Genomic DNA, 53,613 nt, shown 5'->3' on the forward strand with positions numbered 1-53,613 from the left:
TCGAGGGCTCCGCAAATCACGAAGCCCCTCATGAATCACATTCGCATCCCATACGCACCTCCCGTTAACCCGAAGCGATTGCCCTAGCCACGAGGCTGGCCGTGCTTGACTTCGCCTCTGGCCATCTGTCGAGTGATCCAAAGGCTGTGCGGGGGCCGGACATGACGTCAAGCAGCGGGGAATCGGGATCGCCGGCCGGGCGGCCGGACAGCGGCCTGTCCTTCGTGCCGCCGGGTTGGCTCGCCTTGATCATGGCATGGTCAGCCTACGGCCTGATATCCGCCTGGCGGCTAGTGTGGGTTTACAGCCTGCCGGACGAAATCTTCTCCCTGATCTATGGCGGGCTCGCGGTCGACATCATCACCATTCTGTGGGGGCTTTATCTGCTCGGCCTCGCCTTCGGCCGCTCGGTGCGCTTCCCCCGCCAGTTCACCATCTGGCAGATCGCCACCATAGTCTGGCTGCTGGCGAGACAGGCCTATATGCTGTTGATGCCCGGTTTCGACCTCTCCGGCAGGGCGCTCGCCATCACCGCCGCCGAGATCGCCATCGGAATTCTCTGCATTTATCTTCTGCGCCGCGGTTCCGAAGCCGAGACCGTCTATACCAAGCCGGCAACCGAAGCACCGCCAGTCTTCGTTTCGATCGTCGCCGCCTTGCTCGGCATCATTCTCGGTGCGGTCATCGGCGCGGTGGGCGGCTTCGTCGCCGGCTCGATCATTGCCGATGCCACCGACATGGGCTGCTTCGAAGGCGCCTGCGGATACTTCACCGTGTTCATCGGCCTCGCCGGGCTGGTGGTCGGCGCCATCGCCGGCGGAATTTTAGCCGTCTGGCGTGTCCACCGGCGCAAACGCAAGCCGGTGGCTTAGGGCCGACCGGAGAAGGCGTGGCTTCAAATTCGCGTATGGCGATTGCGAACCAGGCATGCGCATTCTATCTCTCGTTTCGAAACGTGCCGGAAGGCCCTCGGGAGGAGCTTGAGGACTGATCCGGAGGAAGGTCTCTGATGTTTCGCTTCGTCTTCCGTCTTGCCGCAATGGTCGCGCTATCGATTTCCGTCATCATGGCGGTGCTCGACGTGACGCGCACCGTGGCGGCCTCGGCGCAGGTGCTGACCCCGCTCAACGCCAGTTGGCTGGCGGTATCGCCGGACACGCGGGCAGCCTTCGAAACCTTCATCCGAACCAACGCCAGTCCGTTGCTGTGGGACGGCGCCGTCGCCTGGGTGCTCAACCAGCCGGGCTTCGCCGTGTTCGCGGTGCTGGCCTTCCTGCTTTATGCGATCGGCTACAGGCGGCAACGGCGCACGGGACGGTTCGCCGCGAACTGATCCCTTTCCGCGTTCTACCCAGAGAGGAAAGCCGCGCATGTTCTTTCTCAGCGACATGCTGAACAAGAAGCTCAATCTGCCGAAGCCGTCCGAGGCGTTGCCGGGCCGCGCCAGGGCGATCCCGACCGCGCCAAGGCACAAGGTCTTGAAAAGGCCGCTCAAGGGTCCCTATCCCGAGGGGCTGGAGATGGCGATGTTCGGGCTGGGCTGTTTCTGGGGCGCGGAGCGGTTGTTCTGGCAGATCGAAGGCGTCTGGGTCACGGCGGTCGGCTATGCCGGCGGCTTCACGCCCAATCCGACCTACCAGGAAACCTGCACCGGGCTTACCGGCCATGCCGAAGTGGTGCTGGTCGTCCACGATCCCAGGATCGTCTCCTATGCCGCGCTTTTGAAGCTGTTCTGGGAAAGCCACGACCCGACGCAAGGCATGCGTCAGGGCAGTGATGTCGGCACCCCCTACCGCTCCGCGGTCTACACGAACGGTGATGCGCAATTGCGGGCGGCGAGCGCCTCGCGCGATACCTATGAGGCTACGCTGCGCGGCGCCGGCCACGGCAGGATCACCACCGAGGTCGCGCCGGTGCCAGAGTTCTACTTCGCCGAAGGCGATCACCAGCAATATCTGGCGAAGAACCCTTACGGCACTTGCAGCCTCAAAGGCACCGGCGTCGCTTGCGACATTCCGGCTGTTGCCTCCGTCTGAAGCCTTTGGCGCAGGGATCGAGCTGCGGCACCGCTTGCTCGCGCCATGCTTTTCCAAAAGGTCAAAATTCCGCGTGAATTTTGTTTCGGGCCGTGCCAGATTACCGCCGAGCGGGAGGGGAATACACTCCTGGCTGATGTCGCATGCCTGCCGGAGAACCGGGCCGGTATGCGGTGCATAACGGAAAAAATAACCGACAGGGTGTGGATCACATGAAACGTATCGTTCTCGGCCTCCTGGCCGCAACCGCAATGGTTCTTCCGGCTTTCGCCGCGGATGTCCAGCCGGCCATCCTCTATGATCTCGGCGGCAAGTTCGACAAATCCTTCAACGAGGCCGCCTATCATGGCGCCGAGAAGTTCAAGACAGAGACCGGCACGGCCTACGTCGAATTCGAGGTGTCCAACGCCTCGCAGCGCGAGCAGGCTCTGCGCCGCTTTGCCGAGGACGGCCGCAACCCGATCGTCATGGCCGGCTTCGCCTGGGAGGATGCGCTGAAGAAGGTCGCGGCCGAGTATCCTGACCTCAACTTCGCCATCATCGACGACGCCGTCGATTTGCCCAATGTCCGCTCGCTGGTATTCAAGGAGAATGAAGGCTCCTATCTGGTCGGCATCCTGGCGGCGATGGCATCGAAGTCGAAGAAGGTCTCCTTCATCGGCGGCATGGACATTCCGCTGATCCGCAAGTTCGAATGCGGCTATGTCGGCGGCGCCAAGTCGGCCGGCGCGACGGACGTCATCCAGAACATGACCGGCGACACGCCGGCTGCCTGGAACGACCCGGCCAAGGGCGGCGAGATCGCCAAGACGCAGATCGACCAGGGCTCCGACGTGGTCTATGCCGCGGCTGGCGGCACCGGCGTCGGCGTGCTGCAGGCCGCGGCTGATGCCGGCAAGCTTGGCATCGGCGTCGATTCCAATCAGAACGGCCTGCAGCCCGGCAAGGTGCTGACCTCGATGATGAAGCGCGTCGACGTTGCCGTCTACAACGCCTTCATGGACGGCAAGAATGGCACCTTCAAGGGCGGCCTGCAAAATCTCGGCCTCAAGGAGGGCGGCGTCGACTACGCCATGGACGACAACAACAAGGCGCTGGTCACCGATGAGATGAAGGCCGCCGTCGAAAAGGCCAAGGCCGATATCATCTCCGGCAAGATCGAGGTGCACGACTACACCGCCGACAACGCCTGCCCCTATTGAGCGGCACAAATATACAGCCATGATCTGCAAACCGCCGGGGGCAAGCCTGGCGGTTTTTGCCTTTTGCCAGACCGGAAAAACGTTCGTCGCTCCGTAGGAAACATCATTCCGGGACGCAGATGCAGCCGACAATCGAACCCATGAACGAGCGCGATGTGGCAGCCCTCGCGCAACTGCGCCTGGCCACCTTTTTCGAGGGAACCGGAAGGACCCTCGAGGAAGACGCTGCGGGGCTTCGCGGCTTGCTCGCCGGTGACGGCTTCGAGGCCGCATTCGTGGCCCGGATCGACGGCGTGCCGGTTGGGACATGCCTGCTGGTCCGCCACGAACTGGAGCCAGCGCATGATCTGACGCCATGGCTGGCCGGCTTGGTGGTCGATGCCGGGCATCGACGCCGAGGCATCGCTACCGCGCTGGTCAAGGCAACGGAAGCGCATGCGGCGTCACAGGGCGTCGAGACGCTTTATCTCTACACGTGGAATGCGCGTGGTTTCTACGCCGCTCTCGGTTGGGACACGGTTGAGATCTTTGGCCAGGACGGCGAGAGAATGGCGCTGATGGCGCGCCAGCCTCGCCTATAGCAGCTTCGCGAAGAGATAGCCGAACGCGAAGGCCACGATCAGCCCGGAGGCGACGACAAATCCGCGCCGCCCGCCAAGCGTGTGTAGGCCGATGCCGTACGGCCGCTGCGACAGGCTTCGGATCACTGTTGGCGGCCTGGCATCGCTCAGGCCAGAGGTGCGCATCTGCGGCAGGTCTCCAATGCGCTGCGTGATCTGCTTCCAGCGCTCTTCGCCCGCAGGTTCGGCACGGTCGAAGACATGCATGCGCTCGGCAAACTGCACGACCGCGTCGCGGAAGGCGGGATCGATCTCCAGGTCGCGCTCGGCCCGTTCGCGGTCGGCGTCGTTCATCAGGCCGAGCACATAGTCGCCTGCCCGCGCGATGCGATCGCTTTCACTGGCCATGGCGTGCACCCTCCCCTTTCCTCACCAGTGCGGCGGCTTGGTTACAGGCACGTCGTCTCCTGCCTGCTCCTCCAGCGCCAGGAAGCGGTCGGTCAGCGCATCGAGCTTGCGCTGCATGCGCTCGATCACCTTCCACTGCTCGGCGATCTGGCCGGACAGTTCCTCGATGGTCTTCTCTTGTTCGGCGGCGCGGATCTCCAGCGTCGTCAGCCGGTCGGCGGGCATGATCATTCAAATCCCCAGTCTTTCACCGCGATGTCTCGCACTACGTTGCGCAGCGATGCGAATGTCGGCTTTCCCATATTAGCGAATGTGAAGGCCCCGGCCACGTTGGAAATTGACAAGCGCACCGGGATTTGTCGAGAGTGACCCTGCTCCGGCCAATTGGCATGGACGGAGCGTCATGCTAGGCGTTTTGACCAAGCGATAAAAAAATTAAGAGTGGGACAGGCTGCATGGCGCAAGCCGCAATCGAGCTGATTGGCATCGACAAGAGTTTTGGCGCCGTGCGCGCCAACCGCGACATCAATCTGGAGATCGCGCGCGGCACCATCCACGGCATCGTCGGCGAGAATGGCGCGGGCAAGTCGACGCTGATGTCGATCCTCTATGGCTTCTACCAGGCCGACAGCGGCGAAATCCGCGTCGGCGGCCAGCCGGCCTCGATCAAGACCCCCAATGACGCGATCGCGCTCGGCATCGGTATGGTGCATCAGCATTTCATGCTGGTCGACAATTTCTCGGTGCTTGAAAACATCATTCTTGGCGCCGAAAGCGATGCGTTGCTGAAGCGCAGCATCGCCAAGGCGCGCTCCGAACTGGAGCGGCTGGAGCGCGAATACGGGCTGGAAGTCGATCCCGATGCGATCGTCGAGGAACTGCCGGTCGGCCTGCAGCAGCGTGTCGAGATCCTCAAGGCGCTCTATCGCGGCGCCGAGATTCTGATCCTCGACGAACCGACGGGCGTGTTGACGCCGGCAGAGGCCGACCATCTGTTCCGCATCCTCAGGCAGTTGAAGGACCAGGGCAAGACGGTGGTGCTGATCACCCACAAACTGCGCGAGATCATGGCCATCACCGACACGGTGTCGGTCATGCGCCAGGGCACGATGGTGGCGACGCGCGAGACCGCCAAGACCACCGTCGAGGAGCTGGCCGAGCTGATGGTCGGACGGCGCGTGCTCTTGAGGGTCGAAAAGGGCGAGGCGGAAGCCGGCGCTGTCAAGCTCGCGGTCAAGAACCTGACGGTCAAGGACACACGCGGTGTCACCATGGTCGACGACATCTCGTTCGATATCAGGGCCGGCGAGATCGTCGGCATCGCCGGCGTCGCCGGCAACGGACAATCCGAACTGCTCGAGGCGATTTCCGGCATCAGGCGTGCCGTCTCCGGCTCGGTCATGCTCGACGGCAAGCCGATCGACCTGACCGGTGCCGCCGACCCCGGCGAGCTTCGCGACCGCGGCCTGGCACACGTGCCGGAGGACCGCCATCATGTCGGGCTGGTGCTGGCCTTCGAGGAGAACGAGAATTCGATCCTCGGCTATCACGACGATCCCCGCTATTTGAAGGGGCCGTTCCTCAACATCGATGCCATCCGTAACGATGCCAAGGACAAGATCGCCAAATACGATATCCGGCCGGCCGATTGCCGGTTGAAAACCGCCAATTTCTCCGGCGGCAACCAGCAGAAGATCGTGCTGGCGCGCGAAATGGAACAGGACCCCGGCGTGCTGATCGTCGGCCAGCCGACGCGCGGCGTCGATGTCGGCGCCATCGAATTCATCCACAAGCGCCTGATCGCCATGCGCGACCAGGGCAAGGCGGTGCTGGTGGTGTCGGTCGAACTGGACGAGATCCGCTCACTCTCCGACCGCATCCTGGTGATGTTTGCCGGCCGCATCGTCGGCGAGCGCGGCCCGGAGGCAACCGAGGGCGAACTCGGCCTGCTGATGGCCGGCGTCGAGCATCAGGAGGCAGCGGAATGAGCACGCCCTACGCCAAGCTGCCGGCCTGGGCCGACTACGGCCTGATCCCGGTGATCAATCTGTTCGTTGCCTTCGTCGTCGCCGGCTTCGTCGTGGTTCTGGTCGGCGAAAACCCGTTCCGCGCCGCCGTCATCCTGGTCGAGGGCGCCTTCGGCAAGGGGACTGGCATTGCCTTCACCCTATTCTACGCCACGACTTTCATCTTCACCGGCCTGTCCGTGGCGGTTGCCGCGCATTGCGGCCTGTTCAACATCGGCACCGAGGGCCAGGCCTACATCGCTGGACTCGGCATCGCCATTGTCTGTCTGTCCTTTGACAGCGTGCTGCCATGGTGGCTGACATTTCCGCTGGCCATCGTCGCTTCGGCGGTCGTGGGCGCGTTGTGGGGACTCATCCCCGCCTATCTGCAGGCCAAGCGCGGCTCGCACATCGTCATCACCACCATCATGTTCAACTTCATCGCCGCCTCGATCATGGTTTACTTGCTGGTCGGCCCCTTGAAGCCGGCAGCGTCGCAAGCGCCGCAGACGCGCAACTTCCTCGCCGGCGCGGAATTGCCTAAGCTCAACTGGATCATCGAACTGTTCGGCGCCAAGATCCGTTCGGCACCGCTGAACATTTCCTTCCTGCTGGCGCTGGTCATGGCCTTCCTCGTCTGGCTGCTGATCTGGCGCACCAAGCTCGGCTACGAGATGCGCACCTACGGTCACAGCCCGAAGGCGGCACGCTATGCCGGCATTTCGGAAACCCGCATCATCATCACCGCCATGATGATCTCGGGCGCGCTCGCCGGCATGATGGCACTCAACCCGGTAATGGGCGACCAGCACAACGTCGCGATCGATTTCGTTTCCGGCGCCGGTTTCGTCGGCATCGCCGTGGCGCTGATGGGCCGCCTGCACCCTATCGGCATCGTGCTGGCGGCGATCCTGTTCGGCATGCTTTACCAGGGCGGCGCCGAGCTTGCCTTCGAGATGCCGGCGATCAGCCGCGACATGATCGTCATCATTCAAGGGTTGGTCATCCTGTTTGCCGGCGCACTCGAGCACATGTTCAGGCCTTACATCCAGGCGCTGTTCGCCTCGTTCAATCCGAGGTCGGTCGGCATGGAAGCGGTCAAGAGTAAGGGTGCCTGAGATGGATGTGTTCAACGCAATCGTCCAGACACTGGACTCGACCATCCGCCTCTCGGTGCCGCTGCTGCTGGCATGCCTCGCCGGCCTCTATTCGGAACGCGCCGGCATCTTCGACATCGGTCTCGAAGGCAAGATGCTGGTCGGTGCCTTCGCCGGCGCGGCGGCGGCTTCCGTGTTCCATTCGGCCTTTCTCGGCCTCGGCATGGCCATCCTGATCTCGGTCGCCTTTGCCATGATCCACGGCTTTGCCTCGATCACCCATCGCGGCAACCAGATCGTCTCCGGCGTGGCGATCAATTTCATCGCTGCCGGCTCGACCATCATCCTCGGCCAGGCCTGGTTCCAGCAAGGCGGGCGCACGCCGGCGCTGCAACCGGGCGAACGCTTCGAGGCCATCATTTGGGCCGGCGCCGATGCCATCCACAATGTGCCGATCATTGGACCGATCTATGCCGAGCTGCTGTCGGGCCACTCGATCCTGGTCTATCTCGCTTTCCTGATGGTGCCGTTCACCTGGTGGGTGCTGTTTCGCACCCGCTTCGGCCTGCGCCTGCGCGCCGTCGGCGAGAACCCGGCCGCCGTCGATACCGCCGGCATCTCCGTCGCCTGGCTTCGCTACCGAGCGTTGATCTGCACCGGCATCCTCACCGGCATCGCCGGCGCCTATCTGTCGATGGTGCAAAATGGCGGCTTCGTGAAGGACATGACCGCCGGCAAGGGCTACATCGCGCTGGCAGCCCTGATCTTCGCCAAGTGGAAGCCGGTCAACGCCATGTTTGCCTGCCTGCTGTTCGGCTTCCTCGACGCGCTGTCGATCCGCCTGCAAGGCTCGCCGCTGCCCATCATCGGCAAGGTGCCGGTGCAGTTCATGCAGGCGCTGCCCTACATCCTCACCGTCATCCTGCTCGCCGGCTTCATCGGCAAGGCCATTCCACCGCGCGCCGGCGGCGTGCCCTACGTCAAGGAACGCTGAGCCGGGCGGCTTTGTGCCGGGTTTTGGACACGATCATCGGAGAGAACACCTGAATGTCGCATGACCTGTTCGAGGCCGCCAAGGCTGCCATGGCCAAGGCCTATGCGCCCTATTCGAAGTTTCCGGTGGGCGCCGCCTTGCGCACCGAGGATGGGCGCGTCTTTACCGGTGCCAACATCGAGGTCGCCTCCTACCCGGAAGGCTGGTGCGCCGAGACCACAGCGCTCGGCCACTACATCATGGGCGGTGGCGGTAAGATCGTGGAAATCGCCGTTCTTGCCGAGCGCATGGCGAAATGCTCGCCTTGCGGCGGCTGCCGGCAGCGGCTGGCGGAATTCTGCCGGCCGGAAACCAAGCTTTATCTCTGTGACAATGCCGGCGTGGCCGAGACCGTTACCATGGGCGACATGCTGCCCTATGGCTTCCGCGGCGACATCTTGAAATGAAGACGTGGCTCAAATGAAGAATTGGCTGAAATGAAGAGCTGGCTCAAATGACGGAAAAGGCGCTGGATCATCTCATCGAAAGGCTGGACGGCCTGGCGCCGTTGACGGCGCTGGTGCTGGGTTCGGGCCTGGGCGGGCTGGTCGACCAGATCGAGGATTCGATCCGCATCTCCTATGCCGAGCTGCCGGGCTTTCCCAGAAGCGGCGTCACCGGCCATGCCGGCGAAGTGGTGGCGGGGCTGTTTGCCGGCGTGCCGGTGCTGATGCTGTCCGGCCGCGCCCACTACTATGAGCACGGCGTTGCTGCGGCGATGCGCCCGGTGCTGGAAGTGCTTGCCGGCATCGGCATCACGAAACTGATCCTCACCAATGCCGCCGGCTCGGTCGATCCGGACATGCCGCCGGGTTCGGTGATGCTGATATCGGACCACATCAATTTCTCGGGCAGCAATCCGCTGATCGGCGAACCCAGCGACCGCCGCTTCGTCGGTCTCACCGAAGCCTATGATGCCGGCATCCGCAAGGCCATCGAACGGGCGGCGAAAGCGACCGGCACCACACTGCACAAGGGCGTCTACATGTGGTTCTCGGGGCCATGCTTCGAGACGCCGGCCGAAATCCGCATGGCGCGCATCATGGGCGCCAACGCGGTCGGCATGTCGACCGTACCCGAGGTCATTCTCGCCCGTTTCCTTGGATTGCGCGTCGCCGCCTGTTCGGTCATCACCAATTTGGCTGCCGGCATGACTGGGGCCGAGCTCTCGCACCAGGAGACCAAGGACATGGCACCGGTTGGCGGCGCGCGGCTGGCAACGATCCTGCAACGCGTGTTCCGCGACGGACTGCTGGAGAGCTGATGCTTCCGCAGGAAATCATCCGCCGCAAGCGCGATGGCCTGAGGCTGTCGGAGCAGGAGATCGCCGGCTTCGTCGAGGGCGTGACGTCAGGGGCCGTTTCGGACGGTCAGGTCGGTGCCCTCGCCATGGCGGTGTTCTTCAACGGCATGAGCCGCGACGAGGCGGTGGCGCTGACGCTCGCCATGCGCGATTCCGGCGACGTGCTCGACTGGTCGGACCTGCCCGGCCCGGTCACCGACAAGCATTCGACCGGCGGCGTCGGCGACAATGTCTCGCTCATGCTGGCGCCGATCGTCGCCGCCTGCGGCGCTTATGTGCCGATGATATCAGGCCGTGGCCTTGGCCACACCGGCGGCACGCTGGACAAGATGGATGCCATCCCCGGCTATGTCAGCCAGCCCGATATCGCGCTGTTTCGCAAGGCGGTGCTTGAAACCGGCTGCGCCATCATCGGCCAGACCGCCGACCTCGCGCCCGCCGATCGACGGCTCTATGCGATCCGCGATGTCACCGGCACGGTCGAATCGGTGCCGCTGATCACCGCTTCGATCCTGTCGAAGAAGCTGGCGGCCGGGCTGCAATCGCTGGTGCTCGACGTCAAGGTCGGCAACGGCGCCTTCATGGAGAAGTCGCGCGACGCGACCGCACTGGCCAACAGCCTGGTCGAAATCGCCAATGGTGCCGGGCTGAACGCCTCGGCGTTGATCACCGGCATGAACGAGCCGCTGGCGTCGGCCGCCGGCAACGCCGTCGAGGTGCGCAATGCTGTCGATTTCCTCACTGGTCGGTTTCGCGACCATCGGCTGGAGGACGTGACGCTGGCGCTGGCCGCCGAAATGCTGCAGTCGGCGGGGCTGGTGTCGTCCAACCAGGATGGCATGCGGCGCGCCACCGAGACGCTCGCCAGCGGCCGCGCCGCCGCCACCTTCGCACGCATGGTGGCCGCGCTTGGCGGTCCCGCCGATTTCATCGAGAAGCCGGAAAAATATCTGCCAGCGGCTGCGACCGAATTTGCCGTCAAGGCGACCGCAAACGGCTTCGTCACCGGCATAGCCACCCGCGACATCGGGCTCGCCGTGGTCAGCCTGGGAGGTGGACGCACGCGGCCGGACGACAAGATCGACCCTGCGGTCGGCATCACCAGGCTGTTGCCTATCGGTGCGGAGGTCAGGCTCGGCGAGCCGCTGGCATTGGTCCATGCCCGCTCGTTGGCCGATGCCGAGGCCGCCGCCGCCGCCGTGCTTTCGGCCTATACGGTCGGCGCTTCGAAGCCGGCGGCCGACAAGTCGGTCATCCGGCGGATTCTGCCGCGCGGCTGAGCAATTCCAGGAAAAGTGTGTAACGGTTTTCCCGGGAAAAGCGCATAGCGCTTTCCCTTGGGAATTGCGGAAAACAAATAGGACTTTACTGGACGAGCAGCAGCGCGCCATTCTCGGCCTGGTATTTGCTGAGCCGGTTGAGGAAGCTCATGCCGATCAGATTGGTGCGCAGCGCCCTGTCGTCGAGCACGATGGTCTGGACATCGTTGACCGTGATGTTTCCGATCTGCAGGCGGTCGATCATTGCCACGGCCGCCTTGATGGTGCCGTTGGCGGTGCTGACTTCGTGGTTGAAATCGGAAGCGTTCAACGACAGGCCGATCCTGCGTGCTGTCGAGGTGTTGATGGCGACCAACGTGGCGCCGGTGTCGATCAGGCCGTCGATCTGACGTCCGTTCAGCTTGAAGGCCGACGAGAAGTGTCCACGCTCGTCTGCCGCAACGACCACCTTGCGGCCCATCGGCAACGGCGCCACCGGCTTGTCGGGGACCGATGCCAGGTTGACGTTCGGTTGGGCTCCGGCCGCCTGTTTGCCCGGCACCGTCGATTTCAGCAGGTTTTCGACGAATTGCGGATTTGCCTGATACACGATCGGTATCGATGCCGACGTGCCGGCGAAAACGCCGAGGATAAGAAGTTTGCGCAGCATGGACCGGCCTCGCCGCATGACCCCGAAAATCGGGATCGATTTTCGGAAAGGGTCATGCGCAAAATCAAAGTGCTACAGCGTCATTTGCGCGTCCGAATGGTCGCGCGGCGCTGTAGTGAGCCGATCCTTAAGCCCGGATGGTGTTTGCCGCTTTAACACGCGCCAAAACCCCGCCTTTGCGTAAATATTTGGTAAATCGTACCAGGCAACTTTGGCTGGTATTATTTGGTCCCGTACATGCGATCACCGGCATCGCCGAGGCCGGGCATGATGTAGCCCTTCTCGTTGAGCTGGCGGTCGATTGAAGCGGTGAAGACGGGAACGTCCGGATGCGCCTTTGTGAAGCGCTCGATGCCTTCGGGCGCCGCCAGTAGGCAAAGGAAGCGGATGTTGGTGGCACCGCGCTCTTTCAGCTTGTCGATCGCCGCGATCGCCGAATTGGCGGTCGCCAGCATCGGGTCGACGACGATGACCAGCCGGTCGCCGAGATCGCTCGGTGCCTTGAAGAAATACTCGACCGCTTCCAGCGTTTCGTGGTCGCGATAGAGACCGACATGGGCGACGCGGGCCGCCGGCACCAGGTCGAGCAGGCCTTCCAGCAAGCCGTTGCCGGCGCGCAGCACCGAGGCGAAGACCAGCTTCTTTCCCTCCAGCGTCGGCGCTTCCATGGTTTCCATCGGCGTCTCGATCGTCGTGGTCGTCAGTTCGAGGTTGCGAGTGACCTCATAGCCAAGCAGCAGCGATATTTCGCGCAGCAGCCGGCGGAAGCCCGCCGTCGAGGTTTCCTTCTTGCGCATGATGGTCAGCTTGTGCTGGACAAGCGGATGGTCGATGACGGTGACGCCCTGCATAATGTGCTCCGAGCCGCGATGGAAAGTGGTGAATGGTGAATAGTGAATAGTGAATGGGTTTGCGAGTCTTTTGCGAGATGCGGAAAGGTGACGCTTGACAGGCAGACAGGGCCTCCCACCATTCACCATTCACCATTCACCATTCACCTCTTCGCATCGAGCCGGGCAAGAAGTGCTGTCTTGGTCTTTTTGTCGACGAAAGCGGCTTCGATGGCTGTACGGGTAACGGCGGCCAGCGCCTTTTCGTTCATCGAGAAATGCTCGGCGGCAATGTCGTATTCGCGCTTCAGCGAGGTCCAGAAATACGGCGGATCATCGGAATTGAGCGTCACCTTGCAGCCGGCCGCCTGCAGGGACGGAAACGGATGGTCGGCAAAACTGTCGAACACCTTGAGCGCGATGTTGGAGCCGGGGCAGCATTCCAGCACGACGCCCTCGTCGGCGATGCGCCGGACAAGGTCCGGATTTTCGATGGCACGCACGCCATGGCCGATGCGCGACGGGCGGATATGGTCGAGCGCCGCCTGGACGGTCTCCCAGCCTGTCAGTTCGCCGGCATGGATAGTGATGCCGAGCCCGGCCTCGCGGGCGATCTCGAAAGCCCTGACATAATCCTCCATCTCGCCGATGCGCTCATCGCCGGCGACGCCGAAACCGGTGACCAGCGGGTGCCCGCAACGCGCCGCGAAACGCGCCGCCTGCTCGATCGACTCGACGCCGACATTGCGCACGCCGGTAACGATCATGCGGCCCTCGATGCCGGTCTTGGCCTTGGCGCGGGCCATGCCTTCGCCAAGCGCGTCGGTATAGGCCTTAGGCGACAGCCCGGCCTTCCTGGCATGGTCCGGCGAGGTGAACACCTCGGAATAAATCGCCCCGTCGCGGGCAAGGCTGGTCAGATAATGATCGGCCAGCCGCGCATAGTCCTCCTCGGTCCGAAACAGATCGGAGGAAAAGTCGTAAGCGGCGAGGAAGGACGTGAAATCGTGCCAGACGAATGAACCGTTCTGGATATAGGGCGAGGTGTCCTTGCCGTATTTCTGCGCCTGGCGGATGACGAGTTCTGGCGACGCTGCCCCTTCGATGTGGCAGTGCAGTTCCGCTTTCAAAGGCATTCAAACATCCCGTCGGTCAGTCCAGGTCTCGAAAACCCGCCACCTGGAAGCGCGGCTGAACACCGCGCCTTAAACAATAGCGCCCGCACCATCGATCGGCTATGGTCCCGCCGGTTTTATGACGGATCAAAAAAATGTCAGTTGAGAGAACCACGGCCGCGGGCGGCATGGAAACCTCCTATGGTTTCAAGCGTGTAGGGGCTGGCGACAAGCAGTCCCTGGTCAACGATGTTTTCCACAAGGTCGCCAACCGCTACGACCTGATGAACGATCTGATGTCGGCCGGCCTGCACCGGCTGTGGAAGGACGCCATGGTCACCTGGCTCAATCCTCCAAAAAGGATCGGCTGGCGCGTCCTCGACGTTGCCGGAGGCACCGGCGACATCGCCTTCCGCATCGTCGATGCCAGTCATGGCAATGCCCATGCCACCGTGCTCGACATCAATGGCTCGATGCTCTCCGTCGGCCGCGACCGGGCCGAAAAGAAAGGCCTGTCCGGCAACACCGATTTCGTCGAGGCCAATGCCGAGGAACTGCCCTTCCCTGACGCCGCATTCGACGCCTACACCATCGCTTTCGGCATCCGCAACGTGCCGCGCATCGACGTCGCGCTCAGCGAAGCGTTCCGCGTGCTGAAGCCGGGCGGGCGCTTCCTGTGCCTGGAATTTTCCGAAGTCGAGATGCCGCTGCTCGACAAGGCCTACGAAGCCTGGTCGTTCAATGCCATTCCGAAGATCGGCAAGATGGTCACCGGCGACGGCGAGCCCTATTCCTATCTGGTCGAATCGATCGCCAGGTTCCCCAACCAGCAGAATTTCGCGACGATGATTTCCCGCGCCGGCTTTGATCGCGTTTCCTTCCGCAACTATTCCGGCGGTATTGCCGCGCTTCATTCGGGCTGGAAGCTTTGAGGCCGGGGGGCATTTCTCACATTCGACATGCGCTATGCCGGTTCGAAGAGCCGGCAGGACGGGCGCGGCCATGAGCACCGTCAGCGCTGGATTTCGGCTCATGCGGGCCGGCTGGGTGCTGGTGCGCGAGGGCGTCGTTGCCGCCTTACCCGGCGAGGAACTGTCCGGCCTGCCGAAGTTCGGCTGGCGGCTGGCGCGGCTGTTCACCCGCCGCCGCGCGCTTGCTTATGAGCGCAGCGACCGGCTGGCCAAGGCGGTCGTCCGGCTCGGTCCCTCCTACGTCAAGCTCGGCCAGTTCCTGGCGACACGGCCCGACGTCGTCGGCAACGACATGGCGCTTGATCTCGCCATGTTGCAGGACAAGATGCACACCTTTCCGAAGGCCGAGGCGATAGCGGCTATCGAGACTTCGCTCGGGCGCAAGGTCGGCGATCTCTACGCGCAATTCGGCGACCCGGTCGCAGCCGCCTCCATCGCCCAGGTCCATGCCGCCGACACCCTCCACGACGGCGTTGCCACTAAGGTGGCGGTCAAGGTGATCCGGCCGGGCGTGCGCCGCCGCTTCTTCCATGATCTCGAAAGCTATTTCCTCGCCGCCCGCCTGCAGGAGAAATACATCCCCTCGTCACGCCGGCTGCGGCCGGTCGAGGTGACCGAAACGCTGGCGCAGACCACCAAGATCGAGATGGATCTCCGCCTCGAAGCGGCCGCTCTCTCGGAATTGGGTGAAAACACCAAGGATGATCCCGGCTTTCGCGTGCCATCCGTCGACTGGGAGCGCACCGGCCGCGACGTGCTGACCATGGAATGGGTCGACGGCGTCAAGATGAACGACATTGCCGGCCTTGCCGCTGCCGATCATGATCTGAAAACCATCGCCGCCAACCTGATCCAGTCGTTTCTGCGCCATACGCTACGCGACGGATTCTTCCACGCCGACATGCATCCGGGAAACCTGTTCGTCGAGGCAAACGGCACCATCGTCGCCGTCGATCTCGGCATTGCCGGACGTCTCGGCAAGAAAGAGCGTCGCTTCCTCGCCGAAATCCTCTACGGCTTCATCACGCGCGACTATCTGCGCGTCGCCGAGGTGCATTTCGAGGCCGGCTATGTGCCGCGCCAGCACAATGTCGCGGCCTTCGCCCAAGCGATCCGGGCGATCGGCGAGCCGATTCACGGCCAGCCGGCCGAGACCATCTCGATGGCCAAGCTTTTGACGTTGCTGTTCGAGGTAACCGAACTCTTCGACATGGCGACCCGGCCGGAACTGATCCTGCTGCAGAAGACCATGGTTGTGGTCGAGGGCGTCGCCCGCACGCTCGACCCGGCTTTCAACATGTGGAAGACGGCCGAACCGGTGGTAAGCGGCTGGATCGCCGGCAACCTCGGACCGCGTAGCATGATGCTCGATGCGCGCGATGGCGCCAAGGCGCTACTGACGCTGGCCCGCCAGGCGCCCGAGCTTGCGGCGCGCACCGATCGGCTGTCGCGCGAGATCGACCTGATGGCCGAGCATGGCCTACGCTTCGATGAGACAACCGCTCACGCCATCGGCAAAGCCGAGGCGCGTTACAGCCGCTCCGGCCGCCTGGCGCTGTGGGTGATCGCGCTGACGCTGGTCTATATCGCCTGGAAGATCATCTAACGGCCAGTCGCTGATGGTTCGATTCCGCAAACTTGCGGCGGTTTGATTGCATTGCTATCATTGCCATCAATAGCCCCAACGAAGTGCAATCACATGGCCAGCATCACGATCCGCAACCTGGACGACGAGGTCAAGGAGTTGCTGCGCCGATTGGCGGCGGAAAACGACCGCTCCATGGAAGAGCAGGCGCGGGTCATGATCCGGGCCGCTGTCGAAGGGCAGATCGGCCCCATGGGTCGCATCGACCAGATCGAAAGAACGCTGCGCGAGTTGACCAGCGTGCACGGCGCGGCGACCCCGGCTAACGCGCCGGCAGACAAGAGGCTGCCGCGCGGCCTCTCCGGCAAGCGCATCCTGCTCATCATCGGTGGTGGAATCGCCGCCTATAAGGCGCTCGATCTGATCCGCCGGCTACGCGAGCGCGGTGCTGCGGTTCGGGTGGTGATGACATCGGCCGCACAGGAATTCGTCACCACGCTGTCGGTCGGCGCGCTTTCCGCCGACCATGTCTTCACCGAATTGTTCGACCGCAATGACGAGCACGATGTCGGCCACATCAGGCTGTCGCGCGAGGCCGACCTGCTGGTGGTGGCGCCAGCCACCGCCGACCTGATGGCCAAGCTTGCCAATGGCCACGCCAACGATCTGGCCTCCACCGTGCTCATCGCCACCGACAAGCCGGTGTTGATGGCACCGGCCATGAACCCCAGGATGTGGGCGCATCCGGCCACCCGCCGCAACCGCGTAACGCTGCAGAAGGACGGCGTTGCCTTCGTCGGCCCGGCCAAGGGCGAGATGGCCGAAAGCAATGAAGCGGGCGAAGGCCGCATGGCCGAGCCGCTGGAGATCGTCGCCGCCATCGAGGCCCTGCTCGATGTCAGCCCCAAGCCGCTGTCGGGGCGCAAGATCATCGTCACCTCCGGCCCGACGCACGAGCCGATCGACCCGGTGCGCTACATTGCCAACCGTTCGTCCGGCAAGCAGGGCCACGCCATCGCGGCAGCTCTGGCCAGGCTCGGCGCCGATGTGCGTCTCGTCTCCGGCCCGGTCGGTATTGCCGATCCCACCGGCGTGAAAACCATCCATGTCGAACGGGCGCAAGAGATGCGCGACGCGGTGGAACAGCTTCTGCCCGCCGACGCGGCGGTGTTCGTCGCCGCTGTTGCCGACTGGCGCACGGAGAATTCAGCCGGTGAGAAAATCAAGAAGGTCGCGGGCGAAGGGCCGCCGGTGCTGCGCATGGTCGAGAACCCCGACATTCTCGCCGGGATTGGCCATCACAGCCAGCGACCCGGGCTCGTGATCGGCTTCGCCGCAGAGACACAGGATCTCTTGCGCAACGCCGAGGCCAAGCTCCGGAAAAAGGGCGCCGATTTCATCGTTGCCAACGACGTGTCGCAGACCAGCGGCGTCGGTCCGTCGGGCGTGATGGGCGGCGATCGCAATCGGGTGCGGATCGTGTCGAAGGCCGGCGTCGAGGAATGGCCCGAGATGAGCAAGGACGAGGTGGCGGCGCGGCTCGCCGCCCTGATCGCCGAACGGCTGAAAACAATCGTCGTTTGAGCCGACGCAAAGACGTCATGCTGCTACATCAGCTGCGGTGACGCACCGCCCCTGCCGCGAAACGGCTTCAGGCGACGCGCTTCAGATCCTGCAGCTCTACATGACCTCTGCGGTCAATTGGTCAAAAGCTCAGCGGTTCGGGCAAGCGCGCCGGCGAAGCCGTTGAGCGGAATGGAAAAGCTCACCGCCTGTCCGGTGTCGGCCGCGAAGGCGTCGATCTTCAGAGTGGTGCCTGACTTCAGCAGCGGCGTGACGGTCGCATCGAGCGCCACCGGCACCAGACATCCGACGACCTGGCAGGTGTTGAATGCCAGGTTGCCGTCCAGCTTCTGGTCGTCGATGGACAGACTGACCCCCTTGGCCAACGCCAGCCCGAACGGCAGTGCAAGCGTTCCCGTGGCGTCCTCGCCGGTCTTGCTCGACAGCTCGATCGCCAGCAGGCGCTGGTTGGTTTGCTTGTTGAATTGCTGATGCGACAGACTGCAGGTCTTGGTCGCGCCTGATATCTGGCAATTGACCGTCCAATCGCCATGGGTTTCGGACAGTGCCGACGCGCCACCAGGCAGCTGCGGCGCATCGGCAGCGGGCGGCGCCGCCACCTTGTCGCCCTTGGTCTGCGCTGCCACGGCTGGCACACCGATGGCGCAGGCAACACCCAGCATCGCCACGAGATACGCGTACTTCCTCATCAAGATCCCTCCCGCCCGGCTCCGCCTCGGCCTTGAGAGACGCGCTGATCGCGTTCTGTTTAACCGTTTCGCCGAAGGCGCCATCATATCTGACGGACATGCCGACGCCATTGACGCCATTCAGCTCAAGGCCGGCGCCGATCCGATAGAGCGGCGAAACGACGGCTTCCGTCAAGTGCAATGCGGAGTTGCCAGGCAGATTCTAAGCCGCCGCCAAGGGTCATTCGGCGGTCGACAAGCCGATTTCGTTTCGATCGACGCCTGGACATGGCACAGCCGGACAGACGCCCCTATATTAAGGGCAGGATTTCATCACGCGGGAATGAGCGGATGTCAGCGTTTCGACCATCGACGATTTTCACATCGGCAATGCTGGCCACGGCAATGCTGCTGGTGGGCGTTTGCCTGCCCGCTTCCGCGCAAGCCCTCAATTCCGCCACCGGCAACAACGCGCTGATCCGGCAGAACGACCTGCAAATCCTGCAAAACAGGGTACAGCGACAGCAATATCAGCAGCAACAGCAGCAGTATCGTGCCCAGGACCGTCAGGTCGTTCGGCAACCACCACCGGTCGTGCAGCAACTCAAGCCAAGCTGCCAGACGCAGATAATCGGCACCACCGCCGTGAGCAATTGCCGCTGACATCCAGGCGTTTTTCATTTATTTAGCCGACTTATGTGTTCGTGGTGTCTTTCGGCACACGCGAAAGTTTTGGTTTTGCAACGATGCCCTGTCGCGCTATGCGGCATTGCATCGACTGGAATGACGAATGGCAGCCACCAAGAAAAAGGCCGTACGCAAGGCAAAGAAGGGCGAGAGTATCCGCCAGGTGGCGGCTATTCCCTTTCGGCTGAACGCGCGTGGCGATATCGAGGTGATGCTGGTCACGTCGCGAACCACCAGGCGCTTCATCGTTCCCAAGGGATGGCCGATGAAGGGCAAGAACGGACGCAAGGCGGCCACCATCGAGGCACAGGAAGAAGCCGGCGTGCTCGGCAAGACACTGAAGCAGCCGGCGGGCACCTATTCTTACTGGAAGCGGCTGGCCAACCGCTTTGTCCGCGTCGACGTCATCGTTTATCTGATCGAGGTAACGGAGGAACTGGCCGACTGGCAGGAAGCCAAACGACGCCAGCGGGCCTGGTTGGCGCCGGCCGACGCGGCCATGCTCATCGATGAGCCCGACCTTTCGACGCTGGTAAAAACGCTGAAACTTCCCGATCCGGTCGATCAGGCATAAAGCCTCACTCGTCTGTGTCATCTTCTTCTGGAAACGGCCGCACCGGCGTGCCGGTATAGGCCCACAACCACTCGCGCGGCAGCGGCCCCTTGTTTCGCTCGGTTTGCTGCGACTGCTCCCAGGCATGCGCCAGGATGCCGACCGAACGCGACAGCACGAAAAGCCCGCGCGTCAGCGGCGGTGGAAAGCCGAGTTCGCCATAGATGACGGCGGTGGCGCCATCGATGTTGAGCGGTATCTTTTTCCCCTTGCGCCGCGCGACTTCTGCCTCGATCGCCTCGGCGATGTCGGCGAAACGTCCGTTGACGACACCGCGTGCGGCAAATTCGCGGGTCACTTCCAGCAGCCGCGGCGCGCGCGGATCGACGGGATGGAAGCGGTGTCCGAGCCCCGGCACATAGCCTTTCTCCTCGGCGAAGAACCGGTCGAGCGGTGCCGAGACCGCTTCATTCAGCGTCATCCCGGCATCGATCGCCACGGCAATGTCACCGTAGAAGGAAAGCGCCTGTTCGCCGGCACCGCCGTGCACATCGCCGAGAACGTTGATGGCCGAGGCCATGGCGCTGTTGATGCCGACGCCGCAGGTTGCCGCCATGCGCGCGATGGCGATCGACGGCGCCTGCGGTCCGTGGTCGACGGCGGCACCGAGCGCAATGCCGAGCAGCGCGGCCTGATCCTCGCTGGGCAGTTCGCCGCGTAGCATCAGCCAGATCATTGCCGGAAAGCTGACGCGGCCGATCAGATCCTGGATCTCGTAGCCGCGCAGCCGGATGACACCCGGCCGCATCTCGACAATATCGGTCTGCCACCATTCCTCGCCGCGCTCACGGCCAGTCTTCTTCTCCGTGCCGCTCATGCCCGTGCCTTTGCCTTGGCGCGGGGTGGCAGGTCCGCGAACACCTCTCCCATATGCTCGCCGAGCGCCGGCGGCGGCTTCGTCGGCAGGGGTGCAACGCCATCGATCATGAAGCCGCCGCGCAGAACCGTCAGCGGCTCGTCCATGCCAGCCACATCATCAAAATTCGTGGTCACCTGGCGTTCGAGCACTTGCGGCTCGGCCAGCACTTGCGGGATCGTCAGCACCCTGCCGGCGGGCACGCCTGCACGGTTGAGCATCTCTTCCCAGTCTGCCGCCGGGGCACCTGCCAGGGCGTCCTCGATCTCGACTTTAAGCGCCGCACGGTTGCGTTTGCGCGTCTCGCGCTCGGCAAAGCGGGCGTCCCCGACCAGGTCCGGCCGGCCGATCAGCCGGCACAGCGTCACGAACTGTTCCTGCTTGTTGGCGGCGATGTTGAGCAGCCCGTCACCGGTGCGAAACGCGCCGGAGGGTGCCGCGGTCATGTTCTCATTGCCCATCGGTTGTGGATCGACACCCGCCGTCAGATAGTTGGAAACCGGCCAGCCAAGTGCGGAAAGCGTGCATTCGAGCATCGAGACGTCGAGAAAGGCGCCCTCGCCGCTCGTCTTCTGCCGCACCAGCGCCGAGGCAATGGCGAACGCGCCGACCAGTCCGCCGAGCGTGTCGGCGACGGGATAGCCAACCCGCAGCGGCGCCGTTTCCGGCGTGCCGGTGATGCTCATGATCCCCGACAGGCCCTGGATGATCTGGTCATAGGCGGGGCTGTCGCGCATCGGCCCGGTCTGGCCGAAGCCCGATATCGCGCAATAGATCAGGCTGGGACGGACCGCCTTCAGCGCCTCGTAGCCAAGGCCGAGCCGATCCATCACGCCCGGGCGGAAATTCTCCACCAAGGCATCGGCGCCGGCGACCAGATCAAGGAAGCGCTCGCGATCGGCCGGCTGCTTGAGGTCGAGCACCACCGATCGTTTGCCGGCGTTCTGTGCCAGGAACGAGGCGCCCATGCCGGCGCTGTTGAGCCTTGGCGAGCCGCCGAGCTGGCGCGCCAGGTCGCCGCCTTGCGGCGCTTCGACCTTGATTACGTCGGCCCCGAGCAGCGCCAGTTGATAGGCGCAATAGGGGCCGGCCAGGACGTTGGTCAGATCGAGGACGCGGATACCGGAAAGCAATTCGCTCATGACAGCTCAAATCGATCAGGCATCGCCGGGCACATGCTCCGGTCCGCGCCGACGCCGGTGCTCGATGAAGGCCCAAATATGCGGCCCGGCGAGGCCGATGAAGGCCAGCGTCAGCAGCGTCAGCGACAGCTTGTGGGTGTAAAACACCGACCAGTCGCCATTCGAGATGGTTATCGCCCGGCGAAACTGGGTTTCGGCGAGCGGTCCCAGGATCATGCCGATGATGACGGGCGCTGTCGGGAAATCGAAACGCCGCATCAGGAAGCCGGCCGCCCCTAGCAAATAGAGGATGACGAGATCGATGGGCGATTGCGAAATGCCATAGGTGCCGACCGTCGCGAACACCAGGATGCCGGCATAGAGCTGCGGCGCCGGTATTTTCAGCAGCCTCACCCACAGCCCGATCAGCGGCAGGTTGAGGATGACGAGGATGACGTTGGCGATGAACAGGCTGGCGATCAGCCCCCAGACGAGGTCGCCCTGCGTCGTCAAAAGCAGCGGCCCAGGATTGATGCCGTAGCTCTGGAACGCCGACAGCATGATCGCCGCCGTCGCCGAGGTCGGCAGGCCGAGCGTCAGCATCGGCACCAGCACGCCGGCGGCGGACGCATTGTTGGCGGCCTCGGGGCCGGCGACGCCCTCGATCGCGCCGACCGTACCGAACTCGCCCTTGTGCTTCGACAGCTTCTTCTCGACGGCGTAGGACAGGAAGGTCGGGATTTCGGCGCCGCCGGCCGGCATGGCGCCGATCGGAAAACCAATCGCGGCCCCGCGTAGCCAGGGTTTCCACGAACGTCCCCATTCCGCCGCCGTCATGTAGAGCGAACCCTTCAGCGGCACGATCTCATCCCTGCCGGCATAACGGCGCGAAGCCATGTAGAGCGTCTCGCCGACGGCGAACAGGCCAACGGCGACAATGATGACGTCGACGCCGTCAAGCAGTTCGGTCATGCCGAATATGAAGCGCGGCTGGCCGGTCTGCAGGTCGACGCCGATCATGCCGATAGCGAAGCCGGCGAACAGGCTGGTCAGGCCGCGCACGGAAGACGAGCCGAGCACCGCCGAAACGGTGATGAAGGCCAGCACCATCAGCGAGAAATATTCGGCCGGGCCGAAGGCCAGCGCGAATTTGACCACCACCGGCGCCAGGAAGGCGACGCCCATCGTGCCGATGGTGCCGGCGACAAACGAGCCGATCGCCGAGGTGGCGAGTGCCGCGCCGCCACGGCCGGACCGAGCCATCCTGTTGCCTTCCAGCGCGGTGACGATGGTGGCGCTCTCGCCGGGCGTGTTGAGCAGGATCGACGTCGTCGAGCCGCCATACATGGCGCCGTAGTAGATGCCCGCGAACAGGATGAAGGATGCTTCCGGCGCCACCTGATAGGTGATCGGCAACAGCAGGGCAATGGTCAGTGCCGGCCCGAGACCGGGCAGCACGCCAATGGCGGTGCCGAGCGTGGTGCCGAGCAGGCACCACAGAAGATTGACCGGGGTGAAGGCGACCGAGAAGCCGTGCGCGAGATGTCCGAGCGTTTCCATGGCGTCAGCCCCTCAACATGGTGATGAACGCGTCGATGACCGTATTCAGCTGGTTCTCGATGACGCCGGCACCGATGTTGACGCCGAGCGCCCTGGCGAAGCCGAAATAGGCGGCCAGCGCCAGGATCAGACCGAGCACCGCATCGCGCAGCGTGCGCTTGCTGCCGAAGCCATAGCAGACGAGAACGAACATGATGACGGAGGCCGCCGTGAAGCCGAGAGGCTGGATGAGCAGCAGATTGGCGATCAGGCCGATGACGACGAAACCCATCGCCTTCCAGTCGGTCGGCGTTTCCTTTTCCTCTTCAGGCTGCCAGCCACCTCGAAGCGCCGCCAGGATGAGCAACAGCGAAAGCACCACCAGTCCGACCATGGTGAGGTAAGGAAAAACTGTCGGCCCGACCTTGGAATAGAGCGGCGACACCGGGATCGCCAGCGTCTGCCAGGCCACTGCACCGGCACAGGCCAGAAGCCCGATACCGATCAACAATTCCGGCACTGCAAGGCGCGGCGGCGCCGCCTGCTGGTCGCTGCTGCTCATGATTGTCCTCCCCAGGATAGCTGGCCCAAGATAGCTGGCCAAGATGCCCGACACCGCACGGCCAGTCCTCGCCGTAGTTTCATGCCGGTTCTGCATTCCATGCGAGAAGGGGCGGCGTGCGCCGCCCCTTTAGGGAAGATCAGGCAAGCCCGAGATCCTTGAGGATCGCCGCGATGCGGGCCGTATCCTCGGTGACGAATTTCGCATAGTCGTCGCCGGTGAGCAGGATCGGCGTCCAGTTGCGGTTCGTGCACTCAGTCGCCCAGGTATCGCTCTTGGCCATGGCCTCGACCAGCGTGATCATCGCCGTCTTGTCGGCATCGGAAACGCCGGGCGGTGCGAAGACGCCGCGCCAGTTGAACATCTCGACATCGATGCCGGCTTCCTTCAGCGTCGGCGCGTCGATGCCGTCCTGATGCTTGTCGGCCGAGATGGCAAGCAGCCGCAGCGCCCCGGCCTTGACCTGTTCGGAGAACTCGCCGAAGCCGGAGATGCCGGCAGCGACCTGGTTGCCGAGCAGCGCCGACAAAGCCTCGCCGCCGCCAGCGAACGGGACGTAGGACAGGTTTGTCGCCGGCACGCCGACGGTCTTGGCGATCAGCCCGAACAGGATGTGGTCTGAACCGCCTGCCGATCCGCCGGCGACAGGAACCTTTGTCGAATCGGCCTTGAGCGCGGCGACGAAATCGGCGGCCGTCTTGAACGGCGAGTCCGCCGGCACAACCAGCGCCTCGAACTCGCCGGTGAGGCGGGCGATCGGCGTCACTTGCGTCAAATTGTTGGCAGCCTTGTTGGCGATGATGGCGCCAACCATGACCATGCCGGCAACCATCAGCGAATTGCCCTTGCCGTTCCACTGGCTGATGAACTGCGGCAGCCCCACGGTGCCACCAGCGCCGCCGACATTGGTGATCTGCGACCCGGAGATGAGCTTTTCACTGCGCAGCACCTGATCCATGGTGCGAGCCGTCTGATCCCAGCCGCCGCCGGGTGCGGCCGGCACGAAGAGCTGGATCTGGGGTGCGCCTTCGGCGAAAGCCGAAGAGAGATGCGACGCCACCAGGCCGGCGGCGCCTGCGGCGGCGGTGCTCATCAAAAATCTGCGTCTGTTCAGCATGGGATTCCTCCAGATCACGACACCTCCTCCGGTGCCTGCCAAAACGCGCCTGAATCCAGACCCGTTATCAAGTTCAAGCAGATGTTACCGAGTTCTGTCAACGGGAACGATATTCTGCTAGACAGAACGCAACAGCAGCGCGACACAGTGGCCGCACTCGGCCTCTCCGAACTGGGAACCGCAATGGACTCACCAAGCAATTCAGCTGATGCAGAAATTCGGCGCGCGTCGGCCGAAGGTGTTGCAGCACTTGATCGGGCGATTGCCATCCTCGACGCCTTCACCACGGCCGACCGGTCGCTTAGCCTGGCCGAAATCGCCGCGCGCACCGGCCTCTACAAGAGCACGATCCTGCGGCTTGCGCATTCCCTTTTGCGCGGACGATTGCTCGAGCGCCTCGACGATGGGCGTTACCGCGTCGGACCCGCCACCTTCCGGCTCGGTGCGCTCTATCAGCGTTCGGTCGTGGCGGTCGATATCCTGTTGCCGATCATGCGCGACCTTTCCGAGCGAAGCTGGGAGAGCGTTGCCTTCTATGTCCGCTCGGGCGACGTGCGCACCTGTCTCTACCGCGTCGAATCCAAGCACCCGATCCGCTACACGATACGCGAAGGCGACGTGTTGCCTTTGCTGGTCGGCTCGGGCGGGCGCGTGCTTGCGGCGTTTTCCGGCCAGCCGGGCGAGCCCTACGAGACCATCCGCAAGACCTGCAACTGTCTCGCCGTCGGCGACCGCGACCCCGAGACGGCGGGCGTGTCGGCGCCGGTGTTCGGGCCGGGGCGCGTCTTGCTCGGCGCCCTGACGTTGGCCGGCCCCAGCACGCGCGTCGACGCGGCATTTCTCCAGCGGATGAAACGTCCGCTGCTCGAGGCGGCCGCCCGCGCCACCCGCGCCTTCGGCGAAGACGCTTCCATGCTGGAGCAGGCAAGCGTGGCGGCGGATGCCATGCCGTAGAATGCGTCCTCGTTGGGAAGGCTCGCTCAGTTCAACTTGACCAGAACCACGCGGCGGTTCTTGGCGCGGCCCGCGTCGTCATCATTGCTGGCGACAGGCGCCATCATGCCGGCGCCGGCAGCGGTCAACCGCGCCCCGTCGATGCCGTACTGCGACACAAGTGCCGCCTTGACCGCTTGCGCCCTTCGCGACGACAGGTCGAGATTGTATTCGAAGGCGCCCTGATTGTCGGTGTGGCCGACGACGATCACGGCCATCTTCGGGTCGTTTGCCAGCAGCGTCGAAATCTCCTTCAGCGTTGGTCCCGACTCCGGCTTGATGTCGGCCTTGTCGGTGTCGAAGAAGATGCCGTAGAGCGAAATGCTGCCGGTGGCGGAGAGTGAATCCGCCATCTTGGCCGCCTCGACGACCACCATTTTCTTGTCGCGTGCCTTGGGTTCCAGCACCTGGACGACGGCAATGGTGCGGCCGTTAAGTCCCTTGCAGTAGAGATCGTCGGTCATCGAATAGGTCTGCACGGTCACATAGGCGTCGCCGCCGTCCTGCGGCACCTTGGCCGAGAAATAGCGCTGGTCGTTGATGCCGGACGTCAGCGCGCAGGCGCCATTGGAGAATGCCGCGTCCTTCACATCGCTCTCATGGAAGGAATACATCGTCAGGCTCATGTCGCCGCCGCCACCACTCGACGAACGGTCGGCAGCGCCGCCGCATTCCTCCTTCTTGCATTCGAACAGGATTTCGCCGCCGGCCGCCCCGATCACATCCTGATAGTTGCGCAGCACCTCAAGAGGCGAGCGCTCGGCCGGCAGCACATAGGCAATGCGGGTCAAGGCGCCCTCGACCTCGACCTTCTTGTCGGGTGCGAAGACACGATTGTTCATCGCATCACGCGCGTCCGGGTCGGCGCTCGGCTTCAGCGGCGACAGCGGCACGCTGAAATCGGTGAAGGCAAACTTTTCATAGGAGACGATGAACGAACCTTCGTAGCGCTTGGCGAGATTGTTGTCGGCTGCGCCCTCGATATCGGCGGTCGGCACCGTCGCGTCGGCCGCGGCCAGCCGCAGTGTCAGCGCGAGAACAAGCCCCGCCCAGAAGAACTTCATGGCTGTCGTCTTGAATGCACGCATCGATCATCCCCCTTCGCACCATGATCGATGCTAGCAGAGCGGATATGTCCAGTCGATGACGCCGCCTAAGGTCGATTCGACCTGAAATCTGAATCTGGCGCTGGGGTCACCGCGCCAGCAGGATGGTGGCGGCATCGTGATAGGTGGTCTGCACCACTTCCCGGTAACCGCACTTCGCCGCTACCCTCAGCGAAGCGGCGTTTTCCGGATCGATGATGCAGACGGTCTTCTCCCGCCCGAACGTCTCTTCGCCCCATGCGAGCACGCGGCCAACCACCTCGGTGGCGAAGCCCGCCCCGTGCACGGCCGGAACCAGCGCCCAACCGGCCTCTGGAATGCCTTCGATCGACGGCTCCATATCGCGCTTCAGATCGTGAAAACCGGCCTCGCCGATAAAACGGCCGGTCGCCTTCTCCTCGATCGCCCAGAAACCATAACCGAGCAGCGACCACAGGCCGGCGTGACGCAGGAAGCGCATCCAGCTCTCTTCGCGCGTGCGCGGCTTGCCGCCGATGAAACGGGTGACGACGGGATCGGTCCACATCGCGGCATAGGCGTCGAAATCTCCCCGCCGGTGTGCCCGCAGGATGGTTCGCTTCGTCTCGATGACTGGGGCAGTGGTCGCTAGCGGATTGTTCATGGGATCTGCCTCGCACGGATCGTCAGCACTTAGCAAATCACCGGTGCGATGCAAGGCCAGGGCGACACGGCCAGGGCAACAAACTCGGGTTTGCGGGTTCCTTCGGAGCCTTCGCCTGCGCATCGGCTGATGGAGCATCAAACGAAAAACCCGCCTGTGTGGCGGGTCACTGGCGCAAATCAGCACCATGGACAAATATGTACCATAGCTGAGGTCACGGAATCAAGAAAAAAATCCTATTACCGACACAAAAGCCGACACCGCCGAACTGTCGTCAGGTCTTTTGTTAGCTTGAGTGCGGAGCCCTGGCGACACGGCCCATCATCCAGGCTCCGCTATGGGAATTTTGCGCGACGGTGTTATTTTCACGATGGGCTGATTCAGCATGCAGCCCCTTTTTCAGGAGCGGGCCGGTGCCGTCAAACCCAGGGAACGAGCATGGATACCACCGACCTTGTGCTTGCCATTGTCCATCATGTGCTGGTGTTTTCGCTGGCGGGAATCATCGGCGCCGAATTCATCCTGATCCGCGGCGATCTGGCCGCAGCGACGCTGAAGCGGCTCGCCGGCATCGACCGCCATTATGGCATCATCGCCGCGCGGATCATCATCGTCGGCATCGGCCGCGTCTTCTACGGCCTCAAGGGTTGGGAATTCTACGTCTACAACTGGGTGTTCTGGGCCAAGATGGCGTCGTTTGGCATCGTCGGCCTGCTGTCGATCATCCCGACGGTGCGCTTCATTTCCTGGAACAGGCAGGCGAGCGCCAATCCCTCGTTCCTGGTGCCGGCGACCGAGCTCGCCTCCGTAAAGACCTACATCCGCGCCGAGGCCTTCATCTTCCTGCTGATCCCGGTCTTCGCGGCGGCGATGGCGCGCGGCTACGGCTACTAGGATAGGCCGTTTGGAGAGTTATGCCGTTGAGGCGAGCGGCGCGAGCTCGACCAGCGGTGCTGGAATGCTGGTCGTCTTCTCCTCGGCCTTGCAGATGTCGGCGATGACGCAGGCCGGACAATCCGGCTTGCGCGCCTTGCAGACATAGCGGCCGTGCAGGATCAGCCAGTGATGGGCGTGGCGCATATATTCGTCCGGAATGATCTCGAGCAGCCCCTGCTCGACCTGTTCCGGCGTCTTGCCGGGCGCCAGCCCGAGCCGGTTGCCGATGCGCAGAATATGGGTGTCGACAGCCATCGTGTGCTGGCCGAAGGCCATGTTGAGCACGACATTGGCGGTTTTGCGCCCGACGCCCGGCAGCTTGACCAATTCATCGCGGTCGTCGGGCACCTCGCCGCCATGGTCGCGGATCAGCGCCGCCGACAGGGCGATGACGTTCTTGGCCTTGTTGCGCCAGAGCCCGATGGTTCTGATGGTATCGCCGACCTTGGCTTCGCCCAGCGCCAGCATCTTCTGCGGCGTGTCGGCGGCCTTGAACAGCGCCCGCGTCGCCTTGTTGACGCCGGCATCGGTTGCTTGCGCCGATAGCACCACCGCGACCAGCAGCGTGAAGGCGTTGAGATGCTCGAGTTCGCCCTTCGGTTCCGGCCGCTGGATCGAAAAGCGCCGGAATATCTCGTGCACTTCCGCCGGGCTGTAGCGCGACGAGCTTCGCACCGGCCGCGGGCGCGGTTTGGCATTCGACCCATCGCGCCGGCCGGGCAACAGCTCTTTTTTGGATGTGGAAGAATCTTTGGACTTGGGGCTCGCCATTTCCCTCCTATAATATCCCCTCATGAGCGACACAAACGCCTCGTTTCAGGCCGACGAGCCATTCTTTCAGGCGCTATTGACCCCGCACCGGTCGCTGGGCCGGACAGGCTTCTTCATCCTGATGGGCGCGCTGCTGTTCGGCTGGTTGGCGACAGGCGCGTTTTTCCTGTCGCGCGGCGCCTGGCCGGTGTTCGGCTTCTTCGGCCTCGACGTGGTCGCCGTCTACATCGCCTTCCGCGTCAACTATCGGGCCGCCCGCGCCCGCGAGGAGGTGTCGGTTTCGCGCACCAGTCTCGACATCCGCAAGACGGCGCCATCCGGTAAATCGGTAGCGCATCGCTTCAACCCGTTCTGGGCGCGGTTTTCGGTCGCCCGTCACGCCGAGATCGGCATCACAAGGATGACAGTTGAAGGGCAAGGCCAGAACGTGCCGATCGGATCTTTCCTGGACCCAGACTCCCGAGAAAGCTTCGCCACGGCTTTTTCACGCGCGCTGGCGACCGCCAAGACGCGCTAGCAGCAATTCCAGGAAAAGTGTGAAGCGGTTTTCCCGGGAAAAGCGCGCAGCGCTTTCCCTGGGGAATTGCGCCAAACAGAGCGGATATCTCAGAACCGATAACGCAACAGCCTGCCGATTTTTCGCAATGCAGGAATATACCTCCACAGGCGGATGAACAGTTTCGCGGACCAGCCCATGCGGGCGGCGTGTTCGGGCTTGTAGGCCGAGATGTCCTCGACGAATCGCAGCTTCGGAACGGCTCGCTCCAATTCGTGCGGATCATCGATCGCCCAGTGGACCTCGGCGCCCGTCGCCTTGATGGTCGGATTGAGACGAAGCAGCTTCAGGCCGAAACGGCTGTAGGCGTCGAACACCAGCTCGCCGCTGGCAAGATGCGCGACAAGCCGCGCAAGCAAGCGTGGCCCTTCGTCGGCGGCGAGATAGGGCGTCAGTCCTTCCGCCACCACGATGGCCGGGCGGTTGCGGGGCACTTCAGCCAGCCAATCGGGCTCGGTCACCGACGAGGCGACCAGATGGTAATGCTCCCGGGAGGGGTAAAGCTTGCGCCTGAGTTCGATGACCTCGGGATAGTCGACGTCGAACCAGTCCGCGCCTGATGGTGGATCGACACGGAAGATGCGCGTATCGAGCCCGCAACCCAGGTGCAGCACGATGGCATCAGGATTTCTGGCGAGAAAGTCCTCGACGCGGACGTCCAGCGTCTTTGCCCTGATCGCCAGGCCGACGCCGAGATTGTTGTCGACCTTGAGCCTGGAGAAATCATAGTCGATCTTGCACATCGCCTCGTCGGCGAAATGATCTCCGAGCAGCGAATCCGGCAGCCGGCTCTCCAGCGCCTTGCCGTAGAGCGTCATCAGCAAGGTCTCCTTTGCCCCGGTGAGATCTACTTTTTCGCCAGTAATGAGCGACTCCTGGGCTCGAAATCGGAGTCTATCTGGGTATGCGCCGCAGGAAGGCAAGTTTCGGGTGGCGATCGACGCCCCAAGGGGCGATATTCCGGCTCAAGGAGACAGTTCCATGAGCACACACACAGCAGTCCTCAAAAAGGACATCACGCCGCAAGGCAGTGACTATGAAATCGTGCGCCGCGCCATCGAGAAGATCAGCCTCGATTACCGCGATCAGCCTTCTCTCGAAGAACTGGCCGAGGAGGTCGGCGAGACGCCGACCGGCCTGCAGAAACTTTTCACCCGCTGGGCCGGCTTGTCGCCCAAGGCCTTCCTGCAGGCGGTGACACTGGATCATGCGCGCAGACTGCTCGATTCCGGCATGCCGCTGCTCGAAACCTCGTTCGAATTGGGCATGTCCGGCCCCGGCCGGCTGCATGACCTGTTCGTCACGCATGAGGCGATGTCGCCGGGCGACTACAAGACGCGCGGCGCCGGGCTCACCATCCGCTACGGCTACCATTCCTCGCCGTTCGGCACGGCCCTGATCATGGCCACCGACCGCGGGCTTGCCGGCCTCGCCTTCAGCGACCCCGGCGAGGAACGTGCCGCCTTCGCAGACATGTCCAGCCGCTGGCCGAACGCCATCTATGTCGAGGACATGGCAGCCACCGGCCCCTATGCCGCGCGCATCTTCGACCCGACGCTGTGGCGTCCCGACCAGCCGCTGCATGTCGTCATGATCGGCACCGACTTCCAGGTTCGCGTCTGGGAGGCGCTGCTCAAGATTCCGATGGGCAAGGCGCGCACCTATTCCTCGATCGCCGCCAGCATCGGCGCGCCGAGCGCCAGCCGTGCCGTCGGTGCCGCCAACGGCGCCAACCCGCTCTCCTTCGTGGTGCCTTGCCACCGCGCCATCGGCAAGTCGGGCGACCTCACCGGCTATCACTGGGGTCTGACCCGCAAGCGCGCCATCCTCGGCTGGGAAGCGGGGCAGGTGTCGTGAATATCGATTTTCCGAGTTTTGCCGCAGAGATATATAGATATGGATAATTTCCAAGTATAAGTGCGATTTACGCGTCAATTTTATTTCTTGCAACCGAGAGCAACCTCCGGTTACCCAGTTGTTGTTTTTAGAATTTATTTTAGTTAACTCTAAATTAACTACGATAAAGTGATGATGACCCTTATTAATTCGGGCGATCCGGCTTGATGGGAGGTCTCGATGACATTGTTTCGCGCCGCCTTCGGCGCAGTTCTGCTGGTTGCCTGTTTTGACCAGACCGCATCGGCCACGCAGCAAAATGTCATTTTCAATGGCACGATTGCGCCCACCTGCACGCTTGTCGTTGCCACCAACGGCACGATGACGGTCAGTCCCGATCTCCAGTCCCTGAGCTCCCACAACAGCGGCGGCTCGGCTGGAACCGTGACGCTGACGACGACCGGAGGTGTGTCGCTCAGCGTCGATCCGGTCACCACCACGACGGCGCCATCGGCTGACAGCACATCGACGACCTGGACACCGACCTACTCCGCCGCTGGTGCGCACTCTATCGTTGAGACCGGCTCGGCCACCAGCATCGGCACCCCCGGCGCCGATCTCGTCTCGGTCCACCTCGCCGGCACCAAGGGTGGCGCCAATCGCTTCGCCAACGGCAACTATCAGGCAACGGTAACGCTGCGCTGCGAATGACGCCGCAGCGAAGGAGGGGGCTTTGAAACATGCTCGAATCCTGGCGACGGCACTGGCCGTCGGATTGGCGCCCATTGCCGCCAAGGCCCAGTCGATGTCGCCCATGCGTGGCGAGGTCAACAGCTTCACCGACGTCTTCGCGGTCCGCGTTTTCCCCGCCAACCCCTACGACCGGAAGATCCGGGTCGAAATCCATGTCTACGATCAGAATTTTCAGCCGGTAGACGCCAGGATCTCTCCGAATGTCTTTCAACTGGCTTCCCAGGCTTCCCGTTCTGTCCTTGTGGTCGTGTCCTTTGACGGCGCCGCCGAGCGTAAAGTGCGTATCTGTACCGAAAGCATCCCCTTTCCCAATCAACAGACGCAGATAAGGGCACAGATATGCGGAAAGTTTTTTGGGCACCGCAAGTCCTGACACTCGCGCTCGCGGCTGCGTCGGCGGGCATCTCGCCGGCATTGGCAGAGGATGTCTACAACCTCAACCAGAATGAGAGCGGCTTCAACCTGCCCGGCGTCACCTTGCCCCAGGGCCAGGACGAGGTCCATGCCGCGGACGGCACCACTTGCCGTTCCGCAGTCTCCGGCACCGGCGCCTATGTCGATCTCGGCGTCATCAGAGGCAACAGCCAGTCGGACAACAGCGTTGCCACCTATGGCCGGATGGTGATCCCGATCGGGCGCACGCCGAAGCGCGTCGATTGCAGTCGCCTCTACGAGCTTGAGGTCGAGCGTCTGCAGCTGGAGCTGAAACTCCTCAAAATGGGCCTCGGCGCCGACGGCCAGACGGCGAGCGTGGCCGCCAGCGCTCCTGCGGCCGCATCACCCGGATGGGCCAACGAAGGCTGGAGCATCAGGACCGGAACCAGCGATGGCAAGAAAAAGAAGAAGAAATAGCCGCGCGCTGCTTGCGATGGCAGCACTTGCCGGCTTCTGCCTTCCGGTGCAAGCGGCGATCATCGGCACCTGCACCATCGTGGTCGGGTCATCGGGAACGATGACCGCAAATCCGGCCATCGGCATACTGGGCTCCAAGCAGGCAGGCGGATCGAGCGCGAGCGCCACGATCGTGGCAAGCTCGCTGCTGTGCTCCTTGCTCAACTTGCTGGACTGCTATTCGGTTTCGGCACCGGCGCCAGCGGCATTCTCGTCCGCGCCGAGCGGCGGCGGCACCAATGTGACCTTCGCCTCGGTCTTCCGCCTCGATGGCTCGGGGACTGACAACACCGGAAGCGTGCCGCAGCGGGTTGTCAACGGCACCCACCCTATGCAGATCGACCTCACCGCCACCAAATCGAGCGGTATCTTTCCCGCCGGCAATTATCAGGGCACGGTTACCGTGCGCTGTGAATAAGCCACGACACATCAAATCGAGCTGGACCATTGGCGTGGTCTGGCAAGCCACGGCCTTACAGGGTAGCTTCCCGCGCAATTGGAACGACCTGCGTTCGCCCAGACGGACAAAGGGCGCTCCGACATCTTGGATTTGCGCTGGCAGGAGGCCTTGCTTGATTATCGTCATCGGCTCGATCAACCTCGATCTTATCGCCAATGTCGACCGCCTGCCGAGCCCCGGCGAGACGGTGTCCGGCTCGGCCTTCACCACGGCGCCCGGCGGCAAGGGCGCCAACCAGGCGCTGGCCGCCGCGCGCGCCGGTGCCTCGGTGCGCATGGTGGGCGCCGTCGGCAAGGACAGCTTCGCCGCCGAAGCGCTGGCGATGCTGCGCGACGGCAAGGTCGACCTGTCCGGCGTCGCCGAGACCCACGCCTCGACTGGCACGGCGCTGATCATGGTCGGCGACGACGGCGAGAACATCATCGCCGTGATACCGGGCGCCAACGCGTCTGTGGTGCCCGGCGATCTCTCCAAGGCCTTTTTCAAAAAGGGCGATGTCGTGCTGCTGCAACATGAGATCCCGCTTGCGACGGTCGATGGCGCACTCGACCAGGCAAGAGCGGCCGGCGCCATCACCGTGCTCAACACAGCACCCTTCCAGGGCGAAGCAGCAGGCTTTCTCGGCAAGGCAGACTATGCCGTCGCCAACGAAACCGAGTTCGACCTTTATGGCGAAGCTTTGGCATTGAACGGCCGCGACCGGGCGGCACGCATGCGCGACTTTGCCCGGAAAACCGGCCGCACCATCGTCGTCACGCTCGGCGGCGACGGCGTGATGGCGGCGACGCCGACCGATTTCCTCAACGTTCCGGCCCTGAAAATCACGCCTGTCGACACGGTCGGCGCCGGCGACACGTTCTGCGGCTATTTCGCCGCCGGTCTGTCGTCCGGCCTCACGTTGGAACAGGCGCTGGCGCGCGCTGGCGCGGCCGGCTCGATGGCTTGCCTCAAGCCTGGCGCCCAGCCGGCGATACCGCTGGCCAGGGATGTCGATCAGGCTTTGCAGGAAACCCGTTGAGATGCTGCGCCCTCGGTCGAAACATGCCGTGCCGCCGGCCGGTGACATCTGCCGCCTGTCCGCCATCGAGCTCGCCGACGCGATCCGCCGGAAGACACTTTCCGTGCGCGAGGTGGTGACGGCATTCCTCGACCGCATCGAAGCGGTCAACCCGCTGGTCAACGCCATCGTCTCCTTGCGCGACCGCAGCGACATCCTGCGCGAAGCCGACGCGGCCGATATCAGACGGACAAGTGTCGAAGCCGGCCCGCTCTTCGGCCTGCCGATCTCCATCAAGGATCTCGCGTCGACTACGGGCCTCAGGACGTCTTTCGGCTCGCCGATCTTCGCCGATTTCGTGCCCCAGGAAGACGATTTCTTCGTCGAGCGCATCCGCGACGCCGGCGCCATAATCATCGGCAAGACCAACGTCCCCGAATTCGGGCTTGGCTCCAACACCTATAACACCGTGTTCGGGCCGACACTCAACGCCTTCGATCCGGCCCTGACAGCCGGGGGCTCGAGCGGCGGCGCGGCGGTGGCGCTGGCGCTCGACATGGTGCCGGTCGCCGATGGCAGCGACTTCGGCGGCTCGCTGCGCAACCCGGCTGCCTGGAACAATGTTTTTGGCTTCCGCCCGTCACAGGGGCTTGTTCCCGGCGGACCGGATTTCGAGGTCTTTCATGCGCAGATGGGCGTCGACGGACCGATGGGCCGCAATGTCGCCGACATGGCGCTGCTGCTCGATGTGCAGGCGGGCTACCATCCGCATGCGCCATTGTCCTATGAAAAACCGGGCTCGTTCCTCGAAGGGCTTGCAACAAAAGTGACTGGCGGCCGTATCGCATGGTTCGGCGACCTCGGCGGTCATCTGCCGGTCGAACCCGGCATCCTCGATTTGTGCGAGGCAGCACTTGGCCGGTTTGCGGATGCGTCCTTCCCCAGCGAACCCTTGCTGCCGGATTTCGATTTCGAAGCGCTGTGGCAGGCCTTCGTGACGCTACGCCAGGCCAGCAGCGGCTGCGCGCTCAAGACACACTATGACGACCCCGCGAAACGCCGCCTGCTCAAACCGGAAGCCATCTGGGAAGTGGAGAACGCGATACGGCTGACGGGGCCGCAGATCCGCGCCGCCTCTGTCATCCGCACCTCCTGGCATCGCACGCTGCTGTCGCTCTTCGACCGCTATGATCTCGTTGCGCTACCGACCGCGCAGGTCTTCCCCTTCGATGTAAGTACGCATTGGCCCCGTGAGGTCGCCGGACGAGCGATGGACAGCTACCACCGCTGGATGCAGGTATCAGCGTTCGCCACGCTGGGCGGCTGCCCGGCGGTCAACGTGCCGGTCGGCTTCGACGGCCGGGGCCGGCCGATGGGCATGCAGCTGATCGGCCGGCCGCGCGGCGACCTTGCCGTGCTGAAGGCGGCAGCGGCCTATGAGGCGACGCTGCCCTGGCAGCCCGGCGCCTGAGCCGGCTGGACTGCGTATCGGAGCGCTTCGCGCACCGGCTTGCACCGGCAGCGCTGCCATGCATTGATTATCCTCAGCTGCGCCGCATCGGCGGCATTCCTATAGCATGATCCCGAAAAGCGGGAGCCGGTTTCGGAAAAGATCATGCTCCAACAAAGAGGGAAAAATCATGTCGCTCGAACTCTACGCCGCCTATGTCCTCGCTTGCATCGTCATCATCCTGGTGCCCGGTCCGACGGTCACGCTGATCATCGCCAACAGCATCCGCCATGGCACCCGCGCCGGTCTCGCCAATGTCGCCGGCACGCAGGCCGGGCTTGCCGTGATGATCGCCATCGTCGGCATCGGCCTCAACACGCTGATTTCAGGCATGGGCCATTGGTTCGAATGGGTGCGGCTGATCGGCGCCGCCTATCTGATCTGGATGGGCGTCCAGATGTTCCGCTCAAAGGGCAAGTTGAACGCTGACGGGACCGCCAGGAAGCCGCACGGGGGCTTCTTCCTGCAGGGCCTGCTCGTGGCGCTCAGCAACCCCAAGACTCTGATTTTCTTCGGCGCTTTCTTTCCGCAGTTCATTTCGTCACAAGGCAACTACTCGCTGCAAATCGCCGTCATGGGCCTCACCGCCATGATCTTCGCGGCCATGTCGGATTCGACCTACGCGCTGGCCGCCGGGCGCGCCGGGCGCCTGCTATCGGCCAACCGCATCAAGCTTTTGTCGAGGATCAGCGGCAGCTTCATGGTCGGCGGCGGTCTGTGGCTGGCGTTTTCACGGTCGAAGTGAGCACGCCTCTTCCCTCGCCCCGTTTACGGGGAGAGCGTGGTCGCGAAACGACCGGTTGAGGGGCAGCTCCAGGGTCGCAAACAGCAAGTCAGCGTTTGTGCCGCCCCTCATCCTCACTGCCGGGACCTTCTCCCCGTAAACGAAGAGAAGGAAGCTCTCACAGCCGCCCCAACCTCTCCACCAGCAACGCAAAAAACCCGTCATGGTCGATGTCGCGCATCACCATGGCGTTCTTCGGCCGCTTGGTGACGCCCCACCAGTCGATCACGGTCATGCCCATGGTCAGTTCCGAGGCGGTTTCCACGCTGACGTTGCAGTTGCGACCCTTGAAGAGTTCAGGCTTCAGAAGATAGGCGATGACGCAGGGGTCGTGCAGCGGCCCGCCGTCGGTACCGTATTTCTCTTCGTCGAAACGCTCGAAGAATTCCAGCATCTCCGCGGTGGCGGTACCGACCTTGGTGCCGAGTGCGCGGAAAGTCTGCGTGCGCTTGGCGGTGGTCAGCGCCTTGTGGGTGACGTCGAGTGGCATCATCACGATCGGAATGCCGGATTTGAGCACGACATCGGCGGCATGCGGATCGACATAGATGTTGAATTCGGCGGCCGGCGTGACGTTGCCGCCTTCGAAGAAGCCGCCGCCCATCAGCACGATTTCCTTGATGCGCGGTGCGATGCGCGGTTCGCGGATCAGCGCCAGCGCAATGTTGGTGAGCGGCCCGAGCGGGCAAAGCGTGATCGTGCCGCTTTCTTCCGTCATCAGCGTCTCGACGATGAAATCGACCGCGTACTGGTCTTGCAGCTTCATCGTCGGCTCGGGCAATTGCGGCCCGTTGAGACCTGTCTTGCCATGTACTTCCTCGGCGGTGACCAGTTCACGCATCAAGGGCCGGATGGCGCCGGCATAGACCTTGATGTCCGGGCGGCCAGCCAGCTCGCAGATCTTGCGGGCGTTCTTTTCGGTAAGCTTCAGCGGCACGTTGCCGGCAACGGCGGTGATGCCGACGATCTCCAGCTCGGAGCTGCCGAGCGCCAGTAAAATGGCGACGGCGTCATCCTGGCCGGGATCCGTGTCGATGATGATCTTGCGTGATTGGGGCATTTCAATTCCTTGTTTGGCGAAGCCATGGACCTGGATGAATCTGACCGAAACATCCAAATGACGCCGAAGCGGCCGCGAGCTGCCATGTCGAACCGCTCGACCTGGGAAGACGCTCCCGGCCTGCGCGCTTCTCCTTGCATCTGCTCGCCGTTTCAAGCGCCATGCCGATCATTCCTGTGAGTCCACGACCTGGTCTTTTGGGCGGGTCTATTGACGGCTTGAACTTGGTCGCGGGGCGGACCATATCAAGACCACCGGGAAAAATGCCATCTGGGTTTTTCCACTTTATGTCGCTCTTGAGAGGACAGTGTAACATGAGCCGAATGACGCCTTTTTCCAGCCCGCTTCTCCTTGGTTTCGACGCCATGGAAAAGACTCTGGAACGCCTGGCGAAATCCGGTGACAGCTACCCTCCCTACAACATCGAACGCCTCAGCGGCGCTGACGGCAAGACCGAGAGGTTGCGCATCACATTGGCCGTCGCCGGTTTCGCCGAAAGCGATCTCGATGTCACCACGGAGGAAAACCAGTTGGTCGTGCGCGGCCGTCAAAACGACGACACCGAGCGCGAATTTCTTCATCGCGGCATCGCCGCGCGCCAGTTCCAGCGCTGTTTCGTGCTGGCCGACGGCATGCGGGTGATTGCGGCGGAACTGAAGAACGGCCTTTTGTCGATCGATCTCGATCGGCCGGAGTCCGAACGGCTGGTACGGAAAATAAACATATCGGTGAAAGACTGATCTTTACCGATGGCTCTCATGCGGGATGGCCTTGAGCGGCGTCCTCGCGCCAAGGAGGCTTTGAAATGACCAGAACTGAAAATATCACCATGACCAATGGCGAATTCGCTCATCTCGGCGAGGGCTCGGTCGCTTATCTCAGAAAGGTCTCGAGCGACGAATTGCTCGGCCGGTTCCCCAACCTCGGCGAAATCGCGCCCGGCATGGAACTGTGGGCGCTGTTTGCCGCCAATGGCCAGCCGATCCTGCTTTCGGATGCGCGTGACCGTGCACTGGCCGGCGCCATGGAAAACGACCTGACCACGGTCGCCATTCACTAAGAGCAATTCCAGGAAAAGTGTGAAACGGTTTTCCCGGGAAAAGCGCATAGCGCTTTCCCTAGGGAATTGCGTGGCTCTAAGAATAATACCCTATTGAAACGAACAGGGCCGCCCGTGGCGGCCCTTGCGACGGTCTCGTCCTGAAAATTCAGGCCGCGTGCGAGGCCTGGGTGTCCGACAACAGCGCGTGAATTGCCGCGGCGTCGCGCGTGCCCCTGATCTTGGCCACCGTGTCGGCGTCGCGCAGCACCCGCGCGATGCGCGACAAGGCCTTGAGATGATCGGCGCCCGCACCTTCCGGCGCCAGCAGCAGAAACACCAGATCGACCGGCTGATCGTCCAGGGATTCGAAATCGACCGGCGTCTCCAGCCGAGCGAAAACCCCGGCGATACGCTTCACGCCGGCCAGCTTGCCATGCGGAATGGCGATGCCGTTGCCGACGCCGGTCGAGCCCAGCCGCTCACGCTGCAGGATGGTATCGAACACCTCCCGTTCCGGAATGCCGGAAATCGCCGCTGCCCGTTCGGACAGCAGTTGCAGCAGCTGCTTCTTGGAGTTCGCCTTCAACGCCGGCAGTATCGCCGGAACGTTGATAAGATCGCTCAGATCCATTCTTGAAAATCCCTTGTTCGCCTGCCGTCACCAGTCCCCACCCCTCGTGCGGCCGGCTTTTATCCCCGTGCGACCCTTATCGTCACGTCCGTGCGACCCTTGTCGTCACGCTTGTGCGACCTTGGTCGTGGACGGGTCGATCCAGCCGATATTTCCATCGGGCCGGCGATAGACGATGTTGAGCTGGTCGTTTCCGGCGTTGCGGAAGACGAAGACCGGGCTGTCCTTGGTGTCGAGCTCGATGACCGCCGACGCCACCGACATGGTCTTCAGCGTCATGGTCGATTCGGCAACGATGGCAGGTGCGAAATTCTCCGGAATGTCCTCGTCGTCGTCCGCAAGGGGCGCCATCACCGTGTAGGCAATGTCGGTCGGTTCGCCATTTGCGGCACCTGAACTGTGTGACTTCAGCCGCCGCTTGTAGCGCCTCAGGCGGGTCTCCAGACGATCCGCCGCGGCCTCGAAGGCCAATGTCGGATCCTGGGCGTCGCCGGTGGCCTGCAGGGAAGCGCCCGAATCCAGCCGGATCATGCAATCCGCCGAATAGCGCGAGCCCGATTTGATGACCGTGACGTGTCCGGCAAAGCCGCGATCGAAATATTTGCCGATCGCTTCGCCGACACGATCGTTGATGCGTGTGCGGAACGCATCGCCGATATCCATGTGTTTTCCCGATATGCGCAGATTCATCTGAAAACTGACCTTCCTTGCTCAGGCTTCAAATTGGCCTGAGTTTATACTCGTGATCCGTGCGCACAAGCTTTGCGGCGTCACTCGCGCCGATTTTAAATCCAAACTTTCCGGTTGATCACAAGCCGCCTTTTGACCGTCCCGAGGCCAACGTCGTGACGGACCATCCGCATGCAGGCATCTAGCCCGTCTCATGCGGGCGGGCTTCTAGCCACTTCACCGCGGCTTGTCAATGAAGTGCTGGCCTGTGGAAAATCGAACCATGTCAGCGCCCGGCGCTGGCCATCGCCCGTTTCTCGCGCCGGCGCTGCACCGAGGAGGGAATATTCATGCCTTCCCGGTACTTGGCGACCGTACGCCTGGCAATATCGACGCCACTCTCCCGCAACATGTCGACGATCGCATCGTCGGAAAGCACGTCGACGGGTTTTTCCTCATCGATCAATTGCTTGATGCGGTCGCGCACGGCTTCCGAGGAATGCGCATCACCGCCGCCCGACGCCGCGATCGAGGCAGTGAAGAAGTACCGAAGCTCGAACACGCCGCGCGGCGTCAGCATATATTTGTTGGCGGTGACCCGGCTGACCGTCGATTCGTGCATGCCGATGGCATCGGCCACCGTGCGGAGGTTGAGCGGCTTCAGCTGACGCACGCCATGGACGAGGAAGGCATCCTGCTGGCGAACGATTTCCGAGGCCACTTTAAGGATCGTCTTTGCCCGCTGGTCGAGGCTGCGCGTCAGCCAGTTGGCGTTTTGCAGGCATTCGGCCAGGAAATCCTTTTCCGCCTGGTTCTTCGCCTGCGGCGAGACCTGGGCGAAATAGATATGGTCGACCAGCACGCGCGGCAGCGTTTCGGCATTGAGTTCAACCGTCCAGCTGCCGTCATTGGCGGCACGCACCTCGACATCGGCGACGATCGCGTCGCTGGCGCCGCCCGAAAATGCCATGCCCGGCCGGGGATCGAGTGCCCGGATCTCGGCCAGCATGTCGAGCAGATCCTCCTCGTCCACGCCGCAGATCCGTTTCAGCGCGTGGAAATCACGCCGCGCCAAGAGTTCGAGATTGGCGATCAGCGCCTTCATCGCCGGATCGAGCCGGTCCCGCATGGCAAGCTGCAGCGACAGGCATTCGGCAAGGTCGCGGGCAAACAAGCCGGCCGGCTCGAAGGCCTGGCACACCGCCAGCACCTTCCCCACTGCGACGGCGTCGGTACCGAGACGGGCGGCGATCTCGGCCAGGTCGGCGCGCAAATAGCCGGTCTCGTCGAGGCCGTCGGAGAGATCGGCGGCGATCAGCCGCGCGGCCGGGTCGGCGAAGGCGAGCGCGACCTGTTCGCCGACGTGGTCGCGCAGCGTGATCGCCGCGGCCGCCATGTCGCCGGCATCAAACCCCTCGGACGAGGAACTTGCGCCATTGCCGGAAGCCGATTTCCATTGCGCCGTCAGGTCTGGGCCGAGCCGCTCGCTGGTGCCGGGGTCGTCGGGAAACAGGTTTTCCAGCGACGTGTCGAGCTTGTCCGAGATCGCCTCGGCGCTCCACTGCGTCTCGTTTTCGAACCAGTCGCCGTCAGTGGTGGCTTGCGGCTCCGCCTCGATCTTCTGCGACTGGTCGCTGGCGGCATCGTCCTGCGGCTCGGCGCGCTCCAGCAGCGGGTTGCGCTCTATTTCCTCGTCGATGAAATGCTCGAGTTCGCCATGCGTGAACTGCAGCAGCCGAATCGACTGCATCAGCTGCGGCGTCATCACCAGCGACTGCGATTGTCGTAGCTGTAGTCTGGCCGCCAATGCCATGGTTCGGTTTCAAACGCCTCGTCTACGCATCCGGACTTCCGGAGAACAATTTTTGCAGCCGGTCATAGAAACTGGCCCGGCTTTTGCTTGTCAAGGCAATTGCTAGCAAAACCCGCTTACCGGAGCGTTATCGCGGAGCAAAATCGAGGAAAAAAGCCCCGCGAGCGCAAAAAAATCGTGTCAGGAAACAAATTTCACGCTCAGAGCAATTTCAGGAAAAGTGTGAAACGGTTTTCCGTCCGAAATTGCGTCGAGTGTCAGAGCGTAAAACCCTCGCCGAGGTAAAGCCGCCGCACATCGGGGTTTGCCACCACTTCGTCGGCTCGGCCATGGGTCAGCACTTGGCCGGCATGGATGATGTAGGCCCGGTCGATCAGGCCAAGCGTTTCGCGCACATTGTGGTCGGTGATGAGGACGCCGATGCCGCGCGCCGTCAGGTGGCGTACCAATTGCTGGATATCAGCGACGGCGATCGGATCGATGCCGGCAAAAGGCTCGTCGAGCAGCATGTAGGCCGGACGGGTCGCCAGTGCACGCGCGATTTCCAGGCGCCGCCGCTCGCCGCCGGAGAGCGACATGGACGGCGACTTGCGCAGATGGCTGATGTGGAATTCCTCGAGCAGCTCGTCGAGATTGCGCTCGCGCACCTTGCGGTCCTTTTCGACCACTTCCAGCACGGCACGGATATTCTGCTCGACATTGAGGCCACGGAAAATCGACGCTTCCTGCGGCAGGTAGCCGATGCCGAGGCGTGCGCGACGGTACATCGGCATCGAGGTGACGTCGAAGCCGTCGATCTCGATCGTGCCTTCATCCACCGGCACCAGGCCGGTGACCATGTAGAAACAGGTCGTCTTACCGGCGCCATTGGGGCCGAGCAGGCCGACGGCCTCGCCGGCACGCACGCCGATGGTGACGCCGCTGACGACCTTGCGGCCCTTGTAGCTCTTGGTCAAACCCTTGGCGATCAGGGTTCCCTTGAACTTTCCCGCATCGACGGTCACCGTGGCCGGCGCCGAAAGTTTGCCGGCGGCCCGTCCCGGAAGACGCGCCGTCAGCGACGACAGGCTGGTCATCAGGGGTTCGTCGCTCCCGATTTCGGCGGCGGCGTGATCGACATCTGGACGCGTTGCCCAGCGCATGGATCGACTTGGGCCAGCCCGGTTTTCATCTGCACGGTGAGCTTGCAGCCGACCAGGACATTGTCGTTTTGCGACAGAACGACCTTTTTGCCCGAAAGCACCAGAACCTGGCTCTTCATATCGAAGCTGCCTTGATCAGCGGTCGCGACCTGCGCATCCGACTTCACGTAAACCTTGTCGGAAATTTCCAGATGATCGATGTTGGCCGAGCCGGTCATAGCCGCCGCGCCAGCGGCTTCCGTGCCCTTGGCGCCGGCGTTGGGATCCTTGACGTAGTAGACCATCATCTTGCCGGCCTTCATCAATGTCGGCCCCTGGACGACGCTGACATTGCCGGTGAAGATGGCGACACTTTCGGCCTGGCGGACCTCCAGCTTGTCGCTTTCGATCTGTATCGGCTTGTCGCCGGACAGTTTGAGACCCGATTGGGTGGTGGACTGCGCCAATGACGGCACCAGTCCGAGCAGCAGCAACGCCGAAGTTGCAGCCGCGAGCCGCGTCGAACTACTGAGCCGCATTGGTTTCTCCGCTATTTCCCTCTGCCGCCTTCAAGGCGGCGGAATCGATATTGACGCGCACTTTGCTTTCGAAAACCATAACCTTGCCATTGTCCCGGACCGACATCGAATCCGATGTGATCCGCGACCCGCCACGGCTGACATCGACGGGATCTCCCGTCTTCATAGTGCCTTTGCCCATGTCGAGGAAGACAGATTTGAACTTGGCCTGCATGCCGTCGGTTGTGGTAATCGTCACGTCGCTGGTCAGGTTCATCGTATTGCCGTCACGATCGTAGGTGCCGTTCGAGGCCTTGATCGCAGCGACGTTGTCAGGCGCGATCGGCACCTTGGCATCGATGCCTTCCAGTTCGATGATGCCCTGCGTGCCGACATCCTGAATGGCGCGCAGGGCAGTCATCGAATAGGGCTGCTTCTGCTTGGTGAAACCGTTGAGCTTCGGATTGGCCATCACCAGCTTGCCATTGGAAAAGGCCGTGCCTTCCGCCTGGACCGTAACGGAGACGGGTGCGGCGAGATAGGAATAGACCGGGAAAGCGATGGCGATCAGTGCCGCGGCCACCGGCACGGCAAATTTGAGAACGCGCACGCGGCGCGAATGACGCTGCGCGCGGTCGAACGCATCGCTGCGCGTCCGGCCGTCCGCCGGGGGAGCCAACTCCGTCTCGGCGTTGGTCGGTTCAATCGGTCGCGCTAACATTCACTGCTTTCTTCTAAACCCCTGCCCGGAGCCCCGCCTATAGGTGGGACGCCGGCGCCTTCAAGCAAGCACAAGCCCACGAAAACTGCAAAAATGTGACAGCCGCAATTGTACAGATGAAAACGAGGTCTGCACAACTTGCACGTTCTGCATAGCAGAAACAGACACGCGGCGTAAAATTTATCAACTGTCGGTCTCGCGGCGATTGCACAAATACGTGAGCAGACCAGTGCCTGGAGAGAGGCGGGAAGCCCGCCTGGCCGGCCTGTTCGATTGTCGACGCCGATGGCTATCTCGCCCCTGTGAGCGGATTGTCTCGCCATGCGCAAAAGAGAATTGCTTCCAGATGCGAGGATCATGGTCTAAAAGCGTCTCTCCCCGCCGACTGAAAGGCTGACCATGGCACTGAGAGCCGACGACCTGATCGACCGCCGCCGGTTGCGACGCAAACTGACATTCTGGCGCGTTGCCGCCATCGGCATCGTAGCCCTTGGGGTGATTGCGCTTTCAGCCTGGTTCTATGGCGACGATTTCGGCGGCTCGGCGGTCGACCATATCGCCAAAGTCAAGATCGAAGGCACGATCACCGAGGACGAGGAGCTGATCAAGCGGCTGGAAACCATCCGCATGTCGCCGAGGGTAAAGGGCGTGATCCTGTCGATCGATTCGCCCGGCGGCACCACGGTCGGCGGTGAATCGATCTATGACGAGGTGCGCAAGCTGGCTGCCGACAAGCCTGTCGTGGCGGAAGTCGGCACGCTCGCCGCATCGGCGGGCTATATGATCGCCAGCGCCGCCGATCATATCGTTGCCCGCAAGACCTCGATCGTCGGTTCGATCGGCGTGCTGATCCAGTATCCCGACGTCAGCGGCCTGATGGACAAGCTCGGCGTCAAGCTCGAGGAAGTGAAATCCTCGCCGCTGAAAGCCGCGCCCTCTCCCTTCAAGCCGACCAATGACGACGAGCGCGCCATGGTCCGCAAGCTTATCCTCGACAGCTACGACTGGTTTGTCGGCATCGTTGCCGAGCGCCGCAAGATGACCCGCGAACAAGCGCTGGCGCTTGCCGACGGCTCGATCTTCACCGGTCGCCAGGGTGTCGCCAACGGACTGATCGACGCTGTCGGCGGCGAAACCGAAGCGGTCCACTGGCTGGCGACCAAGGGCGTCGATGCCAAACTCGAGGTCGTCGAATGGAAGGACACCGAACGGCGCGGCGGCTTCTTGTTCTCAAAAGCCATGGCGCAAACGATCGGCAGCGCGCTCGGCCTGCCTGCTTACACCGGCGACGTCATCCATGAACTCGGCGCCGACCGCTTGTTTCTTGACGGTCTCGTTTCCGTCTGGCACCCTTGAGATGCGTTTGGGGCAAGTGAAAAAAGCAAATAAAATCATCCTCATAATTTTGACCGCACTGCTTTCACGGGGATCCGTCTCATGATCAAGTCCGAACTTGTGCAGATTATTGCCACGCGCAATCCGCATCTTTTCCTGCGCGACGTCGAAAACATCGTCGGTGCGATCTTCGATGAAATCACCGACGCCCTTGCCGAAGGCAATCGGGTCGAACTGCGCGGCTTCGGCGCTTTTTCGGTGAAAAACCGTCCCGCCCGCACTGGCCGCAACCCGCGCACCGGCGAATCCGTCGAGGTCGAGGAGAAATGGGTGCCGTTCTTCAAGACCGGCAAGGAACTGCGTGAAAGGCTGAACGGCGGCAAGTAGGCGCGGGCGTCAGCGCCAGACGGCCTCTCTGAGAGGCCAGCTTCCGACGGAAAACATCATGTTCAATCGCTTCATGCTCATCGTGATCTTCGTGCCCCTGGCGATCATCCTGATCGCACTCGCCGTTGCCAATCGCGAACTGGTCGCCTTCACGCTGGATCCGTTCAACCCCGGCAATCCGAAGCTGACTCTGACTTTGCCGCTGTTCATCTTCCTGTTCCTGGCGCTCGCCATCGGCATGATCGTCGGCAGCCTGGCAACCTGGGTCAAGCAGGGCCGCTACCGCAAGCTGGCGCGCCAGCGCGGCGTCGAGGCCGAGAACCTGCGCCAGGCGGTGAGCCGCGCGCCGACGGCACCGCAGAGCCCCGTCCAAGGATCGGCCCAAGGGTCGGCCCAAGGGGTGGCATTGCCGAAGCCGACCACTTGAACCGCCCGTCGGCGGTTTTGTCTCCACGGAGTTTTTCATGCTGACCATTTCGGCCGCTGAGGTCGACCATGCGCTGACCTTCCCCGGATTGGTCGAGACGCTGCGCACAGCGTTTCACGATGGTGCGGTACAGCCGGTCAGGCACCATCATACGATCGAGCGGCCAGATGGCGCGGCCTCCACCCTGCTTTTGATGCCGGCCTGGACCGATCTCAATGCGGCCGGCACGTCGGCCGGTGGTCATGTCGGCGTCAAGATCGTTACCGTTTCGCCCGACAACAACGCCATCGGCAAGCCTGCGGTGATGGGGCTCTATCTCCTGCTCAATGGCGCCACCGGCGAACCCGAAGCCTTGATCGACGGCCAGCGGCTGACCCAGTGGCGCACCGCCTGCGCTTCGGCGCTCGCGGCCTCCTATCTCGCCCGCGACGATGCCTCGCGGCTGCTCGTGGTCGGTGCCGGCGCGCTGTCGCCGTTCCTCGCCAAGGCGCATAGCGCCGTACGGCCGATCAAGTCCATCCGCATCTGGAACCGCACCCCGGCCAATGCCGAGAAGGTCGCGGCCGATCTGCGTGCCGAAGGCTTCGCGGCCAGCGCCGCGAGTGATCTCGATGCCGAGCTTGGGAAAACCGACATCGTCTCCTCCGCAACGATCACGACGACGCCATTGATCAAGGGCGCATTGTTGCGGCCGGGAACCCATGTCGACCTGGTCGGCGGCTTTACGCCGACGATGCGCGAAAGCGATGACGACGCGATCAGGCTCGCCCGCGTTTATGTCGACACCCGTGCCGGCGCCACCAAGGAAGCCGGCGACATCGTCCAGCCGCTGGCCTCCGGCGTCCTGAAACCGGAAGCCATCGTCGCCGATCTGCACGAACTGGCGCGTGGCCAGAAGAAAGGCCGCGAAAGCGCCGGCGAGATCACTCTGTTCAAGTCGGTTGGCGCGGCGCTCGAGGACCTTGCCGCCGGCATTGCGGTCTATAACGCGCTCAAGTCCTAGTTCACCGGTACAGCCAGTTTGGCGCCCATCGCCTCGGCGATCAGCGAAAAATCGTGCGCGCCGATCGGGAAGAGGCCAAAGCGAAGCTGATAGCCCCAGTTCGACTTGCCGACGGTGAAGTCCAGCCCGTCGAGCAGCGGCTTGATCGAGGTTTCCTCGGCCTTCGCCCACTCGACGTCGCGACGGAACGGCGTGAAACCGCCGCCCATGTCACCCTGATAAGGTTCGCCTTCCCGCACGGTGCCTATTGCGGTGAAAGCCTGCAAGCCGTCCTTTTCGCCCAGATTGGTGGTCGGCGAATCATAGACGATGCCATCGCTGGGCTTGACGCGACGCAGCGGTGCCGCCTTGCCGTGGTTGACCTGCATGAAGCCGGCGGCGCGGCCGCGCCGGACATGTTCGGCGGAGGCCACTGCGATCCAGTACGCGCTCATTTTTGTTCCCCATTGGCCTGTTCCCCATCGGACAGCCAGTAGACGCGCAGGCGATGATTGTCGGGATCGAGCGCAACGAAGGTGCGGCCGAAATCCATGTCGGTCGGCGTCTGCAGGATTGTCAGCCCGCGCCCGGACCAGTCGGCATGGGTGGCATCGACCGCATCGGGCGTATCCAGCGCAAAGACTATCTCGGCGCCACCGCCTGCCGCGGCCGCAGCCGGCTCGACCGTATGGCGCGACCAGAGGCCGAGCTTGAAACCAGCATCCAGCACGAACAGCACGAAGGTCGGCGAACTTTCGACCGGCTCACGACCGAGCAGCGCACTGTAGAAGGCGCCGCTCTGCTGCGGTTGGTCGACATAGAGGATGACGAAATTCGGGGTGGTCATGTCTGCTCTCCAAGGTTCGGTGGTTCGACTTGGCGAACATAGGATGCGCTACTGTCAGTTTCTGGCAGTAGCCGTCACGAACCACGCGGCTTGTCGAACGTCGCCCGCCATTCCTTCAGCAGCGTCTGGCGTCGGCGCGGGTAGCGCGCATCGGTGGCCTTGAGCTCGGCGATGCGATCGGCGCGAAAATGCCGGAAATCCTGCCGCATCTCGCACCACGCCACGACCACCCGCACCTTGTCGAAGAAGCCGAGCGCAAACGGCCAGACCACGCGTTCGGACGCGGCGCCGCCCGCGTCACGGTAGAGAAAGCCGAGCTTGCGCTCGTTGCGGATGGCCTGCCGCACGATACCGAGATCAATGCCCTCGGCGGCCGCGGCAGGAGGGCCGACCAGCAGTGTGCTCGCGTCGAGATCCTCGCGCAAATCGTCCGGCAGCACCGCGGCGATCTTGGCCAGCGCGTTGGCGGCGGCGGCCGAGAGACGCTGGTCCGGCTGCTTGGCGACCCAGCGCGAGCCGAGCACGATGGCTTCGATCTCCTCATCGCTGAACATCAGCGGCGGCAGCATGAAGCCGGGTTTGAGCACATAGCCCAGCCCCGCCTCACCCTCGATCGGCGCGCCCTGGCCCTGCAGCGTCGCGATGTCGCGGTAGAGCGTGCGGATCGAAATCCGGAGTTCATCGGCCAGAGCCTGCCCGCTCACCGGCCGGCGGTGCCGACGCAGCGTCTGGATCAGGTCGAGCAGGCGTTCGGAGCGGGACATCCAGCAGATTTGCCTGTTTCTTTGACATTGGTCCATCGCCGGCCGACATAAACCGGAAAGGCCGGCGTGTCGGACTTGGTTGCGAAGCCGGTTGCCCTATGTCAAAAGCGGCCACGCCGCTCGGAGTTGCCCCCGCTTGAAGTCTTTTCGCGACAAACGCCGCGACAACCGTCCGCATCCATCCGCCAAGGGTGCGGCGGACGTGTCACGTCCGCGTACCGGCCAGGTTCCTGCCAGACCGGACGCGCCACCGCGCGAGCGGCACGAGGCGAAGCCGGACAATCGTTCCGAGCCGGAATCGGCGCCGCGCGTCCTTGGCCGCCGCGAAGGCGCCCTGCCCACAGAACATCTTCCCGTGATCCTCGAAGTGGCGCCCAATGCCGATTATGCGCTGCTCGACAGCGGCGCCGGGCAGAAGCTCGAACAATACGGCCCTTACCGGATCGTGCGGCCCGAGGGCCAGGCGATCTGGCAAAAGGCCTTGCCGGCAAAAGACTGGGAGCGCGCCGACGCCGTCTTCACCGGTGACACCGACGAAGAAGGCATCGGCCGCTGGCGTTTCCCCAAGACGCCGCTCGGCGAGACCTGGCCGATGAAGCATGACGGCATCGACTATCTCGGCCGTTTCACCTCGTTTCGCCATGTCGGCGTCTTCCCCGAGCAGGCCTCCCACTGGGACCACATGGCCGGGCTGATCGCCGCGGCGAAGCGGCCGGTCAAGGTGCTGAACCTGTTTGGCTATACCGGCCTCGCCTCGCTGGTGGCGGCCCGCGCCGGCGCCGAGGTCACCCACGTCGATGCCTCGAAGAAGGCGATCGGCTGGGCCCGCGAGAACCAGGAGATGGCCGGCCTTGGCAGCAAGCCGATCCGCTGGATCGTCGACGATGCAGTGAAATTCGCCGAGCGCGAGGAGCGCCGTGGCAGCCGCTACGACATCATCCTGTTCGATCCGCCGGCCTATGGCCGCGGCCCCAAGGGCGAGGTCTGGCAATTGTTCGAGGACCTGCCTGATCTGACCGACCTTTGCCGTGCGATCCTGACCCCGAAACCGCTTGCCGTGGTGCTGACCGCCTATTCGATCCGCGCCTCCTTCTTCGCCATCCATGCCTTGATGCGCGATGCCTTTGCCGGCATGGGCGGCAACGTCGAATCGGGTGAGCTGATCATCCGCGAAAAGTCCGCCGGCCGGGCGCTTTCGACCTCGTTATTTTCGCGTTGGGTGGCCTGAATGAACGAACGGCATGCAGGCGCACCCGGGCAGGTGAAGGAAGTCACCAGCCTCGCCAATCAGCTGGTCAAGGACATCAAGGCGCTCGCGCAGAAGAAATTCCGCGACCAGCAGAACGCCTTCATGGCCGAGGGACTGAAGCTGGTCATCGATGCGCTCGATCTCGGCTGGCAGATCAGGACATTGGTTTTCGCCAAGGCCGGGCGTGGCAACGCGGCGGTGGAGAAGGTCGCCGCTCGCACGGTTGCCGCCGGCGGCATGGTGCTCGAAGTGTCGGAAAAGGTGCTGGTCGCCATCACCCGCCGCGACAATCCGCAAATGGTAGTCGGCGTCTTTTCGCAAAAATTCCTGGCGCTGAAGGATATCCGCGCCGACAATGGCGACGTCTGGGTGGCGCTCGACCGGGTGCGCGATCCAGGCAATCTCGGCACCGTCATCCGCACCGTAGATGCTGTCGGCGCCAAGGGCATCATCCTGGTCGGCGACACCACCGATCCTTTTTCCGTGGAGACGGTGCGCGCCACCATGGGTTCGATCTTTGCCGTGCCGGTGGCCAAAGCGACGACCGAGGCTTTCCTCGCCTGGCGAGGCGGCTTTTCAGGCCTCGTCGCCGGCACCCACCTGAAAGGCGCCGTCGACTACCGTTCGGTCGATTTTTCCCGCGGCCCCGTGCTGCTGATGATGGGCAACGAGCAGCAGGGGTTGCCCGAAAGCCTGGCTGCGAGTTGCGACAGGCTGCTCAGGATTCCGCAAGCGGGCCGCGCCGATTCGCTCAATCTGGCCGTTGCCACCGGCATCATGCTGTTCGAGATCCGGCGCGGCGCGCTGAAGCTCGAACCAATCATGGACCAGCAATGAAGGTTGCCCACCCGTGAGATCATGGTCTCCCTATGCATTGCTCGTCGTCGCGGCCATAGCGCTCGACCAGTGGATAAAACACCTGGTCGAGACCGGTCTCGCCTTTCAGGAAAAGCTCGACCTGGTGCCCTTCCTGGCGCTGTTTCGCACCTACAACACCGGCATCGCCTTCTCGATGTTCTCGTCCTTCGGCGACACCGGGCTGATCGTCATTTCGCTTGCGGTCGTTGCCTTCGTGCTGTTCCTGGCGACGCGGATCGCACCGTCCCAGATCCTCGCCCGCACCGGCTTTGCGCTGATCGTCGGCGGCGCGCTCGGCAATCTGATCGACCGCGCCGTCTACGGCCACGTCATCGATTACATCCTGTTCCACACGCCGGTCTGGTCCTTCGCCGTCTTCAATCTTGCCGACGCCTTCATCTCCGTGGGCGCGGCACTGGTCGTCTTAGACGAACTGTTCGGCTGGCGGCGCGAGCCCAGGTCTCCAAACGCCAAGCCTTCCAAAGATTGACCCCGTGCGGCCATCGCCGCACAGTCCATGTCGTCAAACAAGATCGCGGAGAAAGAGGAGAAAGAGATGTCCGAAACCTTCAAAGCCATCCTCATTTCGCGCGACGCCGAGAAAAAGCAGTCGGTAACCGTGACCGACCTCACCGAAGCCGACCTGATGGAAGGCGATGTCACCATCGCGGTCGAGGCGACGACGGTGAACTACAAGGATGGCCTGGCGATCACAGGCAAGGCGCCGGTGATCCGCCGCTGGCCGCTGGTGCCGGGCATCGATTTCGCCGGCACCGTCATCTCGTCTTCCCATCCCGACTGGCGCGCCGGAGACAAGGCCATCCTGAACGGCTGGGGCGTCGGTGAAACCCATTTCGGTGCTTATGCCGGCCGCGCCCGTGTCAAAGGCGACTGGCTGGTGCCGCTGCCGCACGGCATCAGCCCGCATGACGCCATGGCCGTCGGCACCGCCGGCTATACCGCCATGCTCTGCGTCATGGCGCTGGAGCGGCACGGCATCCTGCCCGATCGCGGGCCGGTGGTGGTGACGGGGGCGGCCGGCGGCGTCGGCTCGGTCGCGGTCTCGATCCTGTCCAGCCTCGGTTACCATGTCATTGCTTCCACCGGCCGCAATGCCGAAAGCCCCTATCTGATCAACCTTGGCGCCGCCGAAGTGATATCGCGCGACGAGCTGGCCCAGCCGGCCAAGCCGCTGGCCAAGGAGCGCTGGGCCGGTGGCATCGATGCCGTCGGCAGCCACACGCTGGCCAATGTGCTCTCGATGACATCCTATGGCGGCGCGGTCGCCACCTGCGGGCTGGCCGGCGGCATGGACCTGCCGACCAGCGTCGCCCCCTTCATCCTGCGCGGTGTCTCGCTGCTCGGCATCGACTCGGTGATGGCGCCGAAGGCGGTCCGCCTCGAGGCATGGCGGCGCATCGGCACCGACCTCGATCTGCAGAAGCTTGCCAACCTGTCCAGGACCATCGGGTTCGACGGCATCATCGACGCCGCGCGCGACATCGTCGACGGCAAGATCCGCGGCCGCGTCGTCGTGGACATGTGAACCCGCTCGACCGCCGGAAAAGACGGACGGAATTGCCGCACCTGATGGCAAATCCGCCGCAGCTGCGGCAAAAAGCGCCCATCCGCTAAAATTCGAACGATCCGCCGCAATTTTCCATAATCTCTGTCTGGCAAGGATTTCGCATGATCGCGGAATCCGGCAGCCAAGGGGCGGACACTGACGACGACGTCGGTGCGGCGCCGACGTCGACGCGGCGCTTTGTAGCCGCGCCGCCGCTGGTGCCTGAGCCGAAGCCCGCCAGGCGCGAAGGCCTTCCGTTTCTCGCCTTCGTCGCCATCATCGTGCTGGCGGGCCTGGCGCATCTGACCGGGGCGCCGGTCTTCATCAGCATCGCATTGCTGGCCACCGGCCTTGCCGGCCTTGCCATAGATCTGCGCGTCATGCGGAGCGAACACCGCACCGCTGCCCTTCTCGACGAGACCACCGCCCGCAGCCGCGCCGAGATCGAGACACTGGCCGATCGCATGTGGGAAATGCAGGAGAGCGAGGAACGCTTTCGCGGCCTGATCGACGCGCTTGGCGACCTCGTCATTCATCGCGACCGCGACGGCTACATCGTCTATGCCAACAAGGTCTTCGCCGATC

At 63.3% G+C, this 53,613-nt stretch carries 63 protein-coding genes (1 of these 63 only partly in view); 38 read left to right on the forward strand and 25 right to left on the reverse strand.

Annotated elements, in window-relative coordinates; translation table 11 throughout:
* Positions 1-161 precede the first annotated feature (161 nt).
* From NKI73_RS23115 to NKI73_RS23135, 5 genes are all read left to right on the forward strand, one after another.
* The gene (locus NKI73_RS23115) at positions 162-872 is read left to right on the forward strand and encodes a hypothetical protein (RefSeq protein ID WP_352633121.1); all 711 of its coding nucleotides are present in this window, start codon (positions 162-164) and stop codon (positions 870-872) included.
* A gap of 137 nt (positions 873-1,009) precedes the next feature.
* On the forward strand, positions 1,010-1,333 hold the full coding sequence (locus NKI73_RS23120; RefSeq protein ID WP_352633122.1) for a hypothetical protein: 324 nt from the start codon (positions 1,010-1,012) through the stop codon (positions 1,331-1,333).
* 37 nt (positions 1,334-1,370) lie between these two features.
* Positions 1,371-2,036, forward strand: coding sequence for a peptide-methionine (S)-S-oxide reductase MsrA (gene msrA / locus NKI73_RS23125; RefSeq protein ID WP_352633123.1), 666 nt, complete (start codon positions 1,371-1,373; stop codon positions 2,034-2,036).
* Between the two features lie 212 nt (positions 2,037-2,248).
* Entirely contained in the window at positions 2,249-3,238 is a 990-nt protein-coding gene (locus NKI73_RS23130; RefSeq protein ID WP_352633124.1) for a BMP family lipoprotein, read from the forward strand.
* 140 nt (positions 3,239-3,378) lie between these two features.
* Positions 3,379-3,819: a GNAT family N-acetyltransferase gene (locus tag NKI73_RS23135; RefSeq protein ID WP_352633125.1), complete on the forward strand. Its 441-nt coding sequence runs from the start codon at positions 3,379-3,381 to the stop codon at positions 3,817-3,819.
* On the opposite strand, the gene NKI73_RS23140 is transcribed toward NKI73_RS23135, so the two are convergent.
* Both NKI73_RS23140 and NKI73_RS23145 read right to left on the reverse strand, forming a co-directional pair.
* The gene (locus NKI73_RS23140; protein ID WP_352633126.1) at positions 3,814-4,206 is read right to left on the reverse strand and encodes a hypothetical protein; all 393 of its coding nucleotides are present in this window, start codon (positions 4,204-4,206) and stop codon (positions 3,814-3,816) included. The genes NKI73_RS23135 and NKI73_RS23140 overlap by 6 nt on opposite strands.
* A gap of 21 nt (positions 4,207-4,227) precedes the next feature.
* Entirely contained in the window at positions 4,228-4,437 is a 210-nt protein-coding gene (locus NKI73_RS23145) for a SlyX family protein (protein ID WP_056595051.1), read from the reverse strand.
* Positions 4,438-4,661: 224 nt separating this feature from the next.
* Here NKI73_RS23145 and NKI73_RS23150 point away from each other — a divergent pair, with 224 nt between their 5' ends.
* Genes NKI73_RS23150 through deoA form a run of 6 tightly spaced genes read left to right on the forward strand, consistent with a single transcriptional unit; the run spans position 4,662 to position 10,925 of the window.
* Positions 4,662-6,194, forward strand: a complete 1,533-nt coding sequence (locus NKI73_RS23150; RefSeq protein WP_352633127.1) for an ABC transporter ATP-binding protein — start codon at positions 4,662-4,664, stop codon at positions 6,192-6,194.
* Positions 6,191-7,330, forward strand: coding sequence for an ABC transporter permease (locus tag NKI73_RS23155; protein WP_352633128.1), 1,140 nt, complete (start codon positions 6,191-6,193; stop codon positions 7,328-7,330). Before NKI73_RS23150 ends, NKI73_RS23155 begins: the two co-directional genes overlap by 4 nt.
* A gap of 1 nt (position 7,331) precedes the next feature.
* Entirely contained in the window at positions 7,332-8,303 is a 972-nt protein-coding gene (locus NKI73_RS23160; protein WP_352633129.1) for an ABC transporter permease, read from the forward strand.
* 53 nt (positions 8,304-8,356) lie between these two features.
* Entirely contained in the window at positions 8,357-8,749 is a 393-nt protein-coding gene (cdd, locus tag NKI73_RS23165; RefSeq protein ID WP_013529630.1) for a cytidine deaminase, read from the forward strand.
* A gap of 47 nt (positions 8,750-8,796) precedes the next feature.
* On the forward strand, positions 8,797-9,606 hold the full coding sequence (locus NKI73_RS23170) for a purine-nucleoside phosphorylase (RefSeq protein ID WP_352633130.1): 810 nt from the start codon (positions 8,797-8,799) through the stop codon (positions 9,604-9,606).
* Entirely contained in the window at positions 9,606-10,925 is a 1,320-nt protein-coding gene (gene deoA / locus NKI73_RS23175; protein WP_352633131.1) for a thymidine phosphorylase, read from the forward strand. The genes NKI73_RS23170 and deoA overlap by 1 nt, the downstream gene beginning before the upstream one ends.
* 85 nt (positions 10,926-11,010) lie before the next feature.
* On the opposite strand, the gene NKI73_RS23180 is transcribed toward deoA, so the two are convergent.
* The 3 genes from NKI73_RS23180 to NKI73_RS23190 all read right to left on the reverse strand — a co-directional run bounded on the left by NKI73_RS23180 (position 11,011) and on the right by NKI73_RS23190 (position 13,540).
* Positions 11,011-11,574, reverse strand: coding sequence for a TIGR02281 family clan AA aspartic protease (locus NKI73_RS23180; protein WP_352633132.1), 564 nt, complete (start codon positions 11,572-11,574; stop codon positions 11,011-11,013).
* Between the two features lie 221 nt (positions 11,575-11,795).
* Complete coding sequence (gene upp / locus NKI73_RS23185; protein ID WP_352633133.1) at positions 11,796-12,425, reverse strand: uracil phosphoribosyltransferase; 630 nt, start codon at positions 12,423-12,425, stop codon at positions 11,796-11,798.
* Positions 12,426-12,568: 143 nt separating this feature from the next.
* A complete protein-coding gene (locus NKI73_RS23190; protein ID WP_352633134.1) occupies positions 12,569-13,540 on the reverse strand; it encodes an adenosine deaminase in 972 nt (323 codons plus the stop codon).
* A 134-nt stretch (positions 13,541-13,674) separates the two neighbouring features.
* Between NKI73_RS23190 and ubiE the strand changes: the two genes are divergently transcribed.
* The 3 genes from ubiE (at position 13,675) to coaBC (ending at position 17,659) form a co-directional block, all read left to right on the forward strand.
* A complete protein-coding gene (gene ubiE, locus NKI73_RS23195; protein WP_352633135.1) occupies positions 13,675-14,451 on the forward strand; it encodes a bifunctional demethylmenaquinone methyltransferase/2-methoxy-6-polyprenyl-1,4-benzoquinol methylase UbiE in 777 nt (258 codons plus the stop codon).
* A gap of 70 nt (positions 14,452-14,521) precedes the next feature.
* Positions 14,522-16,096 (forward strand): 2-polyprenylphenol 6-hydroxylase, encoded by a 1,575-nt coding sequence (gene ubiB / locus NKI73_RS23200; RefSeq protein ID WP_352633136.1) that lies wholly within the window; start codon positions 14,522-14,524, stop codon positions 16,094-16,096.
* A 93-nt stretch (positions 16,097-16,189) separates the two neighbouring features.
* On the forward strand, positions 16,190-17,659 hold the full coding sequence (coaBC, locus tag NKI73_RS23205; RefSeq protein WP_352633137.1) for a bifunctional phosphopantothenoylcysteine decarboxylase/phosphopantothenate--cysteine ligase CoaBC: 1,470 nt from the start codon (positions 16,190-16,192) through the stop codon (positions 17,657-17,659).
* Between the two features lie 113 nt (positions 17,660-17,772).
* On the opposite strand, the gene NKI73_RS23210 is transcribed toward coaBC, so the two are convergent.
* Positions 17,773-18,348, reverse strand: coding sequence for an invasion associated locus B family protein (locus NKI73_RS23210; protein ID WP_352633138.1), 576 nt, complete (start codon positions 18,346-18,348; stop codon positions 17,773-17,775).
* 330 nt (positions 18,349-18,678) lie between these two features.
* Between NKI73_RS23210 and NKI73_RS23215 the strand changes: the two genes are divergently transcribed.
* The gene (locus NKI73_RS23215; protein WP_352633139.1) at positions 18,679-18,990 is read left to right on the forward strand and encodes a hypothetical protein; all 312 of its coding nucleotides are present in this window, start codon (positions 18,679-18,681) and stop codon (positions 18,988-18,990) included.
* A gap of 127 nt (positions 18,991-19,117) precedes the next feature.
* Positions 19,118-19,588 carry an NUDIX hydrolase gene (locus tag NKI73_RS23220; RefSeq protein ID WP_352633140.1) on the forward strand — a complete coding sequence of 157 codons (471 nt, stop codon included), beginning with the start codon at positions 19,118-19,120 and terminating at the stop codon, positions 19,586-19,588.
* Positions 19,589-19,592: 4 nt separating this feature from the next.
* Here NKI73_RS23220 and NKI73_RS23225 read toward each other — a convergent pair whose 3' ends face one another.
* The 5 genes from NKI73_RS23225 to NKI73_RS23245 all read right to left on the reverse strand — a co-directional run bounded on the left by NKI73_RS23225 (position 19,593) and on the right by NKI73_RS23245 (position 24,822).
* Entirely contained in the window at positions 19,593-20,444 is an 852-nt protein-coding gene (locus tag NKI73_RS23225) for a citryl-CoA lyase (RefSeq protein ID WP_352633141.1), read from the reverse strand.
* A complete protein-coding gene (locus tag NKI73_RS23230; protein ID WP_352633142.1) occupies positions 20,441-21,625 on the reverse strand; it encodes a CaiB/BaiF CoA transferase family protein in 1,185 nt (394 codons plus the stop codon). Before NKI73_RS23230 ends, NKI73_RS23225 begins: the two co-directional genes overlap by 4 nt.
* A gap of 15 nt (positions 21,626-21,640) precedes the next feature.
* Entirely contained in the window at positions 21,641-23,164 is a 1,524-nt protein-coding gene (locus NKI73_RS23235; RefSeq protein ID WP_352633143.1) for a tripartite tricarboxylate transporter permease, read from the reverse strand.
* Between the two features lie 4 nt (positions 23,165-23,168).
* Positions 23,169-23,705 carry a tripartite tricarboxylate transporter TctB family protein gene (locus tag NKI73_RS23240; protein ID WP_352633144.1) on the reverse strand — a complete coding sequence of 179 codons (537 nt, stop codon included), beginning with the start codon at positions 23,703-23,705 and terminating at the stop codon, positions 23,169-23,171.
* A 139-nt stretch (positions 23,706-23,844) separates the two neighbouring features.
* Positions 23,845-24,822 carry a Bug family tripartite tricarboxylate transporter substrate binding protein gene (locus NKI73_RS23245; protein ID WP_352633145.1) on the reverse strand — a complete coding sequence of 326 codons (978 nt, stop codon included), beginning with the start codon at positions 24,820-24,822 and terminating at the stop codon, positions 23,845-23,847.
* Positions 24,823-25,005: 183 nt separating this feature from the next.
* Here NKI73_RS23245 and NKI73_RS23250 point away from each other — a divergent pair, with 183 nt between their 5' ends.
* Positions 25,006-25,776, forward strand: a complete 771-nt coding sequence (locus tag NKI73_RS23250) for an IclR family transcriptional regulator (protein WP_352633146.1) — start codon at positions 25,006-25,008, stop codon at positions 25,774-25,776.
* A 26-nt stretch (positions 25,777-25,802) separates the two neighbouring features.
* On the opposite strand, the gene NKI73_RS23255 is transcribed toward NKI73_RS23250, so the two are convergent.
* Both NKI73_RS23255 and NKI73_RS23260 read right to left on the reverse strand, forming a co-directional pair.
* Positions 25,803-26,903 (reverse strand): OmpA family protein, encoded by a 1,101-nt coding sequence (locus NKI73_RS23255; protein ID WP_352633147.1) that lies wholly within the window; start codon positions 26,901-26,903, stop codon positions 25,803-25,805.
* Between the two features lie 106 nt (positions 26,904-27,009).
* Positions 27,010-27,543, reverse strand: a complete 534-nt coding sequence (locus tag NKI73_RS23260) for a GNAT family N-acetyltransferase (RefSeq protein ID WP_352633148.1) — start codon at positions 27,541-27,543, stop codon at positions 27,010-27,012.
* Positions 27,544-27,981: 438 nt separating this feature from the next.
* On the opposite strand from NKI73_RS23260, the gene NKI73_RS23265 reads away from it, so the two are divergent.
* The gene (locus tag NKI73_RS23265; protein WP_352633149.1) at positions 27,982-28,437 is read left to right on the forward strand and encodes a DUF2214 family protein; all 456 of its coding nucleotides are present in this window, start codon (positions 27,982-27,984) and stop codon (positions 28,435-28,437) included.
* 18 nt (positions 28,438-28,455) lie between these two features.
* Here NKI73_RS23265 and nth read toward each other — a convergent pair whose 3' ends face one another.
* On the reverse strand, positions 28,456-29,250 hold the full coding sequence (nth, locus tag NKI73_RS23270) for an endonuclease III (RefSeq protein WP_352633150.1): 795 nt from the start codon (positions 29,248-29,250) through the stop codon (positions 28,456-28,458).
* A gap of 22 nt (positions 29,251-29,272) precedes the next feature.
* Between nth and NKI73_RS23275 the strand changes: the two genes are divergently transcribed.
* Positions 29,273-29,767: a DUF2244 domain-containing protein gene (locus tag NKI73_RS23275; protein WP_352633151.1), complete on the forward strand. Its 495-nt coding sequence runs from the start codon at positions 29,273-29,275 to the stop codon at positions 29,765-29,767.
* Positions 29,768-29,856: 89 nt separating this feature from the next.
* Here the strand turns inward: NKI73_RS23275 and NKI73_RS23280 are convergent, their stop codons facing one another.
* Positions 29,857-30,624: a class I SAM-dependent methyltransferase gene (locus NKI73_RS23280; RefSeq protein WP_352633152.1), complete on the reverse strand. Its 768-nt coding sequence runs from the start codon at positions 30,622-30,624 to the stop codon at positions 29,857-29,859.
* 163 nt (positions 30,625-30,787) lie between these two features.
* Here NKI73_RS23280 and NKI73_RS23285 point away from each other — a divergent pair, with 163 nt between their 5' ends.
* The 8 genes from NKI73_RS23285 (at position 30,788) to NKI73_RS23320 (ending at position 36,998) form a co-directional block, all read left to right on the forward strand.
* Complete coding sequence (locus tag NKI73_RS23285) at positions 30,788-31,663, forward strand: methylated-DNA--[protein]-cysteine S-methyltransferase (RefSeq protein ID WP_352633153.1); 876 nt, start codon at positions 30,788-30,790, stop codon at positions 31,661-31,663.
* A gap of 219 nt (positions 31,664-31,882) precedes the next feature.
* On the forward strand, positions 31,883-32,353 hold the full coding sequence (locus NKI73_RS23290) for a hypothetical protein (protein WP_352633154.1): 471 nt from the start codon (positions 31,883-31,885) through the stop codon (positions 32,351-32,353).
* Positions 32,354-32,375: 22 nt separating this feature from the next.
* On the forward strand, positions 32,376-32,768 hold the full coding sequence (locus tag NKI73_RS23295; protein WP_352633155.1) for a hypothetical protein: 393 nt from the start codon (positions 32,376-32,378) through the stop codon (positions 32,766-32,768).
* Positions 32,735-33,247: a hypothetical protein gene (locus NKI73_RS23300; RefSeq protein WP_352633156.1), complete on the forward strand. Its 513-nt coding sequence runs from the start codon at positions 32,735-32,737 to the stop codon at positions 33,245-33,247. Before NKI73_RS23295 ends, NKI73_RS23300 begins: the two co-directional genes overlap by 34 nt.
* Complete coding sequence (locus NKI73_RS23305; protein ID WP_352633157.1) at positions 33,222-33,704, forward strand: hypothetical protein; 483 nt, start codon at positions 33,222-33,224, stop codon at positions 33,702-33,704. Before NKI73_RS23300 ends, NKI73_RS23305 begins: the two co-directional genes overlap by 26 nt.
* Before the next feature lie 154 nt (positions 33,705-33,858).
* Positions 33,859-34,764 (forward strand): ribokinase, encoded by a 906-nt coding sequence (locus NKI73_RS23310; protein WP_352633158.1) that lies wholly within the window; start codon positions 33,859-33,861, stop codon positions 34,762-34,764.
* Between the two features lies 1 nt (position 34,765).
* Complete coding sequence (locus NKI73_RS23315; protein ID WP_352633159.1) at positions 34,766-36,214, forward strand: amidase; 1,449 nt, start codon at positions 34,766-34,768, stop codon at positions 36,212-36,214.
* Positions 36,215-36,383: 169 nt separating this feature from the next.
* Positions 36,384-36,998: a LysE family translocator gene (locus NKI73_RS23320; RefSeq protein WP_352633160.1), complete on the forward strand. Its 615-nt coding sequence runs from the start codon at positions 36,384-36,386 to the stop codon at positions 36,996-36,998.
* A 157-nt stretch (positions 36,999-37,155) separates the two neighbouring features.
* On the opposite strand, the gene NKI73_RS23325 is transcribed toward NKI73_RS23320, so the two are convergent.
* Entirely contained in the window at positions 37,156-38,097 is a 942-nt protein-coding gene (locus NKI73_RS23325; RefSeq protein ID WP_023760738.1) for a nucleoside hydrolase, read from the reverse strand.
* A gap of 314 nt (positions 38,098-38,411) precedes the next feature.
* Between NKI73_RS23325 and NKI73_RS23330 the strand changes: the two genes are divergently transcribed.
* Positions 38,412-38,837 carry an Hsp20 family protein gene (locus NKI73_RS23330; protein ID WP_006339191.1) on the forward strand — a complete coding sequence of 142 codons (426 nt, stop codon included), beginning with the start codon at positions 38,412-38,414 and terminating at the stop codon, positions 38,835-38,837.
* Between the two features lie 65 nt (positions 38,838-38,902).
* Positions 38,903-39,157: a BQ00720 family protein gene (locus NKI73_RS23335; RefSeq protein WP_023760740.1), complete on the forward strand. Its 255-nt coding sequence runs from the start codon at positions 38,903-38,905 to the stop codon at positions 39,155-39,157.
* A 148-nt stretch (positions 39,158-39,305) separates the two neighbouring features.
* Here NKI73_RS23335 and ptsN read toward each other — a convergent pair whose 3' ends face one another.
* From ptsN to lptC, 6 genes are all read right to left on the reverse strand, one after another.
* Positions 39,306-39,770, reverse strand: a complete 465-nt coding sequence (gene ptsN, locus NKI73_RS23340; protein ID WP_013529589.1) for a PTS IIA-like nitrogen regulatory protein PtsN — start codon at positions 39,768-39,770, stop codon at positions 39,306-39,308.
* Positions 39,771-39,875: 105 nt separating this feature from the next.
* Positions 39,876-40,460 (reverse strand): ribosome hibernation-promoting factor, HPF/YfiA family, encoded by a 585-nt coding sequence (hpf, locus tag NKI73_RS23345; RefSeq protein ID WP_352633161.1) that lies wholly within the window; start codon positions 40,458-40,460, stop codon positions 39,876-39,878.
* Positions 40,461-40,725: 265 nt separating this feature from the next.
* Positions 40,726-42,252 carry an RNA polymerase factor sigma-54 gene (rpoN, locus tag NKI73_RS23350; RefSeq protein ID WP_352633162.1) on the reverse strand — a complete coding sequence of 509 codons (1,527 nt, stop codon included), beginning with the start codon at positions 42,250-42,252 and terminating at the stop codon, positions 40,726-40,728.
* Positions 42,253-42,509: 257 nt separating this feature from the next.
* On the reverse strand, positions 42,510-43,328 hold the full coding sequence (gene lptB / locus NKI73_RS23355; RefSeq protein ID WP_352633163.1) for an LPS export ABC transporter ATP-binding protein: 819 nt from the start codon (positions 43,326-43,328) through the stop codon (positions 42,510-42,512).
* The gene (locus tag NKI73_RS23360; protein WP_352633164.1) at positions 43,328-43,912 is read right to left on the reverse strand and encodes an LptA/OstA family protein; all 585 of its coding nucleotides are present in this window, start codon (positions 43,910-43,912) and stop codon (positions 43,328-43,330) included. Before NKI73_RS23360 ends, lptB begins: the two co-directional genes overlap by 1 nt.
* The gene (lptC, locus tag NKI73_RS23365; protein WP_352633165.1) at positions 43,899-44,612 is read right to left on the reverse strand and encodes an LPS export ABC transporter periplasmic protein LptC; all 714 of its coding nucleotides are present in this window, start codon (positions 44,610-44,612) and stop codon (positions 43,899-43,901) included. Before lptC ends, NKI73_RS23360 begins: the two co-directional genes overlap by 14 nt.
* A gap of 399 nt (positions 44,613-45,011) precedes the next feature.
* Here lptC and sppA point away from each other — a divergent pair, with 399 nt between their 5' ends.
* The 4 genes from sppA to lhpI all read left to right on the forward strand — a co-directional run bounded on the left by sppA (position 45,012) and on the right by lhpI (position 47,764).
* Positions 45,012-45,968, forward strand: coding sequence for a signal peptide peptidase SppA (gene sppA, locus NKI73_RS23370; RefSeq protein WP_352633166.1), 957 nt, complete (start codon positions 45,012-45,014; stop codon positions 45,966-45,968).
* An 81-nt stretch (positions 45,969-46,049) separates the two neighbouring features.
* Positions 46,050-46,334: an integration host factor subunit beta gene (locus NKI73_RS23375; RefSeq protein WP_006200394.1), complete on the forward strand. Its 285-nt coding sequence runs from the start codon at positions 46,050-46,052 to the stop codon at positions 46,332-46,334.
* A gap of 58 nt (positions 46,335-46,392) precedes the next feature.
* Positions 46,393-46,761 (forward strand): DUF1049 domain-containing protein, encoded by a 369-nt coding sequence (locus tag NKI73_RS23380; RefSeq protein ID WP_352633167.1) that lies wholly within the window; start codon positions 46,393-46,395, stop codon positions 46,759-46,761.
* A gap of 37 nt (positions 46,762-46,798) precedes the next feature.
* The gene (gene lhpI, locus NKI73_RS23385) at positions 46,799-47,764 is read left to right on the forward strand and encodes a bifunctional Delta(1)-pyrroline-2-carboxylate/Delta(1)-piperideine-2-carboxylate reductase (protein ID WP_352633168.1); all 966 of its coding nucleotides are present in this window, start codon (positions 46,799-46,801) and stop codon (positions 47,762-47,764) included.
* Here lhpI and NKI73_RS23390 read toward each other — a convergent pair.
* From NKI73_RS23390 to NKI73_RS23400, 3 genes are all read right to left on the reverse strand, one after another.
* Positions 47,761-48,198: an EVE domain-containing protein gene (locus tag NKI73_RS23390; protein WP_352633169.1), complete on the reverse strand. Its 438-nt coding sequence runs from the start codon at positions 48,196-48,198 to the stop codon at positions 47,761-47,763. The genes lhpI and NKI73_RS23390 overlap by 4 nt on opposite strands.
* Entirely contained in the window at positions 48,195-48,590 is a 396-nt protein-coding gene (locus tag NKI73_RS23395; protein ID WP_352633170.1) for a VOC family protein, read from the reverse strand. Before NKI73_RS23395 ends, NKI73_RS23390 begins: the two co-directional genes overlap by 4 nt.
* 74 nt (positions 48,591-48,664) lie before the next feature.
* On the reverse strand, positions 48,665-49,354 hold the full coding sequence (locus NKI73_RS23400) for a helix-turn-helix transcriptional regulator (RefSeq protein WP_352633171.1): 690 nt from the start codon (positions 49,352-49,354) through the stop codon (positions 48,665-48,667).
* 136 nt (positions 49,355-49,490) lie between these two features.
* Here NKI73_RS23400 and NKI73_RS23405 point away from each other — a divergent pair, with 136 nt between their 5' ends.
* The 5 genes from NKI73_RS23405 to NKI73_RS23425 all read left to right on the forward strand — a co-directional run.
* Positions 49,491-50,582, forward strand: coding sequence for an RsmD family RNA methyltransferase (locus NKI73_RS23405; RefSeq protein ID WP_352633172.1), 1,092 nt, complete (start codon positions 49,491-49,493; stop codon positions 50,580-50,582).
* The gene (locus NKI73_RS23410; protein ID WP_352633173.1) at positions 50,583-51,440 is read left to right on the forward strand and encodes a TrmH family RNA methyltransferase; all 858 of its coding nucleotides are present in this window, start codon (positions 50,583-50,585) and stop codon (positions 51,438-51,440) included.
* Between the two features lie 13 nt (positions 51,441-51,453).
* A complete protein-coding gene (gene lspA, locus NKI73_RS23415) occupies positions 51,454-51,951 on the forward strand; it encodes a signal peptidase II (protein ID WP_352633174.1) in 498 nt (165 codons plus the stop codon).
* Positions 51,952-52,017: 66 nt separating this feature from the next.
* Positions 52,018-53,007 (forward strand): acrylyl-CoA reductase (NADPH), encoded by a 990-nt coding sequence (gene acuI / locus NKI73_RS23420; protein ID WP_352633175.1) that lies wholly within the window; start codon positions 52,018-52,020, stop codon positions 53,005-53,007.
* Between the two features lie 143 nt (positions 53,008-53,150).
* A protein-coding gene (locus NKI73_RS23425; RefSeq protein ID WP_352633176.1) for an ATP-binding protein crosses the window boundary here: on the forward strand, positions 53,151-53,613 show its 5' end (the start). 1,823 nt of this gene lie beyond the right edge of the window; only the first 463 of its 2,286 coding nucleotides appear in the window; the start codon lies at positions 53,151-53,153; the stop codon falls past the right edge of the window.

It is taken from the genome of Mesorhizobium sp. M0496 (assembly GCF_040321205.1).
Taxonomy (GTDB): domain Bacteria; phylum Pseudomonadota; class Alphaproteobacteria; order Rhizobiales; family Rhizobiaceae; genus Mesorhizobium.

Coding starts and splice junctions, on each gene's coding strand:
- NKI73_RS23115 (WP_352633121.1), top strand. CDS start 162: ATGACGTCAAGCAGCGGGGAATCGGGATCGCCGGCCGGGCGGCCGGAC.
- NKI73_RS23120 (WP_352633122.1), top strand. CDS start 1,010: ATGTTTCGCTTCGTCTTCCGTCTTGCCGCAATGGTCGCGCTATCGATT.
- msrA (WP_352633123.1), top strand. CDS start 1,371: ATGTTCTTTCTCAGCGACATGCTGAACAAGAAGCTCAATCTGCCGAAG.
- NKI73_RS23130 (WP_352633124.1), top strand. CDS start 2,249: ATGAAACGTATCGTTCTCGGCCTCCTGGCCGCAACCGCAATGGTTCTT.
- NKI73_RS23135 (WP_352633125.1), top strand. CDS start 3,379: ATGAACGAGCGCGATGTGGCAGCCCTCGCGCAACTGCGCCTGGCCACC.
- NKI73_RS23140 (WP_352633126.1), bottom strand. CDS start 4,206: ATGGCCAGTGAAAGCGATCGCATCGCGCGGGCAGGCGACTATGTGCTC.
- NKI73_RS23145 (WP_056595051.1), bottom strand. CDS start 4,437: ATGATCATGCCCGCCGACCGGCTGACGACGCTGGAGATCCGCGCCGCC.
- NKI73_RS23150 (WP_352633127.1), top strand. CDS start 4,662: ATGGCGCAAGCCGCAATCGAGCTGATTGGCATCGACAAGAGTTTTGGC.
- NKI73_RS23155 (WP_352633128.1), top strand. CDS start 6,191: ATGAGCACGCCCTACGCCAAGCTGCCGGCCTGGGCCGACTACGGCCTG.
- NKI73_RS23160 (WP_352633129.1), top strand. CDS start 7,332: ATGGATGTGTTCAACGCAATCGTCCAGACACTGGACTCGACCATCCGC.
- cdd (WP_013529630.1), top strand. CDS start 8,357: ATGTCGCATGACCTGTTCGAGGCCGCCAAGGCTGCCATGGCCAAGGCC.
- NKI73_RS23170 (WP_352633130.1), top strand. CDS start 8,797: ATGACGGAAAAGGCGCTGGATCATCTCATCGAAAGGCTGGACGGCCTG.
- deoA (WP_352633131.1), top strand. CDS start 9,606: ATGCTTCCGCAGGAAATCATCCGCCGCAAGCGCGATGGCCTGAGGCTG.
- NKI73_RS23180 (WP_352633132.1), bottom strand. CDS start 11,574: ATGCTGCGCAAACTTCTTATCCTCGGCGTTTTCGCCGGCACGTCGGCA.
- upp (WP_352633133.1), bottom strand. CDS start 12,425: ATGCAGGGCGTCACCGTCATCGACCATCCGCTTGTCCAGCACAAGCTG.
- NKI73_RS23190 (WP_352633134.1), bottom strand. CDS start 13,540: ATGCCTTTGAAAGCGGAACTGCACTGCCACATCGAAGGGGCAGCGTCG.
- ubiE (WP_352633135.1), top strand. CDS start 13,675: ATGTCAGTTGAGAGAACCACGGCCGCGGGCGGCATGGAAACCTCCTAT.
- ubiB (WP_352633136.1), top strand. CDS start 14,522: ATGAGCACCGTCAGCGCTGGATTTCGGCTCATGCGGGCCGGCTGGGTG.
- coaBC (WP_352633137.1), top strand. CDS start 16,190: ATGGCCAGCATCACGATCCGCAACCTGGACGACGAGGTCAAGGAGTTG.
- NKI73_RS23210 (WP_352633138.1), bottom strand. CDS start 18,348: ATGAGGAAGTACGCGTATCTCGTGGCGATGCTGGGTGTTGCCTGCGCC.
- NKI73_RS23215 (WP_352633139.1), top strand. CDS start 18,679: ATGTCAGCGTTTCGACCATCGACGATTTTCACATCGGCAATGCTGGCC.
- NKI73_RS23220 (WP_352633140.1), top strand. CDS start 19,118: ATGGCAGCCACCAAGAAAAAGGCCGTACGCAAGGCAAAGAAGGGCGAG.
- NKI73_RS23225 (WP_352633141.1), bottom strand. CDS start 20,444: ATGAGCGGCACGGAGAAGAAGACTGGCCGTGAGCGCGGCGAGGAATGG.
- NKI73_RS23230 (WP_352633142.1), bottom strand. CDS start 21,625: ATGAGCGAATTGCTTTCCGGTATCCGCGTCCTCGATCTGACCAACGTC.
- NKI73_RS23235 (WP_352633143.1), bottom strand. CDS start 23,164: ATGGAAACGCTCGGACATCTCGCGCACGGCTTCTCGGTCGCCTTCACC.
- NKI73_RS23240 (WP_352633144.1), bottom strand. CDS start 23,705: ATGAGCAGCAGCGACCAGCAGGCGGCGCCGCCGCGCCTTGCAGTGCCG.
- NKI73_RS23245 (WP_352633145.1), bottom strand. CDS start 24,822: ATGCTGAACAGACGCAGATTTTTGATGAGCACCGCCGCCGCAGGCGCC.
- NKI73_RS23250 (WP_352633146.1), top strand. CDS start 25,006: ATGGACTCACCAAGCAATTCAGCTGATGCAGAAATTCGGCGCGCGTCG.
- NKI73_RS23255 (WP_352633147.1), bottom strand. CDS start 26,903: ATGCGTGCATTCAAGACGACAGCCATGAAGTTCTTCTGGGCGGGGCTT.
- NKI73_RS23260 (WP_352633148.1), bottom strand. CDS start 27,543: ATGAACAATCCGCTAGCGACCACTGCCCCAGTCATCGAGACGAAGCGA.
- NKI73_RS23265 (WP_352633149.1), top strand. CDS start 27,982: ATGGATACCACCGACCTTGTGCTTGCCATTGTCCATCATGTGCTGGTG.
- nth (WP_352633150.1), bottom strand. CDS start 29,250: ATGGCGAGCCCCAAGTCCAAAGATTCTTCCACATCCAAAAAAGAGCTG.
- NKI73_RS23275 (WP_352633151.1), top strand. CDS start 29,273: ATGAGCGACACAAACGCCTCGTTTCAGGCCGACGAGCCATTCTTTCAG.
- NKI73_RS23280 (WP_352633152.1), bottom strand. CDS start 30,624: ATGACGCTCTACGGCAAGGCGCTGGAGAGCCGGCTGCCGGATTCGCTG.
- NKI73_RS23285 (WP_352633153.1), top strand. CDS start 30,788: ATGAGCACACACACAGCAGTCCTCAAAAAGGACATCACGCCGCAAGGC.
- NKI73_RS23290 (WP_352633154.1), top strand. CDS start 31,883: ATGACATTGTTTCGCGCCGCCTTCGGCGCAGTTCTGCTGGTTGCCTGT.
- NKI73_RS23300 (WP_352633156.1), top strand. CDS start 32,735: ATGCGGAAAGTTTTTTGGGCACCGCAAGTCCTGACACTCGCGCTCGCG.
- NKI73_RS23305 (WP_352633157.1), top strand. CDS start 33,222: ATGGCAAGAAAAAGAAGAAGAAATAGCCGCGCGCTGCTTGCGATGGCA.
- NKI73_RS23315 (WP_352633159.1), top strand. CDS start 34,766: ATGCTGCGCCCTCGGTCGAAACATGCCGTGCCGCCGGCCGGTGACATC.
- NKI73_RS23320 (WP_352633160.1), top strand. CDS start 36,384: ATGTCGCTCGAACTCTACGCCGCCTATGTCCTCGCTTGCATCGTCATC.
- NKI73_RS23325 (WP_023760738.1), bottom strand. CDS start 38,097: ATGCCCCAATCACGCAAGATCATCATCGACACGGATCCCGGCCAGGAT.
- NKI73_RS23330 (WP_006339191.1), top strand. CDS start 38,412: ATGAGCCGAATGACGCCTTTTTCCAGCCCGCTTCTCCTTGGTTTCGAC.
- NKI73_RS23335 (WP_023760740.1), top strand. CDS start 38,903: ATGACCAGAACTGAAAATATCACCATGACCAATGGCGAATTCGCTCAT.
- ptsN (WP_013529589.1), bottom strand. CDS start 39,770: ATGGATCTGAGCGATCTTATCAACGTTCCGGCGATACTGCCGGCGTTG.
- hpf (WP_352633161.1), bottom strand. CDS start 40,460: ATGAATCTGCGCATATCGGGAAAACACATGGATATCGGCGATGCGTTC.
- rpoN (WP_352633162.1), bottom strand. CDS start 42,252: ATGGCATTGGCGGCCAGACTACAGCTACGACAATCGCAGTCGCTGGTG.
- lptB (WP_352633163.1), bottom strand. CDS start 43,328: ATGACCAGCCTGTCGTCGCTGACGGCGCGTCTTCCGGGACGGGCCGCC.
- NKI73_RS23360 (WP_352633164.1), bottom strand. CDS start 43,912: ATGCGGCTCAGTAGTTCGACGCGGCTCGCGGCTGCAACTTCGGCGTTG.
- lptC (WP_352633165.1), bottom strand. CDS start 44,612: ATGTTAGCGCGACCGATTGAACCGACCAACGCCGAGACGGAGTTGGCT.
- sppA (WP_352633166.1), top strand. CDS start 45,012: ATGGCACTGAGAGCCGACGACCTGATCGACCGCCGCCGGTTGCGACGC.
- NKI73_RS23375 (WP_006200394.1), top strand. CDS start 46,050: ATGATCAAGTCCGAACTTGTGCAGATTATTGCCACGCGCAATCCGCAT.
- NKI73_RS23380 (WP_352633167.1), top strand. CDS start 46,393: ATGTTCAATCGCTTCATGCTCATCGTGATCTTCGTGCCCCTGGCGATC.
- lhpI (WP_352633168.1), top strand. CDS start 46,799: ATGCTGACCATTTCGGCCGCTGAGGTCGACCATGCGCTGACCTTCCCC.
- NKI73_RS23390 (WP_352633169.1), bottom strand. CDS start 48,198: ATGAGCGCGTACTGGATCGCAGTGGCCTCCGCCGAACATGTCCGGCGC.
- NKI73_RS23395 (WP_352633170.1), bottom strand. CDS start 48,590: ATGACCACCCCGAATTTCGTCATCCTCTATGTCGACCAACCGCAGCAG.
- NKI73_RS23400 (WP_352633171.1), bottom strand. CDS start 49,354: ATGTCCCGCTCCGAACGCCTGCTCGACCTGATCCAGACGCTGCGTCGG.
- NKI73_RS23410 (WP_352633173.1), top strand. CDS start 50,583: ATGAACGAACGGCATGCAGGCGCACCCGGGCAGGTGAAGGAAGTCACC.
- acuI (WP_352633175.1), top strand. CDS start 52,018: ATGTCCGAAACCTTCAAAGCCATCCTCATTTCGCGCGACGCCGAGAAA.